General features: G+C 36.8%; 48 protein-coding genes (2 of these 48 running past the window's edge). 31 read left to right on the forward strand and 17 right to left on the reverse strand.

The window, feature by feature from the left end:
* From EGI26_RS00515 to nadD, 4 genes are all read left to right on the forward strand, one after another.
* On the forward strand, nucleotides 1-83 hold the end of the coding sequence (locus EGI26_RS00515) for a sigma-70 family RNA polymerase sigma factor (protein ID WP_255075851.1). It extends 529 nt beyond the left edge of the window; the window shows 83 of its 612 coding nt (coding positions 530-612); the start codon falls outside the window, past its left edge; it ends in the stop codon at nucleotides 81-83.
* Nucleotides 84-140: 57 nt separating this feature from the next.
* Complete coding sequence (locus tag EGI26_RS00520; RefSeq protein ID WP_255075632.1) at nucleotides 141-440, forward strand: hypothetical protein; 300 nt, start codon at nucleotides 141-143, stop codon at nucleotides 438-440.
* A gap of 63 nt (nucleotides 441-503) precedes the next feature.
* Entirely contained in the window at nucleotides 504-1,109 is a 606-nt protein-coding gene (gmk, locus tag EGI26_RS00525) for a guanylate kinase (RefSeq protein WP_255075633.1), read from the forward strand.
* Nucleotides 1,109-1,681: a nicotinate (nicotinamide) nucleotide adenylyltransferase gene (gene nadD, locus EGI26_RS00530; RefSeq protein WP_255075634.1), complete on the forward strand. Its 573-nt coding sequence runs from the start codon at nucleotides 1,109-1,111 to the stop codon at nucleotides 1,679-1,681. Before gmk ends, nadD begins: the two co-directional genes overlap by 1 nt.
* Here the strand turns inward: nadD and EGI26_RS00535 are convergent.
* Nucleotides 1,672-2,436 carry a type III pantothenate kinase gene (locus EGI26_RS00535; RefSeq protein WP_255075635.1) on the reverse strand — a complete coding sequence of 255 codons (765 nt, stop codon included), beginning with the start codon at nucleotides 2,434-2,436 and terminating at the stop codon, nucleotides 1,672-1,674. The genes nadD and EGI26_RS00535 overlap by 10 nt on opposite strands.
* A gap of 146 nt (nucleotides 2,437-2,582) precedes the next feature.
* On the opposite strand from EGI26_RS00535, the gene EGI26_RS00540 reads away from it, so the two are divergent.
* The 7 genes from EGI26_RS00540 to accC all read left to right on the forward strand — a co-directional run bounded on the left by EGI26_RS00540 (nucleotide 2,583) and on the right by accC (nucleotide 8,423).
* Nucleotides 2,583-3,122 carry a DUF177 domain-containing protein gene (locus tag EGI26_RS00540; protein WP_255075637.1) on the forward strand — a complete coding sequence of 180 codons (540 nt, stop codon included), beginning with the start codon at nucleotides 2,583-2,585 and terminating at the stop codon, nucleotides 3,120-3,122.
* Nucleotides 3,123-3,147: 25 nt separating this feature from the next.
* A complete protein-coding gene (rpmF, locus tag EGI26_RS00545) occupies nucleotides 3,148-3,333 on the forward strand; it encodes a 50S ribosomal protein L32 (RefSeq protein WP_255035835.1) in 186 nt (61 codons plus the stop codon).
* A gap of 40 nt (nucleotides 3,334-3,373) precedes the next feature.
* Nucleotides 3,374-4,315, forward strand: coding sequence for a phosphate acyltransferase PlsX (gene plsX, locus EGI26_RS00550; RefSeq protein WP_255075638.1), 942 nt, complete (start codon nucleotides 3,374-3,376; stop codon nucleotides 4,313-4,315).
* 32 nt (nucleotides 4,316-4,347) lie between these two features.
* Nucleotides 4,348-5,334 carry a beta-ketoacyl-ACP synthase III gene (locus EGI26_RS00555; protein ID WP_255075639.1) on the forward strand — a complete coding sequence of 329 codons (987 nt, stop codon included), beginning with the start codon at nucleotides 4,348-4,350 and terminating at the stop codon, nucleotides 5,332-5,334.
* A gap of 608 nt (nucleotides 5,335-5,942) precedes the next feature.
* Nucleotides 5,943-6,512: an elongation factor P gene (gene efp, locus EGI26_RS00560; protein WP_255075640.1), complete on the forward strand. Its 570-nt coding sequence runs from the start codon at nucleotides 5,943-5,945 to the stop codon at nucleotides 6,510-6,512.
* 67 nt (nucleotides 6,513-6,579) lie between these two features.
* The gene (gene accB / locus EGI26_RS00565; RefSeq protein WP_255075642.1) at nucleotides 6,580-7,053 is read left to right on the forward strand and encodes an acetyl-CoA carboxylase biotin carboxyl carrier protein; all 474 of its coding nucleotides are present in this window, start codon (nucleotides 6,580-6,582) and stop codon (nucleotides 7,051-7,053) included.
* Between the two features lie 26 nt (nucleotides 7,054-7,079).
* Nucleotides 7,080-8,423, forward strand: coding sequence for an acetyl-CoA carboxylase biotin carboxylase subunit (gene accC / locus EGI26_RS00570; protein ID WP_255075643.1), 1,344 nt, complete (start codon nucleotides 7,080-7,082; stop codon nucleotides 8,421-8,423).
* A gap of 34 nt (nucleotides 8,424-8,457) precedes the next feature.
* Here accC and EGI26_RS00575 read toward each other — a convergent pair whose 3' ends face one another.
* A complete protein-coding gene (locus tag EGI26_RS00575) occupies nucleotides 8,458-9,591 on the reverse strand; it encodes a hypothetical protein (protein WP_255075644.1) in 1,134 nt (377 codons plus the stop codon).
* A 388-nt stretch (nucleotides 9,592-9,979) separates the two neighbouring features.
* Complete coding sequence (locus EGI26_RS00580; RefSeq protein WP_255075645.1) at nucleotides 9,980-11,215, reverse strand: nucleoside recognition domain-containing protein; 1,236 nt, start codon at nucleotides 11,213-11,215, stop codon at nucleotides 9,980-9,982.
* 119 nt (nucleotides 11,216-11,334) lie between these two features.
* Here EGI26_RS00580 and EGI26_RS00585 point away from each other — a divergent pair, with 119 nt between their 5' ends.
* The 3 genes from EGI26_RS00585 to EGI26_RS00595 all read left to right on the forward strand — a co-directional run bounded on the left by EGI26_RS00585 (nucleotide 11,335) and on the right by EGI26_RS00595 (nucleotide 15,959).
* Nucleotides 11,335-12,099 carry a M15 family metallopeptidase gene (locus tag EGI26_RS00585; RefSeq protein WP_255075646.1) on the forward strand — a complete coding sequence of 255 codons (765 nt, stop codon included), beginning with the start codon at nucleotides 11,335-11,337 and terminating at the stop codon, nucleotides 12,097-12,099.
* 447 nt (nucleotides 12,100-12,546) lie between these two features.
* Nucleotides 12,547-13,584: a phenylalanine--tRNA ligase subunit alpha gene (gene pheS / locus EGI26_RS00590; RefSeq protein ID WP_255075647.1), complete on the forward strand. Its 1,038-nt coding sequence runs from the start codon at nucleotides 12,547-12,549 to the stop codon at nucleotides 13,582-13,584.
* A 32-nt stretch (nucleotides 13,585-13,616) separates the two neighbouring features.
* Nucleotides 13,617-15,959 carry a sialate O-acetylesterase gene (locus EGI26_RS00595; RefSeq protein ID WP_255075648.1) on the forward strand — a complete coding sequence of 781 codons (2,343 nt, stop codon included), beginning with the start codon at nucleotides 13,617-13,619 and terminating at the stop codon, nucleotides 15,957-15,959.
* Here the strand turns inward: EGI26_RS00595 and EGI26_RS00600 are convergent.
* Entirely contained in the window at nucleotides 15,917-16,468 is a 552-nt protein-coding gene (locus EGI26_RS00600) for an RNA methyltransferase (protein ID WP_255075649.1), read from the reverse strand. The genes EGI26_RS00595 and EGI26_RS00600 overlap by 43 nt on opposite strands.
* A gap of 113 nt (nucleotides 16,469-16,581) precedes the next feature.
* Here EGI26_RS00600 and EGI26_RS00605 point away from each other — a divergent pair, with 113 nt between their 5' ends.
* The 4 genes from EGI26_RS00605 to EGI26_RS00620 all read left to right on the forward strand — a co-directional run bounded on the left by EGI26_RS00605 (nucleotide 16,582) and on the right by EGI26_RS00620 (nucleotide 22,119).
* Nucleotides 16,582-17,454, forward strand: coding sequence for a hydroxypyruvate isomerase family protein (locus EGI26_RS00605; protein WP_255075650.1), 873 nt, complete (start codon nucleotides 16,582-16,584; stop codon nucleotides 17,452-17,454).
* Between the two features lie 54 nt (nucleotides 17,455-17,508).
* Complete coding sequence (locus EGI26_RS00610; protein ID WP_255075651.1) at nucleotides 17,509-18,720, forward strand: bifunctional 3,4-dihydroxy-2-butanone-4-phosphate synthase/GTP cyclohydrolase II; 1,212 nt, start codon at nucleotides 17,509-17,511, stop codon at nucleotides 18,718-18,720.
* A gap of 93 nt (nucleotides 18,721-18,813) precedes the next feature.
* Nucleotides 18,814-21,102: a glycoside hydrolase family 20 protein gene (locus tag EGI26_RS00615; RefSeq protein WP_255075652.1), complete on the forward strand. Its 2,289-nt coding sequence runs from the start codon at nucleotides 18,814-18,816 to the stop codon at nucleotides 21,100-21,102.
* 123 nt (nucleotides 21,103-21,225) lie between these two features.
* The gene (locus tag EGI26_RS00620) at nucleotides 21,226-22,119 is read left to right on the forward strand and encodes a TIGR01777 family oxidoreductase (protein ID WP_255075653.1); all 894 of its coding nucleotides are present in this window, start codon (nucleotides 21,226-21,228) and stop codon (nucleotides 22,117-22,119) included.
* Nucleotides 22,120-22,122: 3 nt separating this feature from the next.
* On the opposite strand, the gene EGI26_RS00625 is transcribed toward EGI26_RS00620, so the two are convergent.
* The gene (locus tag EGI26_RS00625; RefSeq protein ID WP_255075654.1) at nucleotides 22,123-22,785 is read right to left on the reverse strand and encodes a DUF6962 family protein; all 663 of its coding nucleotides are present in this window, start codon (nucleotides 22,783-22,785) and stop codon (nucleotides 22,123-22,125) included.
* Between the two features lie 421 nt (nucleotides 22,786-23,206).
* Between EGI26_RS00625 and glyA the strand changes: the two genes are divergently transcribed.
* The 13 genes from glyA (at nucleotide 23,207) to EGI26_RS00690 (ending at nucleotide 35,109) form a co-directional block, all read left to right on the forward strand.
* Complete coding sequence (gene glyA / locus EGI26_RS00630) at nucleotides 23,207-24,499, forward strand: serine hydroxymethyltransferase (protein ID WP_255075655.1); 1,293 nt, start codon at nucleotides 23,207-23,209, stop codon at nucleotides 24,497-24,499.
* 101 nt (nucleotides 24,500-24,600) lie between these two features.
* Nucleotides 24,601-25,473, forward strand: a complete 873-nt coding sequence (gene tatC / locus EGI26_RS00635) for a twin-arginine translocase subunit TatC (RefSeq protein WP_255075656.1) — start codon at nucleotides 24,601-24,603, stop codon at nucleotides 25,471-25,473.
* A complete protein-coding gene (locus EGI26_RS00640; protein WP_255075657.1) occupies nucleotides 25,470-26,576 on the forward strand; it encodes an AI-2E family transporter in 1,107 nt (368 codons plus the stop codon). The genes tatC and EGI26_RS00640 overlap by 4 nt, the downstream gene beginning before the upstream one ends.
* 239 nt (nucleotides 26,577-26,815) lie before the next feature.
* Nucleotides 26,816-27,628, forward strand: a complete 813-nt coding sequence (locus tag EGI26_RS00645; RefSeq protein WP_255075659.1) for an EboA domain-containing protein — start codon at nucleotides 26,816-26,818, stop codon at nucleotides 27,626-27,628.
* Nucleotides 27,629-27,650: 22 nt separating this feature from the next.
* Nucleotides 27,651-28,670: a TatD family hydrolase gene (locus EGI26_RS00650; protein ID WP_255075660.1), complete on the forward strand. Its 1,020-nt coding sequence runs from the start codon at nucleotides 27,651-27,653 to the stop codon at nucleotides 28,668-28,670.
* A 7-nt stretch (nucleotides 28,671-28,677) separates the two neighbouring features.
* Complete coding sequence (gene eboC, locus EGI26_RS00655; RefSeq protein WP_255075661.1) at nucleotides 28,678-29,559, forward strand: UbiA-like protein EboC; 882 nt, start codon at nucleotides 28,678-28,680, stop codon at nucleotides 29,557-29,559.
* 41 nt (nucleotides 29,560-29,600) lie between these two features.
* Nucleotides 29,601-30,749 carry a 3-dehydroquinate synthase gene (locus EGI26_RS00660; protein WP_255075662.1) on the forward strand — a complete coding sequence of 383 codons (1,149 nt, stop codon included), beginning with the start codon at nucleotides 29,601-29,603 and terminating at the stop codon, nucleotides 30,747-30,749.
* Nucleotides 30,750-30,800: 51 nt separating this feature from the next.
* Nucleotides 30,801-32,000: a metabolite traffic protein EboE gene (eboE, locus tag EGI26_RS00665; RefSeq protein WP_255075663.1), complete on the forward strand. Its 1,200-nt coding sequence runs from the start codon at nucleotides 30,801-30,803 to the stop codon at nucleotides 31,998-32,000.
* A gap of 82 nt (nucleotides 32,001-32,082) precedes the next feature.
* The gene (locus tag EGI26_RS00670; protein ID WP_255075664.1) at nucleotides 32,083-33,456 is read left to right on the forward strand and encodes an alkaline phosphatase family protein; all 1,374 of its coding nucleotides are present in this window, start codon (nucleotides 32,083-32,085) and stop codon (nucleotides 33,454-33,456) included.
* 139 nt (nucleotides 33,457-33,595) lie between these two features.
* Nucleotides 33,596-33,802: a hypothetical protein gene (locus EGI26_RS00675; RefSeq protein WP_255075666.1), complete on the forward strand. Its 207-nt coding sequence runs from the start codon at nucleotides 33,596-33,598 to the stop codon at nucleotides 33,800-33,802.
* Nucleotides 33,803-33,843: 41 nt separating this feature from the next.
* Entirely contained in the window at nucleotides 33,844-34,260 is a 417-nt protein-coding gene (locus tag EGI26_RS00680; RefSeq protein ID WP_255075668.1) for a hypothetical protein, read from the forward strand.
* 199 nt (nucleotides 34,261-34,459) lie between these two features.
* On the forward strand, nucleotides 34,460-34,663 hold the full coding sequence (locus EGI26_RS00685) for a hypothetical protein (RefSeq protein ID WP_255075669.1): 204 nt from the start codon (nucleotides 34,460-34,462) through the stop codon (nucleotides 34,661-34,663).
* A complete protein-coding gene (locus EGI26_RS00690) occupies nucleotides 34,660-35,109 on the forward strand; it encodes a PIN domain-containing protein (protein WP_255075671.1) in 450 nt (149 codons plus the stop codon). The genes EGI26_RS00685 and EGI26_RS00690 overlap by 4 nt, the downstream gene beginning before the upstream one ends.
* 21 nt (nucleotides 35,110-35,130) lie before the next feature.
* On the opposite strand, the gene EGI26_RS00695 is transcribed toward EGI26_RS00690, so the two are convergent.
* The 12 genes from EGI26_RS00695 to EGI26_RS00750 form a co-directional block, all read right to left on the reverse strand.
* The gene (locus EGI26_RS00695) at nucleotides 35,131-35,883 is read right to left on the reverse strand and encodes an RluA family pseudouridine synthase (RefSeq protein ID WP_255075672.1); all 753 of its coding nucleotides are present in this window, start codon (nucleotides 35,881-35,883) and stop codon (nucleotides 35,131-35,133) included.
* Nucleotides 35,884-35,906: 23 nt separating this feature from the next.
* The gene (locus EGI26_RS00700; RefSeq protein ID WP_255075674.1) at nucleotides 35,907-36,953 is read right to left on the reverse strand and encodes a cell wall metabolism sensor histidine kinase WalK; all 1,047 of its coding nucleotides are present in this window, start codon (nucleotides 36,951-36,953) and stop codon (nucleotides 35,907-35,909) included.
* Nucleotides 36,954-37,010: 57 nt separating this feature from the next.
* Entirely contained in the window at nucleotides 37,011-37,694 is a 684-nt protein-coding gene (locus EGI26_RS00705; protein WP_255075675.1) for a response regulator transcription factor, read from the reverse strand.
* A gap of 78 nt (nucleotides 37,695-37,772) precedes the next feature.
* Nucleotides 37,773-38,600 (reverse strand): hypothetical protein, encoded by an 828-nt coding sequence (locus EGI26_RS00710; RefSeq protein ID WP_255075676.1) that lies wholly within the window; start codon nucleotides 38,598-38,600, stop codon nucleotides 37,773-37,775.
* A complete protein-coding gene (locus tag EGI26_RS00715) occupies nucleotides 38,597-40,153 on the reverse strand; it encodes a putative maltokinase (RefSeq protein ID WP_255075677.1) in 1,557 nt (518 codons plus the stop codon). The genes EGI26_RS00710 and EGI26_RS00715 overlap by 4 nt, the downstream gene beginning before the upstream one ends.
* Nucleotides 40,154-40,211: 58 nt before the next feature.
* Nucleotides 40,212-42,554, reverse strand: coding sequence for a prolyl oligopeptidase family serine peptidase (locus tag EGI26_RS00720; protein ID WP_255075678.1), 2,343 nt, complete (start codon nucleotides 42,552-42,554; stop codon nucleotides 40,212-40,214).
* 24 nt (nucleotides 42,555-42,578) lie between these two features.
* A complete protein-coding gene (locus EGI26_RS00725; protein ID WP_255075679.1) occupies nucleotides 42,579-44,051 on the reverse strand; it encodes a VCBS repeat-containing protein in 1,473 nt (490 codons plus the stop codon).
* A gap of 2 nt (nucleotides 44,052-44,053) precedes the next feature.
* A complete protein-coding gene (locus EGI26_RS00730) occupies nucleotides 44,054-47,542 on the reverse strand; it encodes a VCBS repeat-containing protein (protein WP_255075680.1) in 3,489 nt (1,162 codons plus the stop codon).
* A 340-nt stretch (nucleotides 47,543-47,882) separates the two neighbouring features.
* Nucleotides 47,883-51,170 (reverse strand): VCBS repeat-containing protein, encoded by a 3,288-nt coding sequence (locus tag EGI26_RS00735; RefSeq protein WP_255075681.1) that lies wholly within the window; start codon nucleotides 51,168-51,170, stop codon nucleotides 47,883-47,885.
* Nucleotides 51,171-51,351: 181 nt separating this feature from the next.
* Nucleotides 51,352-53,040, reverse strand: coding sequence for a RagB/SusD family nutrient uptake outer membrane protein (locus EGI26_RS00740; RefSeq protein ID WP_255075683.1), 1,689 nt, complete (start codon nucleotides 53,038-53,040; stop codon nucleotides 51,352-51,354).
* Nucleotides 53,041-53,061: 21 nt separating this feature from the next.
* Entirely contained in the window at nucleotides 53,062-56,271 is a 3,210-nt protein-coding gene (locus tag EGI26_RS00745) for a TonB-dependent receptor (RefSeq protein WP_255075684.1), read from the reverse strand.
* 362 nt (nucleotides 56,272-56,633) lie between these two features.
* A protein-coding gene (locus EGI26_RS00750; RefSeq protein WP_255075685.1) for a lamin tail domain-containing protein crosses the window boundary here: on the reverse strand, nucleotides 56,634-57,671 show its 3' portion. It continues 624 nt past the right edge of the window; the window shows 1,038 of its 1,662 coding nt (coding positions 625-1,662); its start codon lies beyond the right edge, outside the window — the gene reads right to left on this strand; it ends in the stop codon at nucleotides 56,634-56,636.

Below are 57,671 nucleotides of genomic sequence, written 5' to 3' on the forward strand. Positions count from 1 at the left end.
CAAGATTACACAGAGCAAGGAACTTATTGAAGGAGAAATTACGTTCTTATGCAAAGTCCATGGGATACAAGGAATTACGTTAACAATTAGAATATTTTAAACTTTTTTTAAGTATGGCTGAATGCTCAGGTAATGTGTTGATGAAAGAAGAGTGCGAAAATCACGAAAAATGCATGAAAATGATTCAGGCTGTTTTAGATGGTTCAGCTTCTCAGGAGGAAATTGAGCATTTCAAGTCAAATATAGATGTCTGCAAGCCTTGTTTTGACGGATATCAGTTAGAAAAATCCATAAAAGATTGTTTACAGACTAAAGTTGAAAAAAAATGCTGTCCTCAAAATACAGTTGATCAATTAAAAGCCAAAATCGGAATTGGACTTTTACTATTAGCCGGCTTTTTAATTAAGCTTAAAGTTATTCAACAGATATTTTTATCATAAAAAACATTTACCTTTATAATTATCCACTGAAATTCATCTTTTCAGTGGTTTTTTTATTTTAATATGAAAAAAGGCAAGGCAATAATATTTTGTGCACCCTCTGGCTCTGGCAAGACCACTTTAGTCAAAAATCTCCTAGATACCCATACCAACTTGGGATTCTCCATATCAGCATGTACCCGCGACCGAAGAGGTAGAAACGAAATTCACGGAAAAGATTATTATTTTCTGTCTATTGATGAATTTAAAGAAAAAATAAAGAATAAAGAATTCGTAGAATGGGAAGAAGTCTATCCTGGCGGATATTACGGAACATTAAAGACTGAAATTGAAAGATTATGGAATAGTGGAAAAAACGTAATATTTGATGTAGATGTGAAGGGAGGTTTAAAGCTTAAAGAATACTTCGGCGATACCGCAATAGCAATTTTTGTAAAGGTGCCATCAATGGAAGAATTAGAAAAACGCTTGGTAGGCAGGGGCACTGAAACGGAAGAGAGTCTATCCAAAAGGTTGTATAAAGTAAAATTCGAAATGGCTTTTCAAGACCAGTTTGATGTAGTACTACTTAATGATGACCTTGAAACTTCCTATCAAAAAACAAAAAAACTTTATGAGGATTTTTGCGATAACAAACTCACCCTAAGTACCAAACCTTTTTACGTTTAATGAAAATCGGGCTATTTTTTGGTTCCTTCAACCCTATTCATATTGGTCATTTAATAATTGCCAACACTATGGCAACTAGCACTGACTTGGACCAAATTTGGTTTATAGTTTCCCCACAAAATCCTTTTAAAAAAAACAATTCATTATTACACGAGTTTGACCGCTACACCATGGTAGAAAGGGCCATAGCTGACAACCACAAACTCAAGGTGAGCGATATAGAATTTAGTCTAACAAAACCCAGCTACACCATAGATACACTGACAGTTTTGGCTGACAAATACCCAGAACATGAATTCGTATTGATAATGGGCGAAGATAATTTGGTGCAGTTTGAAAATTGGAAAAATTTCGAAAAAATTCTTGAATTTTATAAAATATACGTCTATCCTAGGCCTAATACTCCACAGCACAATTTCAAAAATCACACTTCAGTCAAATTCGTAGATGCACCATTATTAGACATCTCTGCCACTTACATAAGAAAACGCCTGCAAGACAAAAAAAACATAAAGTACTTAGTAACAGACCCTGTAGAAGCATATATTGAGCTCAAAAAGTTTTATACCTGAGTTTTTTTTCCATACAAATACAGCCCTTTTATGGTGAGATCTATATCTATTCTGTCAAATTCACTTGAAATATCCTTCAAAACAGCAGAAAGACCTCCAGTGCCATAAACAAATAAAGGCTTTCCAATTTCACTCTTTATTTTACTTAAAATACCCAAAACCATACTCTCGTACCCGTAAATTATCCCTGCTTGTATTGAATGCATGGAGTTTTTTCCGATTATTGAGCTAGGCTTCTCAAGTCTTACCTCTGGCAACAATGAAGTTTGTGAAAACAAAGATTTGATGGCAGTTTTGATACCTGGAAGTATGGTAACACCCTCGATACTTCCACCCTCACTAACCAAGGTAAAAGTTAGAGCCGTGCCAAAGTCTACCACTACACAATCCGACTTTACAAACTCGAATGCAGCCAATGAATTAACAAACAAATCCGAACCAAGCTCCTCTGGCATATCAATATTTACTTGCAATAAACCTGATTTTGCAGGGATTACAACTATAGGCTTAATGGCAAGAAACTTCTCGCAGAAATTCACAAAAAAAGGTGTCAAAATTGGCACTACGCTACTAATTACCGCGGTCAATAAGTCTCTCTTTTCGATGTTATTTTCTAGCATAAAATTCAAAATTCTATACTCAAAGTATATAGAATTCTCATTTTTCAAAGACCTAATTCTTAACTTATTAATAATATTTTCTCCCTCAAAAAAACCAATTACGGTATCGGTGTTCCCTATGTCAAAAACAATCATACACTTGTTTTATTTGATGCAAAATAGGAATAAATCATGAAAAACAGGAAAAACTCTTTTAAATTATTAAGTATCCAGTATTTTATTCAAACAAAACTTTTTGTTCTGAAAAAAAGACTGTAAATTTGCAGCCTTTCTGTAAAAAAGTGAACAAAGTAATTTCGAATTTTGATATTAACATTCATAGTTTAGAAGACAAAAACTATGATTACCAATTTGAAGGTTCAAATTCTTTTTTTGAGCATTTCGATCAGGACATTGTAGAAGGTGGAGATTTTAAGGTACATTTGGTCTTGGAAAAGACCGCTACTTTATTAAGACTTCGCTTTGATATTGATGCAGACCTAAGGTTAATTTGTGATAGAAGTTTAGAGAAATTTACAGAGAAATTTTTAATCAAAGAAACGCACATTTATAAGTTTGGTGAAACAGCCCAAGAAATGAGCGACGAGATGGAAGTGATTCCGTTTGGAACGCCAAAAATAAATGTTGCTGAGTTGATTTCAGATTATATATTGCTAAGTGTGCCAATGAAAAACTTGCACCCGAAGTTTAGAACTGAAGAAGATGCAGACGAGGATGGAATTTTGGTGTATATAGACCCGAATGCTGAAAAACTTGAAACTGATACGAGTACTGACCCTAGATGGGCGGCACTTTTAAACTTGAAAAATTTAGAAGAATAATAGTAATAATAATTTTTAGACAGATATGGCACATCCAAAGCGGAAGATTTCGAAAACTAGAAGAGACAAACGTAGAACTCATGACGCATTGTCGGCAAAACAATTGTCAGTAGACGTAACTACAGGCGAAGTACACCTTCGTCATCATGCACACGTAAGCGAAGGAAACCTTTACTACAAAGGAAAATTGGTTGTAGAGAATTACAATTAATACTTAGTATTTTTAGTTTCTAACAAAATAATTTTAACCGATGAGAAAAATTGCAGTTGACGCAATGGGAGGAGATTTTGCTCCCAAGGCAGTTATTGAAGGGGCTATAATGGCTGCTTCAGAGTTGCCCGAAAACTATCAAATTGTTTTAATCGGAAAACAAGATGCAATGCTCGGGGTGCTACATGACCTCGAATATAGAAAAGGTGCTGTTGAGATGATATTCTGTAATGATGTCATAGAAATGCACGAGCATCCAACAAGAGCATTTAGTCAAAAACCCAATTCTTCAATAGGAGTTGGGTTTAAACTTTTAAAAGAGGGCCAAGTTTCGGCATTCTGTAGTGCAGGTAATACTGGTGCTATGATGGTGGGATCGCTTTTTACTCTTCGCACAATAGGTAATTTACAAAGGCCGCCCATTGCAGGGTATTTTCCTTTGAAAAACGGCAATTATAGCCTCATGCTAGATATTGGAGCTAACGCAGATTGCAAACCAGAGGTATTGATGCAATTTGCTGAACTAGGAAGCCTTTATGCCAAATTTGCACTTAATATTGAAAATCCGAAAGTTGCACTTTTGAATATAGGCGAAGAAGAAGAAAAAGGCAATACTACAGCACAGGCTGCATATCAGCTGCTAAAAAACAATAAAAAAGTCAATTTCATTGGAAACGTAGAAGGTCGTGATTTGTTTGACGGAAAAGCAGATGTGATTGTAACTGATGGATTTACTGGCAATGTAATGTTCAAAATGGGCGAATCTCTATATGAATATGCTGCTTCTCAAGGAATTGATGATCAACTGATAAACCGAATGAACTACGAAGTGGCTGGAGGTAGCCCTATAATCGGAGTAAACGGCAACGTAATAGTAGGTCATGGAATTTCTACTCCACTGGCTATTAAAAACATGATTTTGTTAGCCCAAAGACAAATAGAATCCAACGTCGTAGATAAGATAAAGGAAGTATTTTTATAATATTTATTATTTACTATTAAGAATTTAAGCCTATGAATTTAAAAGCTGCCATTACTGGCATTCACGGGTACGTGCCTGAGGATGTGGTTACTAATGCCGACCTAGAGAAAATAGTTGAAACCAACGATGAGTGGATAACTTCTCGAACCGGTATAAAAGAAAGAAGAATACTCAAAGGAGAAGGAAAGGGTACTTCTGTAATGGCCGCCGAGGCTGTTAGAGGTTTGCTAGAAAAAACCAATACAGACCCAAAAGATATAGATTTAGTAATAGTAGCCACTGTTACCCCAGATTACATGTTCCCATCTACTGCCAATTTGGTATGTACACAGGTAGGAATCCCTAGTATTTGTAGCTTTGATATACTTGCAGCATGCTCTGGCTTTATATATGCTTTAGTAACTGGTGCTCAATTCATTGAGTCAGGAAGGTTTAAAAAAGTGATTGTGGTTGGAGCCGATAAGATGTCTTCTATTATTGATTATACTGACCGTACGACTTGCGTACTTTTTGGAGATGGAGCAGGGGCTGTTTTACTAGAGCCAACCACCGAAAACGAAGGTATAATAGACTTTATGCTTCATTCAGATGGCACAGGTGAGAATCATTTAATAATGAAAGGAGGGGGTAGTAAATATCCTGCATCACACGAAACCATAGACAAACATTATCATTATATACATCAGGAAGGCCCTTCGGTTTTCAAATTTGCTGTGACTAACATGGCTGATGTGGCTGCCGCAATAATGGAAAAGAATAATTTAACCAGCGACGACATCAGGTGGCTCGTACCCCATCAGGCAAATAAACGAATTATAGATGCCACCGCAAACAGAATGGGGGTTGGAGAAGATAAGATTATGGTGAACATCCAGAAATATGGAAATACTACTGCTGCTACCATTCCTCTGTGTTTGTTTGACTACCAAAACCAAATAAATAAAGGTGATAATTTGATTCTAGCGGCATTTGGTGGAGGATTTACTTGGGGTTCGGTTTATGTAAAATGGGCTATTTGATAGTATGAAAAGGGGTCTAATTTTGGTCGCTCTACTCCTACTTTTAGCGAATAGAACAATACTTTTAGGAATTAGAATAACGAATACTTTTCTACGAATCTTTCAAAAAGAGAAAATTCTAATTCCCTTTTGACTCAAGAGATGATTCAATTCAAGAAAAGTCTGTTATCGTGGTTCTTGGCTTTAAATCAATATCCAAGTCAGATCAACAAAAAAAATCTAGTCATGTAGGCCTTCAATTAATTTTAACTAGAATATTTTTACCTAAAATTTCGATAGCCATAAGAAACTGAGATATTAAAAAAAAGGACTTGGATTTGGTTCAATAATTAATAGACGTTAATGTTGTTGCGAATTTTAATCAACTAAAATCTGAAGTAAGCAAGCTTACTTAGGTAAACTAAGGGTCACACTTTAGCCACATAATTAAAAAAAAACAATTCGTTTTTATTAGTAAATACTGTAAAAAATTCATTCTCTTTAAAACTCTAAGTCAATACAAGAGATTGAGATATTAAATTTTTATGAAAATTCAAAAAAAGTAGAATTTTCTAAATAAGCCGAAAGATCGGTTTTATAAGTTTTAGAACAAATATAGAATAATAATAATGGCAACTACAGCAGATTTCAGAAATGGTTTGTGTTTAGAATGGAACAACGACTTGTTTATTATCGTTGATTTCCAACACGTTAAGCCTGGTAAAGGTGGTGCATTTGTAAGGACTAAACTTAAAAACATTAAAACCGGAAGAGTATTAGACAATACGTTTACGGCAGGAGAAAAAGTTACTACTGCAAGAATCGAAAAAAGACCGTATCAATTTTTATACAAAGATGACGTAGGTTATAACTTCATGGATAATGACACTTTTGAACAAATTTCTTTGGGAGATGCAATGGTGCCTTTAGCCGATTTAATGAAAGAAGGTTCGAATATTGATATTTTAGTACACTCAGAAACCGAAACTCCACTTTCGGTAGAGATGCCATCATATGTAGAACTTAGAATTACTTACACAGAACCAGGAATAAAAGGAGATACCGCAACTAATGCAAGTAAGCCAGCGACAGTTGAAACCGGTGCAACTATCAAAGTGCCATTATTTATCAATAATGATGAGTTGATTAAAGTAAATACTTCTACTTATGAATATGATTCCCGAGTAAAAGAGAAATAAAAAAATATTAATTAATGGTTTCTATTTATTGCTACATTTGCAATATAACCTCATTACCTTAAAAATTATGGATACTAGAGAAATTCAAAAACTTATAGATTTCATTTCGAAGTCTGATCTAAGCGAAGTTAACATTGAAACTTCTGAACTTAAGTTACAGATAAAAAGAAACGGAGGGAGCCCTGTTCATTATGTTTCGGCACCGGTCGCAGAATCAGTTGTGAGTCATTCACAAGACACCACACCAGCACCTGTTAGAGAATTGGCAGCTCCACCAGTTGTGGTAGATGCGTCAAGTCATTTGGTGGAAATCAAAGCCCCTATGATAGGTACATTCTACAGATCTGCGGGCCCTGGAAAACCAAACTTTGTGGAAATTGGAGACGAAGTAAGTTCAGGAAAAGTTATCTGTATATTAGAAGCAATGAAACTTTTCAACGAAATCGAATCTGAAATTTCTGGAAAAATTGTGAAAATATTGGTTGACGACTCTACTCCTGTTGAATATGACCAACCTCTTTTCTTGGTAGATCCATCTTGAATCCTTACATTTTAAAACCAAAAGCTATGTTTAAAAAAATATTAATTGCCAATAGAGGTGAAATAGCTCTGCGTATAATTCGTACGTGTAAGGAAATGGGGATTAAGACTGTTGCAGTATATTCAACAGCTGACAAGGAAAGCCTCCATGTTCGTTTTGCCGACGAGGCAGTTTGTATCGGACCTCCAGCAAGTAAACAGTCTTATCTAAACATACCTAGCATTATTTCTGCTGCAGAAATAACCAATGCTGATGCTATACACCCTGGCTATGGATTTCTTTCAGAAAACGCCGAATTCTCAAGAATTTGTGAAGATTATAAGATAAAATTCATCGGTGCAACGGCTGACCAAATCAACCAAATGGGAGACAAGGCCACAGCAAAAGAAACGATGAAAAAAGCAGGTGTTCCTGTCATTCCAGGTTCTGAAGGACTTTTGGACTCTGTAGAGCAGGGAATCAAACTTGCTGAAGAAATGGGCTATCCTGTGATAGTAAAAGCTCCTGCAGGTGGTGGTGGAAGAGGTATGAGAATTATTCGTAGCTCTGACGAGTTTCAAAAAAACTGGGACGATGCTAAAATGGAATCTGGTGCTGCTTTCGGAAACGACGGCCTATATTTGGAAAAATATATAGAAGAGCCAAGACATATAGAAATACAGATAGTTGGTGATCAATTTGGTAAGGTATGTCACCTTTCAGAAAGAGACTGTTCTATTCAAAGAAGGCATCAAAAATTGGTTGAAGAAACACCTTCTCCAATAGTCTCTGATGAGCTCAGAGAACAAATGGGAAAAGCGGCAATCGCTGGAGCCACTGCCATAAAATATGAAGGAGCTGGAACTGTAGAATTTCTTGTTGATAAGCATGGAAAGTTTTATTTCATGGAGATGAACACAAGGATTCAAGTAGAACATCCTATTACAGAAGAAGTTACAGACTTTGACCTTATCAAGGAACAAATAAAAGTAGCGGCTGGAGTTCCGATTTCGGGTATCAACTACTTCCCTAAAATGTATTCTATGGAATGTAGAATAAATGCTGAGGACCCAACACAAAACTTCAGACCGAGCCCAGGTAAAATCAAGCAAATAAATTTACCAGGCGGGCATGGTGTAAGGGTAGATTCTCATGTTTATGCAGGATATACAATTCCGCCGAATTATGACTCTATGATAGCCAAGCTTATTGTGACGGCCAGAAGCAGAGAAGAAGTAATAGTGAGAATGAAGAGAGCTTTGCAAGAATTCTTTATTGATGGAGTGAAGACTACAATTCCGTTTCACCTTAAGCTTATGGACGACGAACAGTTCAAATCTGGTAAGTTTAATACCTCTTTTTTGGAAACATTCAATTTTGATGATTTATAAAAAAAGGTCGAGAGCAATCTCGACCTTTTTTTGTTTAATACTTATCATAAAATCTTTTAATTCTAGACGAGAACTGATCGTATATAGGTTTACAAAACTCTATGAACATTTGCTGAGGAGGTGGAGGCATTTGTTCTTTAAACTTTACAGCTTCTAAATCCAACTTAGAAAGTGCCCTTTCGTCCCCGTTAAAGGATGCCCATTTATTATCCCAAATAAATTCGCCAGGCAGTTCATCTCTGAGCAAAACTTTCTTAGACTTGTAATCATATATCTCCATTGAAAGAAGGCCTCTAGATCTCACTGACTTGTGAAATCTGGTAACAGTAGCATTTACTAATCCATATACATCTATGTTCTTACCATCTATTTTAGCCGTTCCAGTCCTAACGCTATCCTTGCTCATGACATTCACTTTTTCAGATTTGAGGTTGGTCTCTCCTACCACAAACTCTATAAACTCCAATCTCACCACATGGTCAGGATTTAATTTCAATTGCTTTGCTTCAGCGGGTTGATAGAATCTTATAAACTTATTCAACCTGCGATTGGTCTGAAGAAATTCGTCAATCTTTCCTCTAAAAAAATCATTGCTATACTGATACATTTTTGAGTTTATCCCGGGCTGTTCAACCACCACATGATAAGAGCCTAAAAACAAAGCTTCCTCAGCTTTTGCATTTACATCTTTATAGTTTGGAGCGTATCTTATCAACTCGTTGAAGTTTTCAAACGCTGCCCTACCTGACTCTATTGTTCCCCTACGAAGCAAAGCATCGGCATAATCATATCTTTCAGTTGCCGCCATTTCTATTGCGTCTTCATATTCTCTAAAGTATGAATCAGGTGAAACGATTTTCCTACATGCATTACATTTCTCAATTCTATCATGCAATTCGTTAAGTTTGGCATAATCATCTACTACTCTTTCATATTTAAACTGCTGATTTGCCATTTTTGCTCTTGATATATCCCTTAATAGATCTTCCTGAGCAAGTTTGTAGGCGTTGGGTAGCACTTCTAGTGACTTATCATTGTCGCTATCTTTTCTCAGTTTTTCTATAGATTGAAGAGCCGCTTGGTAATATTCGCCCGACTCTAAAGCTTTTTTTCCTGATTTTGAACAAGATAGCATTACCACAGAAAATAGTAATACAAGTAATTTCATGGCTTTCATTTTATTAATTAGTTTTGGTTTATTTTATATAAATACTTGGCAATTTTAATATTTGAGGCTCAAATTTTCAAAAAAATGAGACTAATTAACAATACTTTAGCATTTATTAGTTCTAAAAAAATCTTTGGTCACAATTATTTGTTAGCAATATACAAACAGAAAACGCATGAATAATATCCTAAAAAACTGGACATTTTTACGGGCTAGCCATCTGACTATTTCCATTTTTTTGTTAGTAGCTGCCGTTTATTTTTCTCACAATATTTTCCTTTACATTTTAGGGATCGGATTTTTGTTTCAAAGCCTAACCAATACAGGCTGCAGTAATAACTCATGCTCCAGAGATGAAATGAGGCAGCGGTATCGCAGAAGGCATTGATTAATGAAAGAAAATATAAGAAACCACAATTGCGGTTATTACGCCAGCCAAATCGGCCAGTAAACCTGCCACTAAAGTATATCTCGTATGTTTGACACTTACACTGCCAAAATACAGTGCCAATATATATAAGATGGTGTCTGAACAAGCCTGAAATACACCTGATAGCCTACCTTCGAAAGAGTCCACTCCGTATTGTTCCATCGTTTCAATCATCATCGCTCTAGAGCCACTACCGCTTAATGGATGCATCAATGCAGTTGGCAAAGCATTTGTAAAATCGGTATTGATACCAGTAAAACTAAAAATCCATTTCAAGAAATCAACTACATAATCAAGTGCTCCGGAGTTTCTAAAAGCACTTATAGCTACCAACATACCTACTAAATACGGAATAACCTTTACTGCGGTTTCGAATCCACTTTTGGCACCTTCTATAAATGTAGGGAAAATATCTACTTTCTTGTATAAAGCTCCGCCAACAAAACCACAAATAAAAGTCATCAAAACGAGATTACTTACCACTTTTGAAACCACTTCTATTTCCTCTTTGGGTAATCTCGAAAAATACCATAACACAAACCCAACAAAACCAGTTATACCTAGTAACCAACCCATTAGCGTTTTGTCAAAAAAGTTTAATCTTTGTTTAATTCCAACAAAAAGCAATCCAGTCAATGTAGCCACATACACCGAAATAAGTGCGGGAATAAAAATATCGGAAGGGTCTGCAGCCTTATAAATGGCCCTCTGAGCCATAATTGAAATAGGAATCAACACAGGCCCTGCACTGTGCAAAACCATAAACATGATTTGAGAATTTGATGCGGTATCTTTATTCGGATTTAATTCTTGCAAACTTTGCATGGCCTTGAGTCCGAAAGGGGTAGCAGCGTTATCAAGTCCCAGCATATTGGCTGAGAAATTCATGATCATTTGTCCATTGGCTGGGTGGTCTTTGGGAACTTCAGGAAACAGTCTACTAAAGAATGGAGCAATGATTTTGGCAAGTCTTCTAATCACGCCCGCTTCTTCTCCAAGTTTTAAAATACCAAGGAAGAAAGTCATCACCCCAGCCAAAGGAAGAGCTAACTTCATGACGGCTGATTCAGCAGAATCAAACATTCCTTCGATTATAATTTTGAAAATTTCGGTATCTCCAAAGAAAATCAGTTTAATGAGAGCGACCACAAAAGCAATGAGAAAAAAACCAATCCAGATGTAATTGAGAACCATTCCTTGTTTGGGTTATTTTTTAAAAGTAGCAAATTACTTTTTTATCTTTTATTTAGGAATTTTTCATTTGGATATTTTGCGATATTTACAAAACAAAACAACAATAAGCGATAATTTAAATGAGTAATAATTCCATATTGAGATATTCCACTATTTCAAGTGTGGTCATAATGTCCATGTTTTTAAATAGTTGTGCAAACAAACAAGAAAAATCCACTGAGCAAAAGGAAGAAAAACAACCTATTTCGAAGATCATTACTCCAGAAATATCAGAACTGGAAATATCTATGCAAGACCAAGGCCTAGTAAACATTCAAGAATTAGACCATGAAGTTTTGGTAGACTTAAAATATAGCAGCACAGACAATTTTTTTGGAGAAGATGTTTATGGAATTTTAGAAAATGCTTACCTACAAAAACCAACCGCAGAGGCCCTTAAAGAGGCCAATCAAAGTTTAAAAGTAGCACACCCTAATCTAAGGCTTTTGGTTTACGATGCCGCTCGTCCGCTCAGTATACAAGCTATCCTTTGGGAAAAATTGGATACTATTCCTCCACGAAACAGGAAAAACTTTGTAGCTGACCCAAAAGAAGGCTCAATTCACAACTATGGTTGTGCGGTGGATTTAACCCTATTTGACCTCACAACCGATCAAGCATTAGATATGGGTACCAAGTATGACTATTTTGGGCCTTTGGCCTACCCAAGACTCGAAGAAAGAATGTTGATAGAAGGTAAACTGACTTCAGAACAAATTGCCAACCGAAGATTACTTAGAGATATAATGCAAAAGTCGGGCTTTGATTCTATTACTAGTGAATGGTGGCATTTTAATTATTACTCCAGAAAAAAGGCAAAAGAACTTTATGAAATGATACAATAAAGAAAATCCAGTAAATCAATTGTGAATAACAATTAACTACTGGATTGTATAATAGCATGGACTAAGTTGGCGTTTGTGTGTTTAAATCACATTAGTCTCCAAAAGCTAGTTGGTAGTATCTTAGCGTGTGTACCTGATTTTGTCGCTTAAGTTTTTTTAGAAAATAATATACTGCAAAATAGAATCTAAAATTTCATTAAAAAAAATCGAACAAAAAGGCAAAATATTCATAAATAACTCAAAAACAACATATTGCGTATTTTCCAATAATTGAAAACAGGTATTTTCACTTATGCAAATACGTAGAAATACCTAATGCTAGAAACGATTTCAAATCAAAACTTTTTACGACAAAATAACCTCCTTTTATAAAATTCACTTTCTTGGGTTTTATTTAAGCCAAAATAGAATACAAAATATTATATTTGCGGTTTAAAGCAAATTGTAGTGATAGAAAAAATAGAGAATATATTTGCAGAAGTAGAACAATTTTTACTTGAAAAAAAATTGACTCATGAAGACTTTAGGCTTAAATACTTAAGTAGAAAAGGTGTTTTAAACGAGCTTTTTGATGATTTCAAAAAAGTAAGTAATGATCAAAAAAGAATTGTAGGTCAAACCCTAAATAATCTAAAGACTAGATTGGAGGAAGTTCATGCTGAACTTTCAGCAAATACCAATCAGTTTGCTTCAACAAAAGAACAATCACAGGTACTGGATTTAACATTGCCGGATACGCCAAATCAATTGGGAAGTTTGCATCCGCTATCCATAGTACACCGAAAAATAGTCGAGATATTCGCTAGAATGGGATTCAATACAGAAGATGGCCCCGAAATTGAAACAGACTGGTATAATTTTTCCGCCTTAAATTTCGCAGAAAACCATCCCGCTAGAGAAATGCAGGATACTTTTTTTGTGGAAAAAAATCAGATCACTAAAGACGACTTATTGCTTCGAACGCACACCTCAAATGTTCAGATTCGTTTGATGGAATTCAAAAAACCTCCCATAAGATCAATAATGGTTGGTAGAGTATACCGAAATGAAGCAATTTCAGCTAGAGCTCATTGCCAATTTCATCAGGTGGAAGGATTATATGTGGATAAAAATGTAAGTTTTAAAGACTTAAAAGACACATTATTTCATTTCGCGAAAGAAATGTTTGGTAAAGACACTAAAATAAGACTGAGACCTAGTTATTTTCCTTTTACTGAGCCAAGTGCCGAAATCGACATTTCGTGCTTCATTTGTCATGGCAACGGTTGTAATATCTGCAAGCATTCGGGATGGGTAGAAATTGCGGGCTCCGGCATGGTAGATCCTAATGTGCTTGAAAACTGCAATATTGATCCTGAAGAGTTTACAGGATTTGCTTTTGGCATGGGGATTGAAAGGATAACTATGTTAAAATACGGCATCAACGACCTAAGGTTGTTTTTTGAAAATGATGTTAGGTTTTTAAACCAATTTAATGGTCTATAAAAAAAAATTCTAAAACCAGCTCTAATCTATAAATGTACAACCCAAAAAAGTATCTATTTAGTATTGTAGGCTTCTATATATTGAGCATAATGCTATCTAATGCTCAAATTAGCATAAAGATTCCTTACGAAAAGTCAGTTTTTCAGAGAAACAATAGCAATATTGGTAACATTTACATTACAGGTACCTTAGAACAAGATGCCGATAGAGTTGAGGCTAGATTAGTTCCTCGCATATCTAATCAAGGCCAACAAACTGATTGGAAAATTGTTGATAGTATCATTGATGGTCAAAGCTTTACTGGCTCTATAGAAGGACAAGGTGGGTGGTATAGGCTTGAAGTTAGAGCTGTTCTGAGCGACCAAGTGACATTTACTAAAAATATAGACAAAGTTGGAATCGGAGAGGTTTTTGTTATTGCTGGGCAGTCTAATGCCCAAGGTGATGGTAAATTTTCGAATGCAAAAAGCTCTACAGATGAGCGAGTTGTGGCTTATGAGCCCAATTATTTCGACCACAATACGGCACTGATTCAAAACTTCCCAGACTTCCTTACCATAGACAAATTCACCAACATTTCTAGTAGTACCAACATTGGTCCATTAGGCTTTACGGCTTGGTGTTGGGGCGAGCTTGGTGATTTATTGGTAAAAAAACTCAATGTGCCAGTTCTGTTTTATAATGCTTCTCTATCTGGTACTTCTACCGAAAACTGGTTGTCATCAGTTTCAGGCAAAGATACTTACCATGTCGTTACTGGTGTAAAGTTTGAAAAATTCATGCCTTATCATGCCCTAAGAAGAACATTACATTCTTTACTAAGCATTTATGGTGTTAGATCTATCCTTTGGCATCAAGGTGAATCCGATGCCATTTCGAGAGTTTCTGAATTGACATATTTCAACAATATGCGAGACCTCATTCAAGAGTCCAGAAATAATATTGGCGAAAAAATCCCATGGGTAGTGTCAAGGGTTTCCAGATATGAAGGCAGCAATTATCCTAGTATAATTAGTGGCCAAAATAGAGTAATTAGTAATATTGAAAGTGTTTGGGCTGGCCCAGCGACAGATGATATTCAACCTTTTAGGCCTGATGGAGCTCATTTTGAAAATAATAATTCAATAAATGGATTATCTCTCTTGGCAGATGCATGGAATTCTTCACTATCAAGCCAATTTTTTACGCAAATTATACCCATTTTGCCGAAAGGATTAGCTGAGATAAAATACTCTTGTATAAACTTTAGTGACATCACACTTAAGTTTGATAAGATTTATCAATCTTATCAGTGGAGTACGGGAGCTTCTTCTAGCCAAATTCAAGCAAATTCTGGAGAGATAAGTGCAGTCTTAAGAGATGGTTATAGCAATCTTTACTACACAAACAGAATAACTGTTCCCAACGTTTTTCCAAAAATCGCACCTATAATTAGCCCTGTCATAAGTATTGTTGGTTGTGTAGGAAAAACAGTAGAGTTACAAGCGAAACCTTCAAAATATGAAGTAAACTGGAATAATGGAACTATTTCGAATAAGATTTCAGCAAACCAAGTTAGTGCTTATTTTGCTTCTTATAGAAGCATTCAAGGTTGTTTGTCACCCAAATCAAATGAACTTTATCCAATTTTCGTAAATCCACCTTCGAAACCGGGTATAGAACTATTAAATAGTGATGGATATGAATGTATTGGCAAAACTATCTCGCTTAAGGTGAGCAATCCGCTTAATCATGATGTGGTATGGAGTACTGGACAAAAAACAAATGAATTCTCGATAACCGAAAACCAAGCTATACCAATTAAAGTCACACTTTACAGTAATTATGACTGCCCTTCGACAGAATCGGATACCTTAAAATACAGATTTCTTGCTAACCCCAAAACTCCCAATATAGAAAAAACGGGTCCGTTTTCGGTAAAAGCTATTGAACTTGAACCTGTTCAGAAATTTGAATGGTTTTTAGATAACAATTTCTTATTGAGCCAAGCAGACCCAAATCTTTTTGTCAACAAAAATGGTTTCTATGCAGCAAAAGCAGTAAAATCTATACTCACTTCTACAAATAGAGTTCTAGAGTGTAAATCAGGGATTTCTACTCAACAAGCTATAGCAAAGGACAACAACCTTTATGGAATAAGCGTATACGCCAATCCTGTTACAGATGGAAAAGTGAAAATTGCTGCTGATAAAGAGTTAATAAATGTAAAAATAACCATCTATAATGATGCTGGTCAAAAGGAATATGAAATCTCATTAGATTCATTAAAACTACCCACAGAACTAGACCTTTCGAGCAAGAAAATATCAGGAAAACATATTTTGAAATTAGATTACTCTGGGCTTACAAGGTCTTTCCCTTTAATTTTTGAATAATAATCCCAGAGGAGTATTCCAGTAGAGACACTTACATTAAATGAGTGCTTTGTGCCAAATTGAGGTATTTCAACTATTACGTCCGCAGCATCTATAATTTCTTGCTTTACTCCAAAAACCTCATTTCCTAATACAAATGCATATTTCTCATTTGAAATCGGTACAAATTCATTTAAAAAAACGCTGTTCTGGACTTGCTCAAGAGGAATAATTTTCCAATTTTCCTTTTTTAAATCCTCTATTAATTCCAAGACATCACCTCTATACTCCCAATCTACAGATTCTGTGGCCCCTAAAGCAGTTTTTTCTATTTCACGATGAGGAGGTTTAGCAGTTATTCCGCACAAATATATTTTTGAAGCCAAAAAACAATCAGCCGTTCTGAAAATAGAACCAACATTTGACATACTTCTGATATCATCCAAAATCAAGCAAAAATTATTCTTGCCAGATTCTTTATATTCTTCAACTGACAATCTATTAAGGTCTTCCATTGAAAGTTTGCTCATGTGCTTAGTTACCTATAAAATTATGAAAACAGCAAATGCAAATTCTATAAATCGAATTTTGATTTTTTAAAAAGCTTTTGCTTAAATTTAAGAGCAAATCTAAATATTAAATTATGGAAAATTATGGAGGCAGAAGAGAAACTGTAAAAAAAATACTAGCGGGCGGTTTTGCTTTCCCTTTGATTGACGATTTCAAACCTTCAACACCAATACTAAAAGGAAACATAAAGCATTCTGTTTGCAAATGGTGTTATAGTTCTATTTCGCTAGATGAGTTTATTCCTGCCATAAAAAAAATAGGAATCAATGCAGTAGATTTAATTTCAATAGAACAATTCCCAATACTAAAAAAGCATGACGCCTATTGCTCTATGGTCTCAATATCAAGCACTTTGTGGGGAATCACGAAAGGCTGGAATAAAACAGAAAATCATGAAGGTTTGATAAAATGGTATAAATACCTCATAGATGAAACCGCAAAAGCGGGTTTTAAAAATATCATTTGTTTCTCTGGAAATCGTGATGAGGAAATAAACGACGAAGAAGGACTTGATAACTGTGCTGAGGGTTTATCAAAAATAATCCCCTATGCCGAACAAAAGAAAGTAACTTTAGTAATGGAGCTGCTAAATAGCAAAATTGACCATAAAAACTACATGTGCGATACCACAGACTGGGGAGTAGAACTTTGCAGAATGATAGATTCAGAAAACTTTAAGTTACTATTTGACATCTATCACATGCAAATAATGGAAGGCGATATCATTAGAACTATCACTGAAAATAAATCTTTTATAGGCCATTATCATACTGGTGGAGTTCCAGGTCGAGCCGAAATAGACCAAAGTCAAGAATTGAACTATCCTGCAATAATAAAGGCGATAGTTGCCACCGGATTCAAGGGCTATTTAGGCCAAGAGTTTATACCCAAAAGCACCGATAAATTATCTTCTCTTAAAAGTGCAATAGAATTATGCGATGTGTAAGAGCTTAGTTTTCATTCATAGATCTTTATTGATAACTTTGTAAAAAAATACGATATGCAGCAAATAAAGTTAGATTCCATAGAGGAAGCAATAGAGGAAATAAGAAATGGAAATGTAATAGTTGTAGTGGATGACGAAGACAGAGAAAATGAAGGCGATTTTATTTGTGCTGCAGAAAAAATCACTCCTGAGTTAGTCAACTTTATGGTAAAAGAAGGGCGTGGCCTCATGTGTGCTCCACTCACATCTGACAGGTGTAAAGAGCTTGGTCTTGACCCAATGGTAAGAAAAAATACGGCAGAACACGAAACCGCTTTTACTGTATCAGTAGATTTATTAGGTCAGGGTTGTACAACTGGAATATCTGCATCTGACCGATCAAAAACTATTCAAGCTTTAGTAAATCCAAATACGAAACCCGAAGACTTAGGGCGTCCTGGACATATTTTCCCGTTGATAGCTGCAGAAGGAGGCGTATTGCGAAGAACTGGTCATACTGAGGCGGCCATAGATTTTTCTCGCTTAGCTGGTCTAAATCCCGCGGGTGTATTAATAGAAATATTAAACGAAGACGGCACAATGGCTCGCCTGCCTGAATGTCGCGTTTTGGCAGACAAATTTAAACTCAAACTAGTATCTATCAAGGACTTAATAGCATACAGACTGGAAAAAGAAAGCCTCATTAAAAGAGAAATTGGAGTAAATATGCCTACAAACTGGGGCAATTTTGAATTAATAGCTTTTAGACAAATCAATAATGAACAGTTACATTTGGCATTAGTAAAAGGCACTTGGGAGGAAAACGAACCTATTTTAGTGAGAGTACATTCATCTTGTGTAACTGGAGATATATTTGGCTCTTGTCGTTGTGATTGTGGCTCGCAGCTTCACGCAGCTATGGAAATGGTAGAAAAAAATGGAAAAGGCGTGATAGTGTATATGAATCAAGAAGGTAGAGGAATAGGATTATTGAACAAACTTAAAGCATATAAATTACAGGAACAAGGTAGAGACACTGTTGAAGCCAATCTCGAATTGGGCTTTGGAGCTGATGAAAGAGATTATGGTGTTGGAGCACAAATTTTGAGAAACCTTGGGGTAACAAAGATTAAATTAATATCAAATAACCCAAAAAAGCGTGTTGGCTTAATGGGTTATGGCTTAGAAATAGTCAGTTGCGTACCCATAGAGATAGAATCAAATCCACATAATGAATCCTATTTGATTACCAAAAGAGATAAGATGGGGCATTCAATAATGAAATAATTACCCTACAAAGCTTTTTTTAATCGCTAAAAAAAAATCATTTAATAAATGAAAAGCCGATATTTGCAGAATAATATCCTTATAAATAGATAAATGAGAAAAATCTTACTGGCTTTGTTAATTTCCTTTGGTGCTTTTGCACAAAACACCATTTCAGTTATACCAAAACCGCAAAGTATTATTCAAGGCAAAGGCAAATTTGTTTGGAATGAAAATACACAAATTTCTGTTTCCGAGGATAACCTTGAGGCAAAAGAAGTGGCGGAGCAACTCGCCCTTCGTATAAAAATAGTGACCAACAAACAGCAAAATGTAGTTTCAGGAAAAGGTTCAAACAGGATATTGTTTTCGAAAAATACCCAAATAGAAAAAGAAGGATATGTCCTAAAAGTATCTTCATCGGGTGTAAATATCGAAGCTTCGAATCCGATTGGACATTTTTATGGTTTACAGACGCTTTTACAACTTTTTCCAGCGGAAATATTGAGTAACTCATTTCAGCCTAAGCTAATCCTTTCTTTACCAGAATGCACAATTAAAGACCAGCCAAGATTTGAATATCGCGGTGTAATGATGGATGTCGGCAGGTATTTTTTCCCCATATCTTTTATAAAAAAACTTATAGATGTAATAGCTGCCCACAAACTCAATGTTTTGCATCTGCATCTAACTGAAGACCAAGGTTGGAGAATCGAAATCAAGAAATATCCGAAGTTGACCGAAATAGGCTCTATCAGAAAAGAATCGATGCTAGGCCATTATCGTGATCAAAAATACGATGGAAAACCGCATGGTGGTTTCTACACCCAAAACGAAATCAGAGACTTGGTGACCTACGCCCAGAGAAAATTTGTGACCATAGTGCCCGAAATAGAAATGCCGGGCCATGCCTTAGCTGCTATTGCCGCCTATCCCGAGTTGGGTTGCACGGGCGAGCAATACGAGGTGGGAACAAAATGGGGTGTAGAGGAAAGAGTATTCTGTCCTAACGAAAAGACGTTTGAATTTCTCGAAAACGTACTCACAGAAGTAATAGACTTATTTCCAAGCCAGTACATCCATATCGGAGGCGATGAATGCCCAAAGGAAGCCTGGAAAAAATCGCAGTTTTGTCAAGACCTCATGAAAAAAGAAGGCCTCAAAGACGAGCATGAACTTCAGAGCTATTTTATAAGAAGAATCGACAAATTTGTAACTTCAAAAGGTCGAAAAATTATCGGTTGGGATGAGATTTTAGAAGGAGGACTATCTCCAAACGCGACGGTTATGTCGTGGAGAGGAGTTGAGGGAGGAATCGCTGCGGCAAAACAGCAGCACGACGTTATCATGACCCCCAACAGCCACATGTACTTGGACTACTACCAAGGCATCCCTAGTGCCGAGCCACTTGCTATAGGTGGTTTTCTACCTGTAGAAAAAACCTACTCTTACGAGCCATACGCACCTGAACTTACAACTGAAGAGTCAAAATACATCAAGGGCGTGCAAGCCAATCTTTGGACCGAGTATATTTCAAAACCTGAGCATGCCGAATATATGCTGTTTCCAAGGGCATTGGCCACGGCCGAAATAGGCTGGTCATCAAAAGAAAAAGACTTCGTGGATTTTGGAAAAAGAATGACAAAACACTTTGAAAGACTCAACCAAATGGCAGTCAATTATTCAAAAGCGTATTATAATGTAGATTTTAGTACAGAAAAAAATAAACTCAGTCAGCCAGTAGTTTTGTTAAAATCTAATGACGACACAGGCACAATCAGATATACATTAGACGGCACCAAACCCAATGAAAAATCGTTGATTTATAGTTCTACAAAAAAAATAGTGGTGACGGGCGACAGAACAATAGCAGCAGCACTGTTTGCTAAATCTGGCAAAATGATTGGCGGCGTAACATCAAAATCTTATGTAATATCGACCTCGACCGGCAAAAACTACACCCTAGGCACAGAACCGAAACGATACTTGGGCGGTGAAAAATACGCACTAACCAACGGCGTAAGAGGCGATATAAACAGCAACGAACCCTGGGTAGGATTTAGTGGTGCCAACTTCGACTTCGTTCTTGATTTTGGACAAAAGACCAACTTCACCAACGTTTCCGTGGCTTTTCAGGGAGCATATACATCATGGATTATGCCACCAAGAAACATTGAAATCTTGATTTCTGACGACAATAAAACCTTCAAATCTATCAAAAAATTGGACTTAGCTACGGCTGTAAAAACTGAAAACTTTGTACAACAGTTAAACATAGCTGTTGGAAACAACAATGCTCGCTATCTTAAAGTAGTTGCTGAAAATTATGGAAAACTACCCGAAGGTCACCCAGGAAAAGGTACGCCGTCGTGGTTATTTGTAGATGAAGTTTCGGTAAGGTAAGCGATTTTAAAATCAAACAAAGGGCATTTTTACTCAAAAATGCCTTTTTTTGTGGCTAAAATATTCTTTTAGCAGGAAACCCGAAACAATCATTTCAGATGGTTTGTTTCTCAAAATAAAAGCATGAAAGTTTTAATAACTGGTGGAAGCGGTTTAATAGGTAAAGCTCTAACAATCAGACTAATTGCCGAAGGACATCAGGTAAACATACTTACCCGAAAAATCACCAACAAAAGTGCTGCAAAAGAATTCACTTGGAATGGACAATCCATTGACAGCAAGGCATTTGAAAACGTAGAAGTGCTTGTTCATTTGGCAGGTGCCGGCATAGCCGATAAAAAATGGACATCCGAAAGGAAACAAGAAATCATTGATAGTAGAGTAAAATCGCTAGAACTTATTAGCGAAAAATATACAGGAACTTCTCTGAAAGCTATTATTGGAGGTTCTGCAGTAGGGTATTATGGCGGAGATTCTGGCGAAACCGAAAACAATGAAAACTCCCCGCATGGAAAAGATTTTATGGCCGAATGCTGCCTGAAGTGGGAAAAAGCCGAAGAAGCTTTTGCTAAAAAACTAAACTTGAGACTAGTTAAAGTTAGAACTGGGGTGGTTTTGGATTCAGCCGATGGTGCATTACCACAGATAATCAAGCCAATAAAATATTATGCAGGTACGGCTTTGGGCTCGGGAAAACAGTGGATGTCTTGGATACATATTGATGATATTGTTGAAATATTTTACCAAGCCATTGTAAATGAGCAGATCAAAGGCACAACAAACGGTGTAGCTCCCAACCCTGTTCGTAATCAAGACTTTACAAAATTGGCTGCTGAAGTCATGAATAGGAAGTTATTTTTACCTAATGCCCCGGCTTTTATACTCAAAATGATTTTGGGCGAAATGTCAGTTGTAGTTTTAGGAAGTAGCCGGGTTTACAATAAACAGACGCTTCCATTCGTTTTCAAATATGAATACCTCGAAAACGCACTAAGAAATTTATTGACCCAAAAATAAACCTTAAGTGGTCGTTTGGCTTTTACACTGATACTTTATACCTCTGAAAATCAGCAATATACTCACATACATTATCACGTGCGAAATGTCATTGTGATTAAACCATTTTGCGAAAGAAAGCTTTTGACTGTGTACATAAATGGTAAGAAAAGATATAAAAAAACCAAAACTAATGTAGGTTTTATATACCCAGTTCTCGATTTTGGAAGGAAAAAAGACCACTATCATTTGTGTCATAGCCAAGAGAGAATTGAAGGCAACCACCCTGAAATCAAAGAAATAAAACACTGAAGGTATAAATATAACAAACTGAATAATAGACAAAGTGACCATGACCTGTCGTGTTCTCAGGTGGCTCAGCTGTCCAAAAGCCGCAGCTTGAGCGTAGAAAATAGAAATTCCCGCCGAAACCTGCATAATGAGCCACACAGAGTTGTAAAATAAGTTGTTTTGTCTTTCAAAAATCGCATGTGCTAAAGCTCCCAAAAGTGTAGAAACACCCAAAAACAAGAAAAATTTTTGCCAGTGTTGCTGACCTATGCTTGCTTCGTTGAACTTTTGAAGGCCAAAGAAAAAGTAGAAACAACTGATAGAAAGTAATAAATCGGTAAAAGAAGTCATGGGTTCTGAGAGCATAGACGACAAACTCTCAACAATACTCAGCATAGTATTCATAGGCTTTAGAATTCACTCATCTCAAAACACCAAATGAAAGATTTCATATCATATTTGAGAAATTACTATTGATTTTAGGGTTTATTTTTAAAACTAATAAAACAAATTTACAATAGCCAATTTCAAAAGTGTATTTCACCAGAATTATCAATATAATACCTGATTTCATTAATCAATTTGAATTTTCTTATGAGACTTTTCTTTTGAAAAATTACAATTCTTCAAATTTTACAAAAAATAGACTGTCAGCTTTTTAGACATTATTTTGACCTGTCAAAACTACTCGTAAGGCAAATTTGTTTTTTTTTCAGGTTAAATTTCAAAAAAGTCTTAGTTCTGCCTTTATTCTAAAAAAGAAGTTTTAATTTTGCGGCTCAGAAAGATCGAGTAATCTAAATTATTAAATTAATCAATGTCAGTATTGAATTCTACTCCGAACAGAGACAATCAAATTTTTGATTTAATTCAGAAAGAACATAACAGACAGCTGCATGGAATTGAGCTGATTGCCTCTGAAAATTTTGTTTCACCACAAGTTATGGAAGCCGCAGGAAGCGTGTTAACCAACAAATACGCCGAGGGATTGCCAGGAAAAAGATACTATGGCGGTTGCGAAGTGGTTGACGAAGTGGAGCAAATAGCAATCGACAGACTAAAAGAGCTTTTCAAATTATCGTGGGCCAACGTACAACCACACTCTGGTGCCCAAGCAAATATGGCCGTCTTTTTGGCATGTTTACAGCCCGGCGACAAAATTTTAGGATTTGACTTATCACATGGCGGCCACTTATCTCATGGTTCTCCTGTAAATATATCTGGAAAATACTTCCAGCCGTTTTTCTATGGTGTTGAAAAAGAAACTGGCCTCATAAACTGGGACAGAGTAGAAGAAACTGCCACCAAAGAAAAACCAAAATTGATTATTTGCGGTGCATCTGCTTACTCAAGAGACTGGGATTATGCGAGACTTAGAGCCATAGCGGATAAAGTAGGAGCAGTACTTTTGGCAGATATCTCCCACCCTGCGGGCCTAATAGCCAAAGGTCTTTTGGCTGATCCATTTGACCATTGTCACATAGTAACTACAACTACCCACAAAACCCTTAGAGGCACAAGAGGCGGTGTAATAATGATGAGAAACGACTTCGAAAATCCGTTTGGTATCACTACTGCCAAAGGAAAAATCAGATCTATGGCTTCGCTTCTAGACTCTGGCGTTTTCCCTGGCACACAAGGTGGTCCATTAGAACATATAATTGCGGCTAAGGCAGTTGCGTTTGGAGAAGCACTTACAGACAACTTTGGAGCTTATGCCGTACAAGTGCAGAAAAACGCCAAAGTGATGGCACAAGCATTTGTTGATAAAGGCTACAGTGTAATATCTGGCGGAACAGACAATCACTTAGCATTAATAGACCTTCGTCCAAAAGGATTAACCGGCAAATTGGCAGAAAATACACTGATTAAAGCCGACATCACAGTAAATAAAAACATGGTACCTTTTGATGATGCTACCGCCATGACAACCTCAGGTATGAGAGTTGGTACCGCAGCCATGACTACGCGAGGATTGGTAGAAAGTGATTTTGTAAGAGTAGTTGACTTGGTGGACAAGGTTTTAATGAACCACGACAATGAGTCAGTAATCACAAGTGTGAGAAACGAAGTAAACGAGTGGATGAAGGCATTCCCGCTCTTTAAATAATTATTTTAGACTAAAAAATACCCCATCTGAATGTTTAGATGGGGTATTTTGTTTTATAGAAGCGTATTAAATTATTACATTTGCATAAAGAAATTAAATAAATGCCCTTAGATCAATCTCCTTATATACATTACGACGACAACGAAGACGAACACACTGGTGAACACGTCGAGAAAGAAATGACGTTTATAGAGCATTTGGAAGAACTTAGATGGCACATTATCAGGTCTGTGGCGGCTATTCTTGTTTTTATGATAGCTGCCTGGGTAATGATGGGTAAGATATTCAATCTTGTCATATTGGCACCATCAAGGCCAGATTTCTGGACTTATAGAAAACTCTGCGAATTGGGTGACAAAGTGGGCATTCCAAGCCTTTGTGTTGAAAAACTCAACTTCTCATTGATGAGCCGGGAGGTATCAGGGCAGTTTATGATGCAACTTACCGCCTCAGCGATAGTTGGTCTATTGGTGGCTTTTCCCTATGTTTTTTGGGAAATTTGGAGATTTATTAAGCCCGGATTAAAAATTACTGAGAAAAAAGCTGCAACCGGCTCTGTTTTCTTTGTAACTGCCCTATTTTTCTTAGGTATTATGTTTGGCTACTATGTGGTTGCTCCTTTTGCCATAAATTTTTTAGTAAATTTCCAAATAGACCCAAGCATAGAGAATCAATTCGATATACAATCTTACATTTCTGTATTAGCTACACTTACTTTGGCTTGCGGAGTTACTTTTCAGCTGCCGATGGCTATTTTGGTATTGACCCGTATAGGAATAGTTACTCCAGCATTTTTGAAAGAATATAGAAAGCATGCCTTCGTTATAATACTTATAGTGGCGGCCATAATCACACCTTCTCCGGATATGATCAGTCAGGTTTTGGTAGCTATTCCGCTATATATCTTATTCGAGATCAGCATATTGGTATCGCAAAGAATTTATAACAAAAAACTAAAAGAAACGGAATCATGACTAAAAGACAAGGCTTATTCCCTATTCAAAATGCTGCTTTCGCATTGGTTATTTTGGTAATTGTGGTTTATGCCTTGTATATTTTAAAAGATATTTTCATTCCTTTTATCATAGCGGGACTTCTTTCGTTCTTGCTGTTTCCAATATCTAGATTCCTTGAAAAATACCATTTCCCAAGGCCACTTGCTATTCTACTATCAATAGTTGTTGCCTTGTCAATTTTGGGCTCTATCATATATTTTTCATATACCCAAATAATCCAACTGGAAAGCCTGATACCTCTTATAGAGAAAAAAGGAACAGTTTGGATTACCGCTATTGAGAAGCTTTTGAGGCGAAACCTACACATCAACCAAAACCAGTTGGTGGCTGAAAGTCAAAAATACATGACAGAGGTTTTGAAAAACAGCACGAAACTTATAGGACAAACACTTAGCACTACCTCGGGTTTTCTTATAAATCTCTCATTATTACCCTTATACATTTTCTTATTCTTGCTATACAGAGACTTCCTCAAGACTTTTGTGTATAAATTGATGCGAAATAGCAGTAAGCATACCATATCCAATACCATCAATAAAATAAATGGCGTGGTAAGAAATTATATAGTTGGTTTACTTTTGGTTATTTTGATAGTGGGAATTTTAAACACTGGAGCCCTCTATTTCTTAGAAATAGAACATGCCCTGTTTTTTGGTTTTTTTGCATCTTTCTTGGTTTTGATACCTTATATCGGCATTGCAATAGGCTCCGCATTACCTATTTTGGTGGCACTAATCACCAAAGACTCTTATTGGTATCCTGCTGGTGTTGCTGCTTCTTTTTTTGTTATCCAATTTTTAGAAGGGAACTTCATTACACCCATGATTGTTGGCAACAAAGTCAGTATAAACTCTTTAGCAGCCATTATGTCCTTGTTGCTTTTTGGCAACCTTTGGGGCATCAGTGGCTTGGTATTGGCCTTACCACTTACCGCCATCATTAAAGTAATCTTTGATTCTTCAGACTCACTCAAAGCTTGGGGATTTCTACTGGGCGACTCTGACCATATAGATGTACAGGTAACCAAAAAACACTTTAGTTTCAAAGGATTAGGAAAGTAAAATCTATTAAATTTCGTATTCATACTCTCATAAATTATTCACTAAAAGGCCCCACAAGTGCGTAATATTCACCTGTTTTTGATATTATTTCTCCAAAAAACTAAATTCAGAACATCATCAAAAAAATACTTCTACAAAGACCCAAATTTTGTCTATTATTAAGGACAATAAAATCATTTTATGAGTATATTTGAACAAATAACTCATAAGAAAAAGAACGATAATAGTACAACAAAAAAATGAACGCAAAGGATAATCTTTTTGAGATTATAAAGGCCAATGCCTCTCAAAAAGAACTCAATTGGATTGAAACAAAAGCCACTGGCAGTTTGCAATCTTTACAAACAGCATTTGTAGCAACACCGAGATTTATCAGTAAAACTCCTATAAATACTTCTGTGACACAGAAAGGTATCGACTTCCAAACTTGGACGTTGGACAAATTGGTGAGGGCTTATTTTTTAACGAGTTTAAATATTTCCGACAAAGAAACTTATACCAAAACGCTTAATACGCTTTTTGAAACTGCGGAAAACAACGAAGCTGTAGCTTTAACATCATCTTTGGCACTTTTAGAAAACCCAGAAACATGGCTTCTGCGAGCCACCGATGCGGTAAGAACCAACATAGGGGTAGTGTTTGACGCCATTGCATTCGAGAATCCATATCCACAAGAATATTTCTCAGAATTGGCTTGGAATCAGTTGGTTTTGAAATGCATTTTCAATGACAAACCGATACATAGAATACAAGGATTGGATGAACGGACCAATAAAGAATTGGCTACTTCAATTTCCAACCTCGCACATGAGCGTTGGGCTGCCGGTCGGTCAATTCCTCCGCAAGCTTGGAGATTAGTAGTTAAATATTTAGACGAAGAAATTTTTGAAGATATAAAAAGGTTGTTTGGTTCAGAAAGTCAGAATGATCAAATTGCAGCAGCTTTAGTTTGTAAATACAGTGAATTTGGAGCTGCCAAAAGTGAACTAGAAAAACATCCTGATTTAGAAGAAAATACTAAAGATATTACATGGAGTTCTTTAGAATTATAATTTAAGAAAATTCCTTATTGAAATGTGCCAAAAAGAATCTGAAATAAAACAAAACCCTTCGCACTTTGAAGGTACAGCTGAAGAGCTTGAAATGTCAAAAACCATACAAGCCAACTATATGGACTATGTGAAAGACATGAAATTCTTTGATCCACATATTCACATGTCGTCAAGAACGACAGATGATTACACTGCCCTTGTAGACGCAGGCGTGGTGGCCATCATAGAGCCGGCCTTTTGGCTTGGACAGCCTCGAACGGGTTTGGCTTCTTTCAAAGATTATTATAGCAGTTTGGTGGGCTGGGAGCGTTTTCGTTCGTCGCAATTTGGCATCAAGCACTATTGTACCATAGGATTAAATTCTAGAGAGGCCAACAACGAAGCTCTTGCTGAGGAAGTTATGGAAATTCTTCCATTGTTTTTATACAAAGAAGGCGTGGTGGGTGTTGGCGAAATTGGTTTTGATGACCAAACGGCCGCTGAGGAAAAGTATTACCGTCAGCAGTTAGAAATGTCAAAAGAAGCTGGTTTGCCAGTGCAAGTGCATACGCCTCACAGAGACAAAAAGAAAGGAACAGAACTCAGTATGTCGATAGCATTAGAGCACGGCATTGACCCAGGAATGGTAATCATAGACCATAACAATGAAGAAACAGTGGAGAGTGTTCTGGACCAGGGATTTTGGGCGGCGTTTACCATTTATCCTTTCACCAAAATGGGCAATGAACGCATGGTAGAGTTGGTAAAAAAATATGGTCCAGAACGAATCATGATAAATTCTGCCGCAGACTGGGGCATTAGCGATCCATTGGCAGTGCCTAAAACGGCCGCTTTGATGAAAATAAGAGGTATTTCAGACGAAGCCATTAAGATGGTTTGTTACCAAAATGCCATTGATGCCTTTGCTAAAAGTGGACAAATCAACGTTTCTGACTTCGAAACACCTCAAGAAATTGACCAAAGTTTGAAGTTTAATGGGAATACCGTTTTAAGAGGCGGACAGATTCCGAGAGTGGACAAAAATTCTATTTTTATTAGCTAAGTATATTTTGAACATAAAAGCATATCTTCAACTCTGTCGCCCCGCCAATATCATCACGGCTATTGCTGATATTTTGGCGGGAGTTGCCATAGCGAGTTTTGTTACTCCAATAACCGAAATAAATCCGATTGGGGTAATACTTTTATGTATTTCTACTATTGGTCTGTACGGTGGCGGAATAGTTTTTAATGATATTTTCGATTTGGAATTAGACAAAATCGAGCGGCCAGAAAGAGCAATTCCAAGTGGAAGGATAAGCTTAAAAAATGCCTATATTTTCGGAACTGTGCTTTTGCTAATAGCAATAATTGCCGCTTTTTTGAATGGTAGTTTAAGCGGCATTATAGCAACATTGGTCGCAATCTCAGCCCTTGTATATGACAAATACGGCAAACATCATTCGTTTTTGGGGCCAATTAATATGGGACTTTGTCGTGGTGGAAATCTGATTTTAGGTATGTCCATAGTTGCCAGTACGGTTTCCGAATGGTGGTGGCTGGGTATTTTACCAGTCTGTTATATAGCAGCCATCACAATGATAAGCAGAGGCGAAGTGCATGGTGGCAACAAAAACACCCTATATTTTGCTGGTTTATTATATGTTATGGTTAGTATTTCACAATTAACTATTGCTTACAAACTCGATAACCTCTTGATAACTTTAGCTTTTGTTTCAATTCATATTTATTTGATTTTCAAGCCATTGATTAAAGCAATTTCCAACCCCATCGGACCAAATATCGGTAAAGCCGTAAAGGCCGGAGTATTGGCGTTAATCGTAATGGATGCGGCTTGGGTAAGCGTTTCAGGCAATTTTGTTATTGCTCTTTTTGTACTAATTTTACTACCCATATCTATAAAACTAGCAAAAGTTTTTGCTGTTACATAAGTTGCTGACATGAGGAGTTTATTATTTTTATTCAACTATTAATGAAGTTTATAAAACAGGCCTTTGAGGTTCCATTCAGTTTTAATATTATTTTTACTGAGAACCTTTTCTCTATTGATAATCAAGAATTTAAAAACTTTCTTGAAAACTTTGGGAACCGCAGTTTCCATAAAAAAATATTATTTTTGATAGATGCAGGTGTCGCAGAAAATCATTCCGATCTGCAAAACAACATCCGTGCGTATTTTCAAGAAGTCAATAACATTTCTTTAGTTGATGAAATATTGGTGATGCCCGGTGGTGAGTTGGTTAAAAATGACCCTCAATATCTTGAAAAAACACTTTTGGCCATAAATGAACATGGCATAGATCGGCATTCGTTCGTGGCCGCCATCGGTGGGGGAGCTTTTTTGGACATGGTAGGTTATGCCTCTTGTATTGCCCACCGCGGAGTAAAGCACGTTAGAATTCCTACTACTGTTCTTTCGCAAAATGACTCGGGTGTCGGGGTAAAAAACGGTGTCAATTTTCTTGGCAAAAAGAACTTCCTAGGCACATTTGCTCCGCCAGTGGCAGTGTTCAACGATTCAAATTTCCTAAAAAGCTTATCAGACAGAGACTGGCGTTCCGGAATTTCTGAGGCTGTTAAAGTGGCCTTAATCAAAGACTTACCATTTTTTGAATGGCTTGAAGATAATGCCCAAGCCATGGCTGATAGAAACATGGAAGTTATGGGCGAGCAGATTTTCCGCTCAGCCGCATTGCATACCAATCACATTTCCAGCGGTGATCCGTTTGAACTGGGTTCAGCTAGACCGCTTGATTTTGGACATTGGGCTGCACATAAATTGGAATACTTGACCAATTTCGAAATCCGACATGGTGAGGCAGTTGCTATTGGAATTGCTTTAGATTCGGTTTATTCCAAAATTCTCGGCCTTATCAGCCAAGAAGAGGCGGAAAGAATACTTATTTTGCTCAAAAAACTGGGTTTTACGTTGTATCATCCCGCACTTGCGGAAAACGACAAATTGAATCTTTGGGAGGGTCTAAATGAATTCAGAGAGCATTTGGGAGGCGAATTGACCATAACAATTTTGGAGAAATTGGGCAAAGGAAAAGAAATACACGAAGTAGATTTTGAAGCCATGAAACAAGCCGTTGATGAGCTTGAAAAATTGAACGTATAATAGAAACAATTAAAACCTTAGTGTCTTAGCGACCTAGCGGTAGAATAAACTATGAAAACAGAATTTGGTCAACTTAGCTATTGTAGCAATATACATCCGGGAGAAGACTGGAAAGAGCATTTTTCGGTGCTTAAAACCAGTATTCCTGAAATAAAAGCAGTTGTAAGTCCGACTGAACCCATGGGACTCGGACTTAGATTGGCCAACCAAGCGAGTGTAGATCTATCTGAAAATGAGAATTTTGAAGATTTCAAAAACTGGCTTGAAGCGAACGATATTTACGTTTTTACGATGAATGGATTTCCGTACGGAAATTTTCATAATGTAGTGGTAAAAGACCAAGTTCATGCTCCTGACTGGACCACCAAAGATCGGGCAGATTACACCATCAGAATGTTTGAACTTTTGGCCAAATTACTACCCGAAAATCTAGATGAAGGCGGAATTTCAACTTCCCCTCTCTCCTATCGTTTTTGGTGGGATACGCCCGAAAGTTTAGAAAAGGCTACCAAAACTGCCACTCAAAATATACTATTAGTGTTGGAAACATTGATAGATTTATTCGAAAAAACAGGAAAAACTCTACATCTTGATATCGAACCTGAGCCTGACGGTATTTTAGAAAATTCAGAAGAATTCATCGATTGGTACAAAAAATATTTGCTTCCAATGGGGATCCAACACCTTGCTGAGAAAGGATATTCGACTGAAGAGGCCACCTTACTCATAAAAAAACACATTACACTTTGTTATGATGTTTGCCATTTTGCAGTTGGCTTTGAAAACCCACAAGATGTCATCGATAATCTTGATAATGAAGGACTTAAAGTAGGAAAAATTCAAATAAGCTCAGCCGTGAAAGTTGATTTTTCTGAAAATGCAGAAGAAAAACTTAGAACGATTGCACAATACAATGAGCCCACTTATTTGCACCAAGTGGTGGCTCAGCAAAAAGATGGAAGTTTCCAAAAATTCCCTGATTTAACCGAAGCTATCGCTGGTTTTCATGAAAATATCAGTGAATGGAGAGTGCATTTTCATGTTCCTTTGTTTTTGGAGAATTACGGTTTGTTGGGCTCAACCCAATCAGACATTGTAGAAACCATCAAAGTGCATAAAAACAAGCGTTTTACACAGCATCTTGAAATCGAAACTTACACTTGGAGAGTTTTGCCAACAGAGTTCCAAGCACCTCTTAATGAATCCATTATAAGGGAAATTAATTGGGTGAAGGGCCTTCTTAATGGTTGAAGAATTAAGGATTGAATGGTTTTTATGACTGATTTTTGAATGATAGAATAATTTAAGGCGATTTGGTAAAATATAGAATAATATGCAGAAAACAGTTGTAATCGATATAGTGGGATTGAGTACAAGCGTGATTGGTGATCATACGCCTTTTTTGCAAAAATATATCGCTAAAAATAACCTTACGCACATAAAACCTGCATTTCCTGCAGTTACAACTACTGCACAAAGTTGCTATGTAACAGGCAAAACGCCTGATGAACACGGCATAGTGGGCAATGGTTGGTATGACCACGAGGCATCTGAAATAAAATTCTGGAAGCAATCCAACAAACTGGTTCATGGCGAAAAAATTTGGGATGCGGCCAAACGGAAAAATCCTAAATTTACAAGTTCCAAAATGTTCTGGTGGTACAACATGTATTCTTCGGCTGATTTTTCGGTGACACCACGTCCACAATATCATTCGGATGGTGTAAAAATGCCCGATTGTTATTCATACCCGGCAGATTTGCGAGACAAATTGCAAAAGAAGTTTGGAACATTTCCCTTATTCAAATTTTGGGGACCAGGAGCCAATATTGAATGCTCCAAGTGGATAGCAGATGCTTCCATGGAAGTTGATCGAGAAAACGACCCAACACTCACACTGATATATTTGCCGCATTTGGACTATTGCTTGCAGAAATTTGGCACTGATTTTACTAAAATTGCCAAAGAATTAAACGAAATAGATGCTCTAGTAGAAGAATTGGTGACTTATTATGACCAGAAAAACACTAACATCATTTTGCTTTCTGAATATGGCATAAACAACGTAAGCCGACCGATTCATATTAACAGAATTTTGCGAGAAAATGGCTTACTGGCCATCAGAGAAGAGGCTGGACACGAACTTTTGGATGCTGGAGCCTCAAAAGCCTTTGCAGTAGCCGACCACCAAATTGCCCATATTTATGTCAATTACCTCAAAGAGAAAGCTCGGGTAAAAAGTATTTTAGAGAAAATACAAGGTGTGGCCATGGTAATGGACGAAGCCGAAAAACAAAAACACCAAATCAACCACCAAAGGGCGGGAGATTTTGTATTGATGGCCAAAGCCGACAGCTGGTTTACTTATTATTACTGGAACGATGATAAACTCGCACCCGACTTTGCAAGAAGCGTGGACATACACAACAAACCTGGCTACGACCCTGTAGAAATGTTTATGAACCCAGCCAATCCTTTTATAAAATTGCGAGCAGCCTACAAACTGGCCAGAAAACTCCTCGGATTTAGATACCGCATGGATGTAATTCCATTAGACGCCACACTCATCAAAGGCTCACACGGCACCTTGGACATTGGCAAAGAATACTATCCCGTACTCATTACTAATCAAGCCATTAATCAAAAAGAGATAGCGGCCACAGATGTTTATAGTGTAATTTGGCAGAGTGTTTTTGGAGAGGGGTAAGTGTTTTGGAAATAAACAGGTTGTGAATTATGGAGTTATGTTTTTTTTGAAGTTGAGTTCATTGTTTCAGAAATAAAATAAACCTACATTTACAATCTAAATTATATGTTCACTTATTTAAGTATTCTGTATGAACACCATGCGAATTGACATAATAAATCCAAAAGCTGCCAAACTTTTAAGAGACTTGGAGGACATGAACCTGATTTCCATTCAAGATTCATCAAAAAAAGGATTTGCAGATGTTCTAAAAAAGCTTCGTTCAAAAGCCAAAGAAGCACCATCATTGGAAGATATTTCAAAGGAAATGGAAGCAGTTGGAAACAATGCAAAAAGTCGTAATTGATATTAAGTTGATGAGTAATATTGATATATTAAGCATAAACCATGACAGATTTTATTAGTACTTCTGTTCTTTTTATTACAGGCGTCTATACAATTTACTCGGCCCTATCCAAATTTCTACTTTATGTTGAACTCAAAAAAAATGGGCAAAAAACTATTGGAAAAATAATTGACATAAAGAATCCAGAAGTATCAATTTTATCAGACATTAGCTTTGTACCGATAATATCATTTAGCCTTGGGCAAAATAAATATAGTGGGATACCAAAAAATGCTATCAGCAGTAATCCTACATTCTACAAAAAAGAGCAAATATATGATATTTATTATCAGATCGAAAATCCAAATATTTTTGTTATTGACAAAAATAGTGAGGGCATTGGCTTATTATTTTTATTCACATTCGGAATTGCTCTTTGCTATGAGTCAATAAAAATAATGTTAACAATAAATAATTAAATGCTTTAGACATTAACTTACATAAAATAGATTTTTAGCAAAATCTAATACTAAATCAAATACACTCCCCCTCACCTAGCAAATTTCTCCAGCTGATTTACCAAAACTTCGGAATCGTTTGGATATGGAGCAGTGCATTCTATGACAATATTGTTAGATTGAAAAAAATCCGTAACTTCGACACAGAAAATTTATTGATATGGTAATCGAAAGAACAAGCAAAGAAGTAATTATTAGACTTCCAGCCTACGTTGATACTGACGGACTTCAACGTTTGGTTGACTACTTAACATATAAAGAAGCTACCGCGAAATCTAAAGCTAAACAAGAAGATGTGGATACCCTGTCCGAAGAAGTTAAGGAAGGTTGGTGGGCAAAAAATAGGAGTCGATTTGTAAAATGAAAATTGTAGTTGATACAAATATCATTTTCAGTGCATTATTAAACTCTAACAGTGCAATTGGGGATCTTATATTCAATTCTGAAAAGTATTTTGAATTTTATAGTTGTAGTTATATGCGTTATGAAATTCAAAAGCATTGGGAACGATTAAAAAAGATTTCAAAATTATCTGACGAACAATTACAAGTTTCTTACACACAAGTACTTTCAAAGTTGAAGTTTATAAATGAAGAGTTAATACCAGTTGAAACGTGGTTAGCTTCTGAAAAAATCACAAAAGGAGTTGATATTGACGATACCGATTTTGTTGCGTTGACTAAGTTTTTGAAAGCAACATTGTGGACTGGCGACAAAGTGCTTTACAAAGGTCTTAAAAAAAATGATTTTAAAAAACTGGTCAATACAAGCGAATTACTCGAATTAAGAACAATCAAAAGCCAGAAATAAAACTAGATATCGAAATCCCCCTCACCTAGCAAACTTCTCCAACTGATTTACCAAAACTTCGAAATCGTTGGGGTATGGGGCGGTGGCTTCTATTACTTGACCGTCAAGATCGTGGAATTTGATAGTGTGGGCGTGTAGGGCCACTCTTTTCATCAATGGTAATTCTTCGGTGTCGTTTTTGAGGTTAAACTTTCTTTTGATGTCCGATAGAAAAACCATTTCGCCGCCATAAGTCGGGTCACAAACTATTGGAGCTTTGAGACATTGCAAATGTACACGTATCTGGTGCATACGACCTGTGATAGGAATACACTTCACCAAAGTGTGTCGGGTGTATTTTCTTATAGTAAAAAATATCGTTTCAGCCGATTTCCCTTTTGTCTTGTCTATTCTTACTGCCGTGCCATCCTTCAGTGGTGCTATCGGCAAAAAGACTGAAATGGAGTCAAAATCATGCAAACCATTTACTACTGCATGGTATTCTTTCTGTACTTCACGGTGCTCAAACTGCATGGCGAGGTTTCGGTAAGCTTCAGGATTTTTAGCAATCACCAAGGCTCCTGAAGTTTCTTTGTCTAGCCTATGGCAAAGTTGTACATCGCCGAAGGTTTCACGGGCAAGTTTGAGGATACTCATGGAGCGGTCGGCGGTGCGTTCGTCTAGCGAAGGTACAAATGGAGGTTTGTTGATAACCATGTAGTTATCATTTTCAAAAATCACCAAATCAGCGAAAATCAAATTTTTAGGTGCCTTTTTAAACCTACTTAAGTCCATCGTATCTTGTTTTGCGTTGCAATTTACGCAATTTCCTTGGGTGGTTTGGCCAAATGAAAGGTAAATCTTGTGCCTTTGTCTATTTTGGAGGTCACGTTTATAGTAGAATCGTGTGCATTTAAGATATGTTTTACGATAGCCAAGCCCAAGCCCGTACCGCCCACTTCACGTGTTCTACTTTTATCGACTTTGTAAAAACGCTCAAAAATCCGAGGCAATTGTTCTTGCGGAATTCCGGGTCCGTTGTCCTCCACCACAATCTCTACTTTTTTATTTTCGGTGTTGAGTTCTACCAACACTTTGCCGTTGTCTCTGCCGTATTTTATGGCGTTGTCTATCAGATTTATCAATACTTGCGACAGGCGTTGTTTGTCCCCGTACACCCAGCATTCTCGGAGATCTTTGGGCTTGTAAACCAAGGTTGTGTTTCGCTTATTGGCCTTATTTTCAAGTTGTTCGAATATTTCTCTTATCAATTCTAAAATATCAAAAGCACCAAATATCATTTTTATGTCGCCTGTTTCTACCTGTGAAAGCACCACCAAATCTCTCACCAAAATATCCAACCCGTCGAGACTTTTGGCCGCTTTTTTTAAGAATCTTTCGGCTATTATGGGATCTTCCAATGCCCCATCGATAAGCGTATGCACAAATCCCTGAGCGGCAAAAATGGGTGTTTTGAGTTCATGAGAAACGTCTGCCAAAAATTCTCTTCTGAAAATCTCCATCCGTTTTAACTCGTCAATTTCTTCTTCTTTTTTGCTTACATAATTAGAGATTTCTCTGTTGAGTTTTTTGAGTGGATTTACACTTTTCAATAGTGTTTTTCTAGAAATATCAAAGTCTCTTATTTTGAGTTTTTGAATACTCGCATAAATCTGATTCACCTCCTTAAATACAAGCAAATCAATGATATAGAAAGTAAAAAAGAAGGTCGAGAAGAAACTGCCGATGGCCGCAATAAACAGCATGGCTAAATTTACCTCCGGCACAAAACTCAAGAAGCCAGTAGTGATACTAGAAACAAGTAGCGAAGTAAAAAGTGAAATCCATCTAGGCGATAAAAACATACGAAATCTTTAGCACAACGAAATTGAGGTTTAATAGGCTATAAAGCAAATATTCTCCTATTTATCTGTCTTAAACATATAGCCAACACCTTTGAGTGTACCTATGTATTGGTCACCAATTTTCTCTCTCACTTTACGAATATGCACATCGATAGTTCGTTCAACCACGAAAATATCAGAGCCCCAAATTTTCTGAAGCAAGCTCTCGCGTGACTGCACTTTGTTTGGTACAGTGGCCAAATAATGTAGAATTTCGAATTCCTTTTTAGGCAAAACCACCACAGAACCATCCTCTTTAGTTACAGAATACGTCTCTTTGTTGATGATTAATCCAGCAATGCTCAAAACTCCATCATCGGTGCTTTTTTGAGTTTCCTTCCTAAAAAAGGCATTTATTCTACTTAAAAGTGCTCGTGGTTTTATCGGTTTGGTAAGATAGTCGTCCGCTCCAACCTCAAATGCAGCAACTTCTGAGTATTCTTCGGCACGTGCGGTGAGGTATAGTAAGTGTATGTGTTTTAGTTTTTCAGTGTTTTTGATGATTTTACCTGCTTCAATGCCATCCATGATGGGCATCATGATATCCATCAAAATCAAATCTGGCATGAATTGCTTGGCTGCCTCTATTCCTTCGAGTCCATTTGTTGCAGATTTTACCTCATAACCTTCTTTTTCTAGATTATAAATCAATAGCTCAAGTATGTCTGCGTCGTCGTCAATGACAAGTACTTTTTTAGCCATATTTATTTTTTGTTAAATGAACGTTAAAATTCTGGTACAAAAGTAGGCTAACCGAAGCTGAGGTATGTTAAGCCAGTGTTAAATTTCTATAGAATATATTTTACGTTGTTCGTTGGTAAATACAATTTTGGAATTGTTTTCAAATACCACTGCTTCAGTCTGGTTTTTACCAATTTTCACACATTTCAGAGGCTTTCTAAAGTTTACTTCGCCATTCTCTATGCCATAAATCATTAATTTACCGTAAGTTATCAGGGCATATTTGGTACCATCTGGGCTTATGTCTGCACCAGTCACCTGGGCTTTAAAGTACACTTGATCTTTGGGCGATGCTGAATATTCACCCGGTTTGTCGGGCAAAACGTAGAGTTTTGTAAGCTTTTTGCCTTTGTTCCAGCTTTTGGTAAAAAGATAAAGAGAATCGTTTTTCCAGAAAAATGCCTCACAGTCAAAAACTTTATTGGAAGAATCGGCTGGAGTTTGATCGGCATATTTGAACTTAATCTGCTCGACACCGTAATACCCTCTTTTATAAATAGTTAAATCGTTCCTGCTGTTTGAGTTATTTCCAAAATCACCAATGTAAATATTGCCCTTGGTATCTTTTGCTAAATCTTCCCAATCTATATTTACCGTATTCGGCACATCCAGGGTATCGAACATCAAACCCTCGGCATTGACCATATACAGTTCCGGACTACCACCTGAGTCGTTATGTGTCCAATAATATCCATCTTGCCAAGCTTTGCTCAATCCCGAATTTTCACCAATACAAACTGGAAACTTCCCTGTTTTCTCTATTTTAGGTTTACTTTTTACAAAAAAAGCATTCTTTACCTCGAAGTTGCACGAGCAAGTAGCTGTTTTGAGGGCAAAGAGAAAAAGATATAGTTTGTATATAATCATCTTTTCAATTTTTCAATTTCTAAAATCACGTCTAAGATACCTTTTAAAGGAATTTTTACCCAACCCGGACGATAATTTAATTCATAACCCAACTCATACACGGCTTTTTCAAGCAAATGAAATTGAAGCAAATAGTTGATTTCGTTGTTGTTTTTCAAAAGTGGGTGAAGTGGCCCAAAATAACCTAGGTATTCTTCCAAATAAGTATCTCTCATGAGTTTATACCATCTGTCGGTAGCTCGTTGGAGTACTTTCTCGTCCAATTCCATCGTCTCTGGGCTATTGAACAACTTGGCCGAAACCGCATAGTGGTAGGAACGAATCATACCTGCCACATCTTTTAGTGGTGAATGCTTCACTTTTCTACTCGAAATAGTACTTTCTGGTTCTCCTTCAAAATCAATAATGACCAAATCTTCATCACAAACCAACACCTGTCCAAGGTGATAATCTCCATGAATTCTTGTTCGAAATGACTCAATTGGACGGGTAAGAATTTGATCCACAAAATCCAATATCAAGTCTTTGGCTTCCATAAACTTCCAAGCTAACACCTGAGAGGCTTCGTCGAGAGATAAATAATTATCTGTCAAAAGATTGTACCGATGTTCGAGCAAATCTTCTACTTTTTGGTGGATAAACCTTCGATACGGCCTATCAAAATTATCAGCTCTAAAGCCTTCGTCGCCATGTATACTAAAAAGGGCGTCGTGCATTTCCGCCGTTCTCACACCCAAAAGAGCCACTTTATCAAAAACATTCTCCTTTACTTGAAAATTGCCATCGACAAAAGCAAACATAAATTCGTTGAGATAATCGCCCGTTTTAGACCAGTTGTCTTTTTCGTTGGAAATAACCTCCACCAATAAACCAAAAGTGATGTCACTCTCCAGTTTTCTTTCTAAAGTAACACTTCCGCAAAACCTCGGAATATTCTTAAAATCAGAGTTTTGTGTAATAAACTGGACCATTTCCACTTCTGGATTGGTTTCACTGAAAAGTTTACGGTAAAGTTTAAAGAAGTATTTCTCCCCAAAAATAAAGGCCGTATTGCTAGAGTCTATGTCGGGAATTACACTTTCTGAGGCAGTTTTGTCTTCTAAGCCTTTTCCTTTCTCAAATTTAAGTAGATCATTGTCTATTTGCAAAGTGCCATTATTAGCCACCACATTGTGAAAAATAGCCTCTCTAAAAGCCGTATCAAAAACCGCTTCAACCAAATAGCCTTCTTTATCTTCTAAAGTTGCTGGGCTTATAATTGCCTTTTCTGGAAGTTCAATACTGCTTTTTTCGACAAAAGAAAGGGGAAACATATAAGTTTCGGCGTCTCCCTCAGGATATTTTACGGTAATGATGCTGAAGAAAAACTGCTTCTCTTCATCTGTCATTCTTACCACTTTGGTGATTTTCAGCCGCCAATTTTTTCGAGCTTTCCCCGCAAACCATCTGCATTTCACAAAGTAGTCGGGCAATAAATTGTCTTCTAAAACAGTGTGTACGTATTTGTCCTTTTCAAAACCTTCCCAGTCGAGTTGTAAAACAAATTTTGACATAATTTTCGGTCAAGTATTTTTCAACAAATTAACATTTGAATTGAAAATAAAAAAGGATTTATCTCAATTTCTCTTCGAAAAGTTTCAATATCCTTTTGTACTCGTCTGTCCAAGAACTCGGCTCTACAAACCCATGATCCTCAACAGGATACGAAGCAAGCTCCCATTTATCTTTTTTGAGTTCTATCAAACGCTGACTCAAACGCACAACATCCTGATAATGGACATTTACATCAACTACCCCATGACAAATCAAGAGGTTATTTTTAAGACCATTTGCAAAATAAATAGGCGAACTTTTGTGGTATGCAATGCTGTCGGTTTGAGGAGTATTCAGGATATTGGAAGTGTAACCATGATTATATGCCGCCCAGTCTGTTACTGGTCGAAGGGCTGCACCAGCCTTAAATACATCTGGTGCAGTAAATAGTCCCATAAGTGTAATAAAACCACCATAAGAGCCTCCATAGATTCCAATTTTCTTGGCATCCACTCCATAGTTTTTTACTAAATATTGAGCAGCGTCTACATGGTCAGATAAATCTTTTCCACCCATGTGTCTGTAAATGCCCGTTCTTACATCACGTCCATAACCTGCTGATGCTCTGTAGTCTATATCCAATACTGTATAACCTAAATCAGTCAAAAGGTTATGAAACATGTACTCTCTGAAATAACTACTCCACCATTTGTGGGCATTTTGCAAATATCCCGCTCCGTGGACAAATATTACTGCTGGTTTTGAACCTGCCTTTTTGCCCTTGACCGATGGTTCGTAAATTCTTCCGTAGATTTCTTGTCCATCAGCGGCTTTAAAAGTAATGATTTTAGGGTCTCTCCATGGATAAGCTTGAAAATCCGCTGTGAGTGAATTGGTGATTTTTTCGGCCACCGCTCCTACTTCATTTTTTTGTAAATACAGTTCCCAAGGTTTGTTTGAATAGGAATATCTGATGGCCAGTAGCTTCTCATCAGGCGAAATAGTAACCTCATGTGCCCCGGTCATTTCAGTAATTTTCGTAAGCTTTGTACCATCTACTGCCAAATGATAAAAATGCTGCTCTCCCGGATGAACCTGGTTGGTGGAAATGAAAAACTTGGTTTTATCCGAAGACAAAGCTACTTTTTGCACCTCAAATTTACCAGAAGTAAGAGCAGTTTTGGTTTTTGAAGTCAAATCATATCTATAAAGATGAGCATATCCGGTTTCTTCAGATTGAAAATAAATGGTGTTTTCATCCAAAAAACCTAAGGTACTTGCAAAATTAGAAATACCAGGTCCGCCAATCCAAGCTTCATCTCTTTGATGGTCGAGACTTTGGACTTTTCCGTTTGTCAGATCCACTTTTACAATCCAACGGTCTTTGTGATCGACAGTTCTGGCTTCGGCGATTAAATTGGTACCCATTGGTGACCAAACGAAGTTAGAAAACTGAATCGACCTTCCTTTTGCTTTTGTAGCACTGTCGATTTTGGGATAATCCTTAAAATATTCTGGAAATTTCTCCAAACTAGGCAAACCTTTTGAAGAAATCTTGAAAACGGTGTCGGCTAAAGCATTGAATAAATAAGATTCTAAGGTTATTTGTGGTGAGCCTACTTTGTTTCTTCCTGGAATGTCCTCTGTGTATCCTGAAGTATTTACATAATTGGGTACTACAGTATTTTTTTGTGTCTTAGGTGTTTCTATCACACTATAAACCAACACATTAAGACTTGAGCTTACTTGTAAACCTCCCAGTCTTTTGTCATCGAGATATATCTTTTTTAGTCCTTTTTTGGGTGGGTTGTTTTTCTTGGTCAGCGTCTCCTTATTTTTTCTTTCTTCCAGCACATCAAACAATTCCAGCTGATCTTTTTCTAACCAAATCTCCTCGTCGGTCTTTTTCTTTTCAGTTGCTTTTGAGCCAGCCTGGAAATCAGTCAGTTGTTTTACAAATCCATCATTAATGTTTTGGGTAAAATAGTTTTGTCCTTTTCTATAAACCACAGATTCGTCATCCAGAGAAAACTCTGCAGATGACTCTATATCAACAGTTTGTGTCAATTTTTTGATAAAGTTTGTATGTAAAAAATGAACGTACAAATCTCCTTCTTTGACAAAGATTTTCTTGGAGCGGTCATTAGAATATGCACCAGCCAGAGAAAGGTTTTCACGTTGTTTTGAAGAAAGTTTTTCTGTTTTTTGATTTTGCAAATTATAGGTATAAAGCGAATCACCTAAGTTTTTCTCTGGATTCCAGTTGAAATAAATGTTTTTGCTGTCTTCTGACCATGAAATATTCGAAGGTGAGGTTCCAATCCATTTAGGGTCTTGCATGATTTTGTCAACAGTGAGTTTCGACTGAGCAAATGCACCAAAAAAGCACAAGCTAAAAAGAGCCAATAGTTTGATTTTCATTTATTTATAGGGTTTATGATGAAATTATTTCTTTAAAAAATTTTCTAATATAATAACAGAACTGACTCCAGCTTTTTTTCGAAGATCTCGGTTAAAAGCACCTAAAACAATATCTTTATCGCCGTCATTGTCAAAATCTCCAGAGTCCATGGTCAGCCACTTATGGCTTGACACTTTCCTTTTTGAACTTACTTCAAAATTCAAATTTCCCGTGCCTGCGAAATACAAAAACGCCTCATTTCTCTTTGTATCTGGAAAAAACGAAATAACGGCCAAATCGAAGTCTTTGTCATTGTCAAAATCTTCGGCCATTACTTTCGATGCACCATTAATTGGGTAAAAGTATTTTTCCGAGAACCCAGCCTTTCCATTGTTAAGATAAATACGAACACCATGAAAAGGTTTCTCAACAATACTCAAATCGGCATTATCTCCATTTGTATAGACAAAATCTAAGTCGCCATCAAAGTCCAAATCTTTGGCTTCGAAATAGCTAGAGCCAAAATAAGGCGGAAAGCTGAGCAGTGGCTTCATATCGAATTCGCCATTTCCTGTGTTTTTGAATAAAACTATGGCTTCTCTGCCTTGGGTCATCAGAGCCAAAATATCCTTTTTACCATCTCCGTCAAAATCCACATGATAAACAACTCTAGCACCAGGTTCATTTATTAAAACATTCTCTTTGAACGTTTTACCATCATACCAAGCCAAATTCCCAGCGATGTTTCCAAAATTGGCTATAATGAAATCTTCATAATTATCGCCGTTTAAGTCGGCCAAAACCATATTTACGGGTCTATGCAATTTATCAATCAAAACCTTATTTCCTGCCATGAGCCTCCCTTCTGACAAATCCGATGGATTAAGAATTCCTACTTCCAAAGTAACTTTACCCAAATTCTTATGGTATTTTAAATCTACTACGGGGCTTTTGGTAAGTACTGAATCTGTTAGTTTTTTATTCATTACAAATACATACAAGCCGCTTTTTGCTGATGTTCCAACCGAAAGCTGTTTTTTTGTTGAATCAAACTGAGTTAATACAATCTCTTTAGCATCTATTTTTTGTTCTTTTAGTCCAAAGCCTAAAAGTTCTTTTGTTTTTAAAATCTGATTTTGATTTAAAGAATCTGGAGCATTATCACCATAATATTTCACAATTTTCTCCCAATCCTGCTTCGCCATAGCGGCATGGTCGGGATATATTCCAGTTTTGACAATAGCCATCATTTCGTCGTTGGAGTGACTCATGAGCTCTTGCATGTAATCGCCCATGCCCAACCTCAGAGCCATTTTGGGCAAAACTCCACGCAACCAGATAGCCTTGGGCAAAGACTTCGGTTCAGGAAAAAGGTGACAACTTCCACAATGAATTTTAGCAAGTTCTTCTCCTGTAAGATTCGACTCCTCCAGAACCGCCATTTCTGAAGAACTCTCTTTTTTACAAGAATATCCTATTACACAAACGAGCAATAAACCAATGGCAAAATACCTCATAATTAGTTTATCTTTAAACCTTTCGCTCCGTTTGGCAACACAACATATCTTGCCGACTGACCCAAATAACCAGAGCCATAATAAATTTCCTTTTTTGTTTTCTTACCGTTCAACTCATAGCTATATGATTTTGACTTTGAATTCAACACAGTTTCTTGCTTCTTGAGCGGCGTTTTGAACATTTTCAGAGAGCCTTTATTTTGTGAAGCTAAAAGACTGATTTCACCCCTAGCATTGGAAATAGTAACTAAGGATTTGGCATCGCCAGGAACATAAAAACCAGAATTACGAACAGTTTTGAAGCCACCATTACCAAGTCCTTTCAAATATATTCCGTTTGAAGCGTCGTAACGCCCAGCTGAGGTTTCATTACCAAAATTATTGCCAGCAACTAAGATGTCTTGTATCCCATCTGAATCAAAATCTTCCACCACTAAGCCATTCGCGGGGCTAAATTGCACTTCCACCGGCAAATCCACTACCTTGAACTTTCCTTGCCCCTGATTTAGTATAACCACAGATTTCATAAAATTCAGCTCCAAATCTTGGGCATCTTTCTTTTCGTCTTTTGTGAGTAAATTATCAATATTTGCTTTTGCGAAATCCTTGTAAGATACAAATCTCGACCGAGTAACATTTAATTGCTTGTTTACATCATCTTTACCATTATAAGGCACCAAAAACTTCTCTTTTTGTTCGTTTATGTAATACACAAAAGGTATGATATCGTAATTTCCATTGTTGTCAAAATCTTTTGCCAAAACTCTTGCCGGCTCTTTTTCATTTCCCTTAAACTGGGCATTGAGACCTATATTTCCCAGCACATAATCCATATCGCCGTCATTGTCAAAATCCCCGGCATTGGTAGAGGTCCAAAGACCTTTCATGTTTTCTAATCCTGTATCCTTCATTTCAGATAACTTGCCTTTGCTATTTTTGAAAAATCTCGGTGCAGACCATTCACCTGCCACTAAGAGGTCCATCCAACCGTCATTATCAAAGTCTGTCCACAGTACATCGCATATCAAACCCATGCTTTTAAGTTCTGGCAGAGCCACATTTGTAAACTTCGCATCTCCATTTTTAGAATCATTTCTGAAGAGGTAAGAATCTGCGAATTTGGGATATTGATCTGGCACATTTCTTCCAGCAATAAACAAATCCAGGTCGCCGTCGTTGTCATAATCAGAAGCCCTCACACACGAGGTACTTGTTGCAAATGCCGGAATTGCATTGATTTTCTCCAAGAAATTACCCTTTCCATCATTCACATAGAGTTTATCTTCGAAAACCTTTTCTCCAGGCATTCCCTCAGAGCCGCCGCGGCACAGATATAAGTCCAAATCTTTATCGCCATCGGCATCAAACAGCAATGAGCCCAAATCTTCCTCCAATTTATTCTCAAGGCCATATTGTTTCAAAAGTGTTTTTTTGGTGAAAGTTCCGTCTGTTTTTTGGAGAAAAAACATTCCACTAAATCCTACACCACCTCCAAGAAATACATCCTCTAGATTATCGCCATTAACATCTCCTACTGACATTCCTGGACCCAATTCTGAAAGTTTGAAAGGTATCAGATTCTGAATATTAAAATCGATGAAGTCAATTTCTTTATGTATGAAATCCAGCTTGGAGTTTTCAGTAATGTCTTCAAAAACGCCAGCACCCAAGTTTTCTGTGCGATAGGTTTTAATATTTGCATTCTTAATATTTACCTCCAAAACCCGGTCTACTTTGGGATTCAAGATAACTTGTGACATTCCATTGTACCATTGCACTTCCAGTTTTTTTACTTTTTTTGCCCCTAATCCAAAATGCACAAATGGCTCAACACTAGACAAATAACCTCTATATGGATTATTCTCATGTATAATTTTTTCTCCATTTTCGAACTCCAAAATAGCTACTGCACCTATTCCATTGATATTGTTTTTATCTCCTATGGTTTTTACTCTTAAAAAATGATTTTCTTTGGCTTTATCCAATTGAACTTGGTTGTTTTTAAAAACAAAAGCCGAATCATTGATATTATTTACCACATAATCCAAGTCCCCATCATTGTCTAAATCAGCATACACCGCACCATTTGAAAATGACGGAATATCCATTCCCCATTTTTCGGTAACATCTTCAAACTCTAGATTTCCTTTGTTTCTGTATGCGTAGTTATTGATTTTAACCTCAGGTATTTGTTTAAGAATCTCTGATCTTTCACTGTACCTTTCAACATCATTTCTAAAAGCAATAAAATCTCGGTCGGTAACGTCTTTCGGGAATCCATTGGTTATTATAATATCTCTAAGGCCGTCGTTGTCAAAATCGGCCAGTGAAGGCGTCCAGCTCCAATCAGTTTCGGCTATTCCCGAAAGCATACTTACCTCGCTAAACATGGCAGGCTTATTGTCGGACAACTTTCCATTGTTTATCTGAAGGGTATTTCGCATGTACTGATAAGTATAGCCAAATTCTTCGCTGAATTTAAACATCTGGTAGTTGTTTGCTGGTGCTAATACTTTTTTTCTTAAGTTATTTTTGGCCAACATGTCTACAGCAAAAATGTCAAGTAAACCATCGTTATTTATATCAGCCACGTCATTTCCCATGGCAGAGTTACTGGTATGTTTAAAGTATTGATTAGCTTGGTCTGTAAAAGTGCCGTTTTGGTTATTTATATACAGTAAATCATCAGCAGCATAATCGTTGGTTACATAAATGTCTTTCCAGCCATCTTTGTTAATGTCACAAATATTAAGTCCTAGTCCATAACCTTCTATTACAATTCCAGCCTCTTTCGAAACATTGGTATAATAGGCATGTCCGAGCTTCTCGTTATAATCGCATCTGTATAATTTATCTGTATTCGGATAAGAGCCATCTGTCACTTTTTTACGAAATACATTGGGATATTGGTCAATAATATTAGTAAGAACATATAGGTCCAAATCACCGTCATTGTCATAATCAAAAAAAGCCGCGTTCTCTGAATGTCCCGAATCATTAACTCCATATTCAGTGGCCATTTCTTTAAATTTAGGTTTGCCATCCTTAAGGCCTTGATTTACGAAGAGTAAATTCTCTCTATCTTTTTCAGCTTTTTTCACCGTTGCGGCCACATAAACATCCAGCAATCCATCACTATTGATGTCAACAGTTACCACTCCGGCACACCATTTGCCATTTCCTCCAATTTCAGAATAATCAGAAACATCATCAAATTTAAAATCCCCCTTATTGATATAAAGCTTGTTTGAAACCTGGTTTCCACTAAAAAAAACATCTTGAAGACCGTCATTGTTAAAATCCCCTATCCCGACTCCCGAGCCGTTATACACATATTCAAAATCAAGAATATTCATTGAATCACTTTCTGTAATTCTATTGGCAAACGTTATTCCAGAATCCTCAGCCTCTATTCGCTCAAAAAGTTTTTTCTCTTTGCAAGAAAACAAAAATAGAAATGCCACAAAAAAAGTAAATTTCAGAAAATTCATATATTACAGCTACGGTTAAAACTTGAACCTTTATGTAGGTTCTGAAATAATGGTTTAAACTTTATAAAATAAAAATACATAATTTAAGAAGCAGAAACTTCTAAATAAGTACTGTTTTTTGATTAATACTTTTTGTGTTAATAAGTATCACAAAATCTTGATTTAAAAATCCAAAAAAAAATCGCTTTTATTCTGTTTAATTGGAGGAAAATCCAAAAAAATCAGAGACACAAACTCCACATCATAATCTCTTTATAAGCAGGTTCTTACTGTTAAATTACCCAGATAAAAACACAATTTAACCTGAACCAAAAGGAATCTTAAAAAAATACAAAAAAATCTATTTCTTTGATTGAAAAACTAACATCCCCGCATTATTTCTTGCTATAAATAAATGATTATTAATAATTTTTGAATCACGAACTTCTCCCTGAGTGACCAATCCCGACAGGTATGGCGGAATATATTTATATTTATTGGCACCCAAGGCTTTAAAATAGCCTCCCTGAAGGCCGTCGTGACGACCAACCTCAGGTTTTAATTGGTAGAAATTACCCCCCGCATAAAAGTCTTTTTTACCATCACCGTCAAAATCATGCACTGTGAACGAAAAAATGGGTGACAACTGAGCTTCGGTAGGCAAGGCGTACAAATTAAGATTACCCTTATCGTTCATAAGCACAGAAGAGCTAAAATTATCAACCTGAAATCTATTGGCTTTTTTCAACTTTTCACTATCAAACAAGTCTTCCACAGTCATTTTTGCAAAATCTTGGTATTTCAAGGCTTTCTTTTTCAAAGATGGCAGTTGGGAAGTCAAATCTGCTTTGCTTGCGAATGGATAAGGTTTATCATCCTCCTGGGTAAACCAATCTAGAATTATATCAGGACGTCCGTTGTCATCAAAATCATTAATATACATACCCAAGGGTTTTTCATGACTTGCTTTAAACTTCATATTTAGTCCATAATTGCCTAATAAAAAATCGGTATCACCGTCACCATCAATGTCGTTTGCCTCTATACAGTTCCACCAACCGGTACTGAGTGGTATACTTAGGGGAGCGTCAAAAAAACCATTTTGATTTACAAATACTTTGACCGGCATCCACCCTCCTACCACTATCAAATCAGGCCATTTGTCACTGTTAACATCAGTCCAAACAGCATCCGAAATCATCCCAATAGGGCCTGTATTGTTATTTGTGATATCTTCCCAAACACCTTTACCATTATTTTTCAGCATATAGCTTCGTGGAATCAGTCCGTAGCCACCGGGCACTGCTTGGCCGCCTACAAAGAGGTCGACATCTCCATCTAAGTCAAAGTCAGCTGGAGTTATGCAACCAATCTGTCCTTTTACATTAAATGGCCCAGTTTTATATGTAAAACTACCCTTACCGCTGTTTTCATAATATTCGGCATTAAAATTCTCAGCACCTTTTTTAAACTCATTTCCACCCATTCCTATCAAAATATCTAGGTCGCCATCGCCATCACCATCAAAAAAAGCCCCAGCAGTAGACTCCTTTCCAATCCTTTCTACAAACGCCTTCTGCGGGCTTTCCTTAAAAGATGAACCGGAATTTATTAACAACTTATTGGCCGTACCATGCGAAGCCAACAAAAGAAAGTCCTCTAGACCGTCTTGATTAACATCTCCAGTTACAATTTTGGGACTTAAAGTAGACATTGCATGGGGCATGAGTCTATCCATATCGAAGTCCACGTAATTGTTCTCCTTATGACCCGCAGATAATGGAATTTCGCCTTGTGAGGCCATAAATATATCTTTATCTCCGGAAACCTGTTTATCGATATTCAAGATTTGGGTGGCCTCGCTATATTTCAGGTTCAGAGTTTGATCAGCTTTTAAATTTTTCAATACTTGATATTTCAAATCTGGCCATACTATTTTTATAGAATCTATTTTTGGGTCTGACCCTAATCCAAAAGTCATTTGAGGTGCGACAGAACTTTGAAACCCCCTAGCTGTGAAGTTATAGAGTAACTGAGTTGAGCCCTTTTGGTACACCCAAACTCCAGCCCCAATCCCGAACTTATTTCTTGCAGAGCCTTCAATGTTTAATTTGAGATAGTGGCTTTTTTTATCATCGGCTGCATTGTTTTTATAAACAAACGCCTCCATATTTACATTATTCACAACTAGGTCAAGGTCGCCGTCGTTGTCAAGATCGCCATAAGCAGATCCGTTACTAAAACTTTCTTGGTCTAGATTTAAGTCAGATGCCTTATTCTCAAAGATTGGCACAAATCCATCGTTTGAGTTAATAAAGGCATAGTTTCGCCGTTTATTGGGCGGAAGAAATTTTACAAAATCACGAAAGTCATATTTACCTTTATCCTCTACAACTCGTTTTACCTGATCTTTGTCTGAAATAAAATCAGCAAAATCTGAGTCGGTAATGTCATTAAAAACGCCATTACTGACAAATATATCCTTTTTGCCATCCATATTCATATCAAAAGCCAAGGCTCCCCATGACCAATCCGTGGCAGCGACATTCGAAATATACCCAGTCTCTATAAATTTACCATCTCCTTGATTAATTTGCAGGCAATTTTGTGTATACTGATAATGATAGCCATTACGTAACTTAAGGTCATTTAAATAATAATCGTCAAATTTCGTGGCAGCCTTAAGTCTATGGTTATCAGGTGGGAGCATATCTGTGCTAAAAATATCTAGCAAACCATCATTGTTGATATCCGCCATGTCAGACCCCATACTAGCCAACGAAGTGTAACTCATTGATGAGGTAAGTGATTCTTTGAATGTCCCGTTCTTTTGATTTATATACAGATAATCCCTTTCGTAAAAGTCATTTGAAATATAAATATCTGGATAATGGTCATTGTTAATATCACCAACAGAAACACCGAGACCAAAGCCAACATCAGAAGAAAATATGCCTGACTTTTTGGTTATATCTACAAACTTCCCTTCTATGTTTTCATACAATCTATCTCCACCTGAAGAAGTTGGATCATATTCTTCTCTCTTAGTAATTGTAATTCTTTCTGGATTTTTATAGCTATTATTGAGCACAAAACAATCTAAGTCACCGTCAAGGTCATAATCAAAAAAAGATGCGTGAGTAGATAATCCATTGTCGTTCAAGCCAAATTCTTTAGCCTTTTCAGTAAATGTATTATTCTTATTATTTATAAAAAGTTCATTCTCCTTATTCTCATTTTTGCCATCGCCTGAGTAGCACACATACAAGTCCAAATAACCATCAGCATTAACATCGGCCATAGTCACACCCGTACACCACGATTGTTTCCCCTTAACGCCTGCTTTTAGAGAAATATCCTCAAATTTCAAATTACCTTTATTGAGATAAAGCCTATTATCACCCATATTTGAGGTAAAATATACGTCAATTAACCCATCATTGTTAATATCTCCAACAGCCACTCCACCTCCATTATAATAGTTACGATAGGTAAGAATATTAAAACCTTCCCTATCCTCTACTTCATTTCTGAAATCAATTCCCGAATCTACTGATTCTAATAATGTAAAAGCAGCAAAACCCCTTTCTTTATTCTTTTGGCAGCCCAACAAGCCAAAAAACAACAAAAGGTATGTTATATTTTTCATATTTCTTTTTAACCAGATAAATACAAAGTTAATTAAGTTATTTATAAAAAAATACACTTTTCATCACCGCAAAGACTCTATATAGGTAATTTTATCCAAAACGATGCAAAAAAAAATGAGGTAGGAATTAACCTACCTCATTTTGTATTACGACATTAAAATACCTTTAACTAAAATATGATTAGTATCCAGCGTTTTGTTTCAATTTACCTGCCGATTTAGCAATTTCAGTACTTGGTATTGGCCAAGCATAGTGCTTAGCTGTAACCGGCTGAGCCACTGATAGAGCGGTTACCAATTTTGACTCACGACCAAGATATTCAGTCATGTGAGCCTCATAATTACCCCATCTCTGCAAGTCAAATACACGATGTCCTTCCAATGCAAGTTCAAGTCTTCTTTCTGTTCTTACAGCCTGACGAGCTACAGCTTTGTCAGTCCATGCTGATCCATAAGTAGAAACCGCATATTTACCCCAAGTGATTTCAGATGCATCAATAGGTACTTTTAGAGAAGCAACACCTTGAGTACAGTTACCTGCTCTTTTACGGATAAGGTTAACATACTCTCTTGCTTTCTCCAAAGATCCAGCTTCTACTTCACACTCAGCTGCCATCAATAAAACATCAGAATAACGCAATAATGGGAAGTTCAAAGCAGAAAGCTGAGTTCCTGTCCATCCACCAGCAAGAATAGGATTAGCTTTTAGTTGTACTGTTTTCTTAGGTGAATACCATCCTTGGTATCCTTGACCACGAATCCAGCTGTCCTTGTGAAGACCCCAATCTAAGAAAGGAACACCTGTACGTCCAGCTGTATATTCAACACGTGGATCCATTACGTCTGCTGCACCAGCAGGTATTCTTTTTACAGGAACACCTACTGTAGATATAGGAAGACCAGCAGCATCAACTTTAAATGCCATTACTAGGTCGTTGGTAGGCTGCTTAAATCCGCAGCAGCTGCTAAAGCTATCTCCGTGAGGTAAGCCAAGACGATCGTGGTTATTTGCGTTAGCACCACCAGCATCACCGTCATTTACTGAAGACTGAATAGAGAACAAGTTTTCAGCATTGTTTTCAGTTGCTAAGTTAAAGTTATCATATATACAGTCAGACAATTTGTATTTACCACTTGCTATTACTGTATTAAAAGCAGCCAAAGCACCTGCGTAATCTTTGTTATACAATTTTACTTTACCCAAATAAGCAGTAGCTACATTTTTATCTACTCTACCTACTGAAGTTTTACTAGCTGGTAATAAAGTAATCGCCTTTTCCAAATCTGCTATGATTAATGGAATCATTTCTTTATCGTTAGGCTTATTAAAATCAGTATCAGTTTCAGTGATGTAAGGTGCTTTTTTAAATACTTTATATAATTCAAAATGCTCCCATGCTCTTAAAAAGGTCGCCTCACCTTCTACAGCACTAACATAAGCTGTTTCAGATCCATTTGCTTTTAAGAATGCTTTAGCTGTAACTATTGCCGAGTTCGCACGAGCAATTCCCTCGTAGCATGATCTCCATTTGTTATCGAACGAACCTTCAGCCGGATTCCATTGGAAAAGCTCTACTGCCAACCAACCGTCTCCATCACCTGATTCAGAGCCTTTGTGAAAATCATCAGCAGCTAGGTTATACACCCAGTTACTAGGAGCAGCACCCCAAGCGTTTCCACCTGCACCTATCCAACCGCCAAGGCTTTTGTAAGCCGCAATAAGAGTTGCGTCTACACCAGCTTTGCTAGATTCTAAAAGCGTGTTAGACAAGGCAGCTTGTGGAGGAGTATCCAAAAAGCTATCCTTACACGAATAAAAGCCTACCGTAAGTAGTATGGCCAGTATCGATATTTTGATTATTGTTTTCATAATATGAATAATATTTTATTATTAAAATTCTAAATTTATACCCAAATTAAATACTTTATTTGCTGGGTAGTTACCATTGTCAATACCCATTGCACCATCGTTTACAGCACCACCAGCACCAATGTTGGCGTTAGATATAGCAGGATCTGTACCAAAATATTTAGTAAGTGTTAAAAGGTTTTGGCCTTGTACATATACTCTAGCTCTTGATACACCTATTTTGCTTATGATAGACTTAGGCAAAGTATATCCAAGCTGTAAGTTTGTCATACGTAGGTACGAACCGTCTTGAATATAAAAAGTAGAAGCATTTGGTGAAGAACGGTCGTTCTGATTAATTTTTGGATATGCTTTACCATCAACTATTTTACCTTGATTTTCAAGAATGTTGTTCAATACGTTGGCATTGAAGTTCATGAAATAAGACTGAATCCAATAGCCCGTAAATATTTCGTTACCGTAGCTTCCAAACCAGAATGAGTTCAGGTCAAAGTTTTTGTAATTTGCACCAATGTTGAAACCACCTGTCAATTTCGGATGTGGGTTACCATTAATAGTAACATCACTACCATTTACAACACCGTCACCATTTACGTCTCTATATTTTAGACCTCCAATAGCTGCAGCACCAGTACCTGTATGAGCTTTTAATTCAGCTTCTGTAGTAATTAAACCATCAACAATGTAACCGTTGAATGAAGAAATAGGATATCCTACTTTACTGATTACAGAAATACCTGAGTTAGGAATACGACTGTTCAAACCAGTACCGTCTGTAAAGAAAAAGTCAGCTGTTCCAGAAACTTTCTGAACTTCATTTCTATAATGACTTAGGTTCAAACCAAAGTTAAGGTTAAGGTCATTGCTAACTTTTTTACGATAGTTAGCCGATAAGTCCCATCCTGTATTTAGCATAGCTCCTACGTTTACAAATGGCGGAGCAGCAGCACCGGCAGTTCCTACCAAAGCAGGGTTGTAAAGTAGATTTTCAGTATTTCTAGAATAAACATCTAGAACCAAAGTCAAAGAGTTGTTCAACAAAGCTGCATCAAAACCTATGTTTTTGCTTTTAGAGGTTTCCCATTTAGTATTAGGGTTACCACGAGAAGTCAGTGCATATCCTGTAGCAGCACTACCGTTAGTACCATTTATGTCATAAAAAGTATTACCCACAGCACCACCATAAATATCTGAGAAGTTATAGTTTCTAATCTCTTGGTTACCTAGCTCACCATACGATGCTCTAATTTTCAAATCAGACAACCATGAAATATCCTGCATAAAGCTCTCCTGAGACAATCTCCAACCTACCGAAACCGCAGGGAAGATACCGTATCTGTTGGCTGTAGTAAACTTAGAAGAACCATCACGACGAATAGTACCTGAAATCAAGTATTTATCGTTAAATGCGTAGTCAACTTTACCAAAATAAGAAGCAAGCTTTGAAGCGTTACCAGAAGAATTGACGTTTCTTGAAGCTGGATCACCCAAAGCGGTGTTCAAATACCATGCGTTAACATCTGTAGTGAAATAACCAGCCAATTGTCCAAACATATCTCTATATTTATTAGCAATAGCTTCTTGTCCAACTAAAGCACCAATGGCATGCTTTCCAATATTTTTGTTGTACTGTAAAGTATTGGTAAAGTTCCAAGTTGTTCCTTGAGTCCAAGTTTCGTTAAAAATCCTAGCACCAGCAGTTCTTGGTCCCTCAGCACGGTATGGCTGCTCGTAGGTAAAAGTACGTCTCCATGAGCTACCCATGTCTACTCCAAAATTAGTTCTTGCTTTTAGGCCATCAATAATATCAAACTCTAAATACATGTTACCCAAAAGTCTTCTATTGGTGTTTGTATTGTTGCTATTATCAATCAAAACCTGAGTAGGGTTTGTAAAGTTACCAGTTATAGCCGCTTGGTGACTACCAGGACCGCCATTAATGTTGGTTAAAGGAACAACAGGAGTAGCTTTTATTACTTCTCCAATTACACCAAACTCGTTGTTGTTACCACCTCTTGTAGATACTCCAACTCCCCAGTTATTAGCAAACATTAAGTTTTCGCCAATACGTAGTTTCTTACCTATTTTATAGCTAGAGTTTGCACGAATAGTTCCTCTGTTAAAATCAGTTTGTTTTAATATACCTTCTTGGTTTAAATAAGAAGCCGAGATATTAAAAGATGCTGATTCTGTACCACCAGATAGGTTTAAACTATGATCGTGGATTTGGGCAGTTCTAGTTATTGCCTCCCACCAGTTAGTACCTACTGTGTTTGTCTCAGAAATCATATTATTGATAGGATCAAATACACCTGGGCTTATGGCTCCATGAATATTTACCGCATCATGCACATATTTTGGAAATGAACCATCCGTAGCAAACCATGTAGGCACAGCTCCAGCAAACTTAAGTCTAGTAGCATCTGCATAATATTCAGACGACTGATTTAATACTTGATCATATCCTTTTACTGGATTAGCAACACCAAAAGATCCATTGTAAGAAACTTTCGTCTTACCAGCTTTTCCTTGCTTAGTAGTGATAACGATTACACCATTAGAAGCACGTGAACCATAAATTGAAGCTGTTGAAGCGTCTTTCAATACTTGCAACGACTCAATGTCTTCAGGGTTTATGGTATTTTGGAATTTATCCAAAACTGGAACTCCATCTATAACATATAATGGATCATTTGAAGTAAATGACGATATACCACGAATACGAATATTTGTAGCATCACCAGGTGATCCAGAAGTTGAAATGTTCACACCCGCTGCTCTACCTCCAAGGTTTTGCAAAAACGAACTTGATTTTACTGTTTTAAGTTCGTCCGTGTTGATAACAGTTACTGCACCAGTGATGTCTTTCTTACGAATAGACTGATATCCTGTTACAACTAACTCTTCTAAGTTTGCAGCGTCTTCTGTTAAAGAAACATCTACTACACTTTGACTACCAACAACAACTTCGGTCGACTTGTATCCAACAAAGCTGAATACCAAAACATCGCCTGCCCCATTAACATCGATTGAATACTTTCCGTTACCGTCTGTGGCAACTCCCTTGGTGCTACCTTTAATGGTTACAGAAGCACCTGGAATGCCAGAGTCGTCACCAGAATCGGTAACTCTACCGCTTACTTTTCTCCCTTGTGCAAATGCGAATTGCGACGTAAGAGCCACACCTAACATGAGCATCAGGAAAGACCTCAAATAAAGTTTTACTTTCATAGAACTTGATGGTTAAAAATGATTAAATAGATTAATTAATTCAAACAAAATGTTTGAATAGTGCAATATTAGGCATAAAATATGAAATGTCAATAATACAAATAAAAAAAATTGCACTTAATCATGAAAAAAATATCCTTTGGTCGATTAAAACTCAATTTTTTAGCGAAAAAATGTTAATTATCTATTCTATATTCGAAATATTTTATAGAAAAAATTGATGATTTTATACTTTTTAGAGGGCAAATAAATAAAAAATATACAATTGTATATTTAACCAATTAACTGTCTGTTTGTTAAAAGAATTTATTAAATAATTTTTACAAAAAATAAAGGCTAAAATATCAGCCTTTTATAGGAATCTAATTAGAGCCAAGAACACATTTTGCCAGAAAACTTTGATTGAATTTGGACGAGTAAACGGTGATTTTGAAAACATAATACCCAACGGGCAGTAATTGGCCACTATTATCTTTTCCATCCCACTCTATTTCACCTTGTGTGCCTAGTGTAAAGTTACTGAGCAATTTCTTTACCGTAACACCATTTTTGTTTAAAACCTCCACGGAGGCCGAGGAGCCGGCCGAATTTAGTTGATATTTAAGCTTAGTCGTATTGTTTTCGTTGACTTGATAGGGATTAAAAATAATGGGTTCTGCATAAAAAATATTCTGCAGAGCATCTGTCAGAGTTTGGGAATTTTCGAAACCTGGGGTAGCATAACCGTAATCCGACGAAGCTGAGGTCCAAATGGCCTTCCCCGAACCAAGGTTGGTTCTTTCAAGAGAAATACCTTTGGAATTGACGACCAATTCATGATGATTCTTTTCATTGTAAGCAAACCTTTCAAATTCTTCACCCTGATCGTTTAAAAGTACAACTGTTCCTTCTTCATTGTTATAAGCAGGCATCTGCTGAACTTCAATCACATTGCCAGTTTTGGGGTAATTGTCCATCAAAAAAGACTTTCCTGTTGTAAAAGCTACAAATCCTTTGGGTTTTAAGAGTAAATCATATGAAATTAACTCAGTAATGTCAGATATTTGGCCCCCAGTTTCAAGCTTCGCCAATTTCCATTTTTTAAGATTCAAGGTTTTATTTGATGTGTTATAAACCTCCACAAAGTCCTCCCCGCCTATTCTGGGATTAAAAAGTACTTCTGAAAGCAATATTTCGCCTTTAACAGCTGGCAGCAAATTCCAAAATTCCACTTCTATATCTCCACCCGAATTTCCAGAGCAATCCTTCAAATTCGAAATTTTCAACTTTAACATCTCCCCAGTTTCCAAAGATGCATCCAAACGAACCTGCACTTGAGAAGTTTTGTAAGGATTGAATAATACTTCTAGAATTTGGTGCGGTGAGTCCACAATTGAAAAGTTATTTCGTTTGCCCAAAAA

Origin of the sequence: Lacihabitans sp. CCS-44, from assembly GCF_024343735.1 — a bacterium.
Taxonomy (GTDB): Bacteria; Bacteroidota; Bacteroidia; order Cytophagales; family Spirosomataceae; genus Leadbetterella.

Bases quoted from the DNA above. Each gene is read 5' to 3' on its own strand.
- EGI26_RS00520 (WP_255075632.1), top strand. From the start codon at position 141: ATGAAAGAAGAGTGCGAAAATCACGAAAAATGCATGAAAATGATTCAG.
- gmk (WP_255075633.1), top strand. From the start codon at position 504: ATGAAAAAAGGCAAGGCAATAATATTTTGTGCACCCTCTGGCTCTGGC.
- nadD (WP_255075634.1), top strand. From the start codon at position 1,109: ATGAAAATCGGGCTATTTTTTGGTTCCTTCAACCCTATTCATATTGGT.
- EGI26_RS00535 (WP_255075635.1), bottom strand. From the start codon at position 2,436: ATGATTGTTTTTGACATAGGGAACACCGATACCGTAATTGGTTTTTTT.
- rpmF (WP_255035835.1), top strand. From the start codon at position 3,148: ATGGCACATCCAAAGCGGAAGATTTCGAAAACTAGAAGAGACAAACGT.
- plsX (WP_255075638.1), top strand. From the start codon at position 3,374: ATGAGAAAAATTGCAGTTGACGCAATGGGAGGAGATTTTGCTCCCAAG.
- EGI26_RS00555 (WP_255075639.1), top strand. From the start codon at position 4,348: ATGAATTTAAAAGCTGCCATTACTGGCATTCACGGGTACGTGCCTGAG.
- efp (WP_255075640.1), top strand. From the start codon at position 5,943: ATGGCAACTACAGCAGATTTCAGAAATGGTTTGTGTTTAGAATGGAAC.
- accB (WP_255075642.1), top strand. From the start codon at position 6,580: ATGGATACTAGAGAAATTCAAAAACTTATAGATTTCATTTCGAAGTCT.
- accC (WP_255075643.1), top strand. From the start codon at position 7,080: ATGTTTAAAAAAATATTAATTGCCAATAGAGGTGAAATAGCTCTGCGT.
- EGI26_RS00575 (WP_255075644.1), bottom strand. From the start codon at position 9,591: ATGAAATTACTTGTATTACTATTTTCTGTGGTAATGCTATCTTGTTCA.
- EGI26_RS00580 (WP_255075645.1), bottom strand. From the start codon at position 11,215: ATGGTTCTCAATTACATCTGGATTGGTTTTTTTCTCATTGCTTTTGTG.
- EGI26_RS00585 (WP_255075646.1), top strand. From the start codon at position 11,335: ATGAGTAATAATTCCATATTGAGATATTCCACTATTTCAAGTGTGGTC.
- EGI26_RS00595 (WP_255075648.1), top strand. From the start codon at position 13,617: ATGTACAACCCAAAAAAGTATCTATTTAGTATTGTAGGCTTCTATATA.
- EGI26_RS00600 (WP_255075649.1), bottom strand. From the start codon at position 16,468: ATGAGCAAACTTTCAATGGAAGACCTTAATAGATTGTCAGTTGAAGAA.
- EGI26_RS00605 (WP_255075650.1), top strand. From the start codon at position 16,582: ATGGAAAATTATGGAGGCAGAAGAGAAACTGTAAAAAAAATACTAGCG.
- EGI26_RS00610 (WP_255075651.1), top strand. From the start codon at position 17,509: ATGCAGCAAATAAAGTTAGATTCCATAGAGGAAGCAATAGAGGAAATA.
- EGI26_RS00615 (WP_255075652.1), top strand. From the start codon at position 18,814: ATGAGAAAAATCTTACTGGCTTTGTTAATTTCCTTTGGTGCTTTTGCA.
- EGI26_RS00620 (WP_255075653.1), top strand. From the start codon at position 21,226: ATGAAAGTTTTAATAACTGGTGGAAGCGGTTTAATAGGTAAAGCTCTA.
- EGI26_RS00625 (WP_255075654.1), bottom strand. From the start codon at position 22,785: ATGCTGAGTATTGTTGAGAGTTTGTCGTCTATGCTCTCAGAACCCATG.
- glyA (WP_255075655.1), top strand. From the start codon at position 23,207: ATGTCAGTATTGAATTCTACTCCGAACAGAGACAATCAAATTTTTGAT.
- tatC (WP_255075656.1), top strand. From the start codon at position 24,601: ATGCCCTTAGATCAATCTCCTTATATACATTACGACGACAACGAAGAC.
- EGI26_RS00640 (WP_255075657.1), top strand. From the start codon at position 25,470: ATGACTAAAAGACAAGGCTTATTCCCTATTCAAAATGCTGCTTTCGCA.
- EGI26_RS00645 (WP_255075659.1), top strand. From the start codon at position 26,816: ATGAACGCAAAGGATAATCTTTTTGAGATTATAAAGGCCAATGCCTCT.
- EGI26_RS00650 (WP_255075660.1), top strand. From the start codon at position 27,651: ATGTGCCAAAAAGAATCTGAAATAAAACAAAACCCTTCGCACTTTGAA.
- EGI26_RS00660 (WP_255075662.1), top strand. From the start codon at position 29,601: ATGAAGTTTATAAAACAGGCCTTTGAGGTTCCATTCAGTTTTAATATT.
- eboE (WP_255075663.1), top strand. From the start codon at position 30,801: ATGAAAACAGAATTTGGTCAACTTAGCTATTGTAGCAATATACATCCG.
- EGI26_RS00670 (WP_255075664.1), top strand. From the start codon at position 32,083: ATGCAGAAAACAGTTGTAATCGATATAGTGGGATTGAGTACAAGCGTG.
- EGI26_RS00675 (WP_255075666.1), top strand. From the start codon at position 33,596: ATGCGAATTGACATAATAAATCCAAAAGCTGCCAAACTTTTAAGAGAC.
- EGI26_RS00680 (WP_255075668.1), top strand. From the start codon at position 33,844: ATGACAGATTTTATTAGTACTTCTGTTCTTTTTATTACAGGCGTCTAT.
- EGI26_RS00685 (WP_255075669.1), top strand. From the start codon at position 34,460: ATGGTAATCGAAAGAACAAGCAAAGAAGTAATTATTAGACTTCCAGCC.
- EGI26_RS00690 (WP_255075671.1), top strand. From the start codon at position 34,660: ATGAAAATTGTAGTTGATACAAATATCATTTTCAGTGCATTATTAAAC.
- EGI26_RS00695 (WP_255075672.1), bottom strand. From the start codon at position 35,883: ATGGACTTAAGTAGGTTTAAAAAGGCACCTAAAAATTTGATTTTCGCT.
- EGI26_RS00700 (WP_255075674.1), bottom strand. From the start codon at position 36,953: ATGTTTTTATCGCCTAGATGGATTTCACTTTTTACTTCGCTACTTGTT.
- EGI26_RS00705 (WP_255075675.1), bottom strand. From the start codon at position 37,694: ATGGCTAAAAAAGTACTTGTCATTGACGACGACGCAGACATACTTGAG.
- EGI26_RS00710 (WP_255075676.1), bottom strand. From the start codon at position 38,600: ATGATTATATACAAACTATATCTTTTTCTCTTTGCCCTCAAAACAGCT.
- EGI26_RS00715 (WP_255075677.1), bottom strand. From the start codon at position 40,153: ATGTCAAAATTTGTTTTACAACTCGACTGGGAAGGTTTTGAAAAGGAC.
- EGI26_RS00720 (WP_255075678.1), bottom strand. From the start codon at position 42,554: ATGAAAATCAAACTATTGGCTCTTTTTAGCTTGTGCTTTTTTGGTGCA.
- EGI26_RS00725 (WP_255075679.1), bottom strand. From the start codon at position 44,051: ATGAGGTATTTTGCCATTGGTTTATTGCTCGTTTGTGTAATAGGATAT.
- EGI26_RS00730 (WP_255075680.1), bottom strand. From the start codon at position 47,542: ATGAATTTTCTGAAATTTACTTTTTTTGTGGCATTTCTATTTTTGTTT.
- EGI26_RS00735 (WP_255075681.1), bottom strand. From the start codon at position 51,170: ATGAAAAATATAACATACCTTTTGTTGTTTTTTGGCTTGTTGGGCTGC.
- EGI26_RS00740 (WP_255075683.1), bottom strand. From the start codon at position 53,040: ATGAAAACAATAATCAAAATATCGATACTGGCCATACTACTTACGGTA.
- EGI26_RS00745 (WP_255075684.1), bottom strand. From the start codon at position 56,271: ATGAAAGTAAAACTTTATTTGAGGTCTTTCCTGATGCTCATGTTAGGT.